Genomic DNA, 56,137 nt, shown 5'->3' with positions numbered 1-56,137 from the left:
ATTGTCTTCCTGCCAAAGGATCGCGGGAGCTATCAGAACCTCTTCCAGCTCAAGGAACATGTCAGAAATGTCATCGTTCAGGGAATTGATGATATTGAGCGTGTGGTGGTCAGGAAAGAATCCGGCGAGTACATCCTCTACACAGAAGGTTCAAACCTGAAGGATGTCTTCGCAGTCCGTGGTGTGGATACCTCCAGGACGAGGACCAACAACATCAACGAGATCTCTCAAGTGCTTGGTATCGAGGCAGCACGCAATGCAATCATCAATGAAGCCCTTGCAACGCTTGGTGAACAGGGTATCATGGTTGATGTCCGTCACATTATGCTCGTTGCTGACATGATGTGCATGGAAGGTGAGGTCAAACAGATCGGACGTCACGGTATTGCAGGAGAGAAGGAGAGTGTCCTCTCCCGTGCAGCATTCGAAGTGACTGTCAATCACCTCCTTGATGCAGCGGTAGCCCATGAAGCAGATATTCTCTGCGGGGTCACTGAGAACGTCATCGTCGGTCAGCCGATTCAGCTCGGAACCGGGGATGTTAAATTAGTAGTAAGGCAGAAAGTATAGGGTATTTCATATGGATTTCAACACTTCCCTCAGACGGGCAATCAAGACCGGGACCGTGATCCTTGGTCAGAATGAGACTAGAGAGAGCATCGAGAGCAAGAAAGCACAGCTCATTGTGGTTGCAGAGAACTGCCCGAAGGAGTTTGTTGAGTACCTTTCCGGCAAGGAACAGGTCAAGGCTCACACCTTCCCGGGTTCAAGTGTCCAGCTCGGCCGTGCCTGTGGTAAGCCATTCATGGTAAGCGCCCTGGCAGTTGTGGAAGCAGGCGAGTCTGACATCCTGAGCCTTTCAAGGTAAGCGAGTGGTATGGGAGTAGTTCTTAACGAAGAGAAGCTGGCCCTGATCGCCCGGTTTGAGCACCTGACCGGTGCGGGAAGCCGTGACGTCATCGCCGACGAGGAGAATAACCGGTTTATCTTTATCGTAAATAACGGTGAGATGGGGCTTGCCATCGGCAAACAGGGTGCCAATATTAAGAAAGCAGCCGAAACGCTGGGCAAGCGCTGTGAGGTTGTGGAGTACTCGGATGATCCGAGTCAGTTCCTCAAGAACTGCTTCCATCCAGCCAAGGTCACTGAGATTCAGTACTCGGATTACCACGGTGATCAGATCGCCCATGTGGTGATCATGGATGAGGATCGGGGACTTGCTATCGGAAAGGCAGGCAAGAATCTGAACCGCACAAAGATGCTTGCTCTCCGCGAGCACAATATCCAGAACATTATTCTCGAGTAACCTCTTTTTTTGCACCGATTATCTGTTTGATTCAGATCATAATCCTGAAATAGTAATCAGGTTGAACAGACTTCTATTATGGATAGAACCAGAGCGTTACTGGTGAGTCTTGTACTTCTCTCACTGACAGTGATAGGATTAGGAACTGCAGCAGAGACCGGGACATTTCCAGTACCCGTAGAGACGATCCAGCCTCCAGCAAATCTCTCAATCGGAGTGCAGGTTGATCAGATGGGGTCATCGATCACCGCGACCTTCCGCGGCGGCTTTGGTCAGAATCTTCTGAAGTCACTGCAGATAACAGTCACATCACCCGACGGCAAAACAGAGTCAAAGAACCTTGGGTGGGAGACCGGTGATACGGTCACATTCACGGGGACAGGGTGCGGTGACCAGGTTACCGGAAATGCAGTCTACATGGATGGAGTCGAATATCCGTTCCTCAACGAAGTGCTTCCATCAGTATCTGGAATATGCAGTACAGACTATAAAGTAGTCGTTGATCCCTGTGAGGAGATCGCTGCATCACCGGCATTGAAACCCGATCCAATCGAGGAGATACCGGCAAACAAGTCTGTTGCCATTCAGGCAAATGTAGATATAAGAACCATCACCGTGGAGTACCGCGGTGGATTTGGCCAGAATATCATTAAGTCACTGAAGGTCACCAGGTATGCTCCTGACGGAACGACGGAGACAAAGGATCTCGGCACCAGTACCGGCTCAACTGTAACCTTCGTGGCATCTAACAACTGCATGGAGCGGATAGGTGCTGATGTAGCATTCATGGATGGGACACAGTATCACTTCTTTGATCAGGTTCTTCACATCAGCAGAACCTACTAACATTTTTAAAAAAGATTGTACGGACCTGGGGGGATTCGAACCCCCGACATTCGGGTTAGAAGCCCGACGCTATATCCAGGCTAAGCCACAGGTCCACCTGTGCCTCCATATATTATATCTAGACTGGTTTAAACCTAGCGAAAAAAAGAGTTATCCTGCGTGAAAAATTACAGGCCTGACCACATCCACCAGTCGTGGTTCAGTGAGTCTGCAGGGATTTACTGTCGCCTTAATGGTGGTGTTTGAGATATACTTCAACTTGCAGCGTGCTGACATCCTCTCACGCTCCATTACATGATATCCTTGTGAGACCTCAACGACGTGTTTCATGGTGATGGATACCGAGATGATCTCGACGATGATGCCGGTGTCTCCGATTGCGATATCTTCACAATCGATTGAGGTCATGAAGACCCGTGCACCCGGTGCCACTGATGAGAGTGCGATGACGTTGTGTGCACTCGTGAGTTCAACAGTCCGGGGGACGCCCTTTCGTAGTTCCTCTATCACCTGCGGCGAGATCCCTGATAATGTGATACATTCCATGGAGGTCACCCGTACATGGGGAGCAATGGATCCGTTTTCACCGGCTGCTCCTCAGCCGACTGTACCTCTTCAGAGAGACGATGCATCTGTGCTTCGATCTCATCTGCCTGTTCCAAGAGACCGCTTGTATCTACCTGCAACTGATAAATCGTGTTCATTACCTCAATGGTTGCTGCTGCAGCCCGGGGATCAGGAGCGTTGATTGTCTCACCAAGAAGGCCGATACCAGGAATCCCCCTGACTTTGCACTCGGTGAGGATGCTGCTGGCAATGCCAGATATACTTCCGATAGGAAGCCTGAGTGCGGTCTCACCGATCTTGTCAAGCAGTTCTTTGCCTGTGGTGACACAGAACACACGTTTCTCCGGTTCATTTGTGATGATTCCTGCGATGGTTACCACTTCGGCAACTGTCACCGGTTTGAGCCAGTCAAGGATTGCATTGGCGACCTCGTAACAGATCTGGGGATGAATTGGAATATCTGCAAATATAGCGACTGTTGCATCTTTCTCATAAATCCTGACAGGAACTGCAATGATTCCCTCGGTCATCATTGCCATCGGCGGGAAGTACTTGCTGGTGATCACCCCGATCTGGGTGAACCCGAGTTTCTCCACGATGTATGAGAGTGCGATGCTCCCCACAAGGCCGCTCCCGGGAAATCCGATAAAGACGGTGACACCCTGACCTGTAGGTGGTGGTGACTGCACGATGACGTCGGGCACCTGACTGTTCATCATTACATTAAGATACCCGTCGCAGCTATAAAATGAGTATGCAGGAGTATCCTATCAAGAGGACCCATATAAAGCAACTTTCTGTGAATATTGTAGAAAAACTCAAAGAGCACTTTGAAGTCGAACCAAAAGAGGTAGACGGGTTTTTTCAGATCAGCTTTGGGGCCATTGAATCCATGCAGGTGAAGGTGGGAGCAGCTGGCAAGAGTATGCTCGTAGGGACGAAGTCCAAGACCGGGATTGAGGATGAACAGATCATTCTTGATACAAACCGCAGATTCAGACGGTACCTGGATGATGTTACGGGGTACACAACAAAGGAACGGGTAAAAAAAGCAAAAACGGTTGAATAACCGTCTCTTTATTCAATAATTATTGCCGGTTTGAATGGCAGGGCATATCCTGCCTTCTCATGAGAGCAGTTTTCTGCTGCTACAATAGTAAACCTGAGGTTGAACTCGCTCTCCAGGAATTTCTGTGCAGCAGTGAATACCGCCAGCTCATCAGGTCTGCTTGCCACAATCTGGTCTACCAGTTCTGACGAGAGACGGTGGTAATGGGTTGTGCAGTTCTTCACTGCATCGGCTGCTTCCTTTCCACGTGCCCTGACACTTTCCTGCTGCATGATCTCACGCATGACATTCTTCTTGTCTGGAGCTGAGGCGATCATCCTGAAGATGTCCCACTTCCACTCAGGAGAGATACAGATGGTGACCCGCTCTGGTTTCATCTTGATGATGCGGAGCAGTGACTCGATATCCTCAACGGTTCGTGCCAGGAGATCTTCACCGATCTCTGCGCTGATATCGATCTTCGTCTCGTCTGCTTCAGGCCAGGGTGCGAAGGAGATCAACCCTTCATGACCCATGTCTGTCCAGAGTTCTTCTGCTGTGAAGGGGATGATAGGTGCAAGCAGACGTACCCATGTGGAACTGATCTCCTGAAGAGTCTCTTTTCCTCCAGTGAGTTCTCCACCAAGGCGGCGCCTGTACCATTTCAGGTCTGACTCAAGTCCAAAGAAGGACTCCTGAAGGGCCTGCCTGGTCTGGAAGTTCTCCATCGCCTTTGTGACCTCCCTGATGTGCTCCTGCACCCGTGAGATGATCCAGCGGTCGATGGGTACCGGGCTGCCACCTGCTGAGTTTGCCTCACGGATGGTTGAAGCGAATCGCTCGATCTGCTTCCTGGTCGAGGCGACCAGTTCGTTCCTCCAGTCAAAATCCTGCCACGGCTCTCCGCTGCCGATCAGAAACATCCTGACCGTGTCAGCACCGAAGTCGTTGATGGCATCTTCGAGCAGATACACGTTGCCTTTCGAGGATGACATCTTTGCCCCGTTCAGAAGACCCATGCCGAAGACAACCATCCCGTGTGGGAGCAGGTTCTTCGGGAATATTGAGCAGTGGTGGAATATCTGGAAGGTCAGGTGGTTGGAAATGAGATCCTTTGCAGAGAACCTGAAGTCGTACGGATACCAGAAGAGGAACTCCTTCCTCATCGCGTCAAGTTCTGCACGCTGTGGAAGGGCTGGAGACTCTTTTCCAAGGAAGATATAATCAAAGACCTCTGGTGTCAGGATGGCAGGATCCATCTTCTTGACTTGTGCCGCGATGGTGTAGTACGCCATGTAGATGGTGGAGTCAGAGAGCGGCTCTATCAGCCATTCCGGATCCCACGGGAGCCTGGTTCCAAGCCCTACCCGTCGTGAGCATGCCCAGTCCTTGAGCCAGCCGACTGTCCTGTCAAACTCCGCCCTGACCTCGGAAGGTACCAGTTCCATTATGGCGAGCTGATCTGATACCTGCTTCTTCCAGACAGGGTCGCTGTACTCAAGGAACCACTGGTTATGCAGAACCTTGACATACACACGTGACCCGCATCTGCAGACTACCGGTCGGGTGTCAAATTCGTACATGACAAAGGAGCCGTGCTGGTCTGTGAGCACCTGGCCGATCTCATCACGTGCGAACTTAACTGGTTTGCCCCCATACTGCTCGTACATCTTTCCTGTGCTGTGCTCTGCTGAGTAAACCTCCTGGGTGAGGGCTTCGAGGTTTGGATCATCCTGGTTGATGATGTCTGCCTTCTCAACAGCCTCTACAGCCGGGAACTCACCATACCCGTCGACCTTGATAAGGCCGATCGGTTTGATTGAGGTGTACTTCCCTTTCTGCTGCAGGTCACGAAGAGCGATGTAATCGTAAGGTGCATGGGCAGGAACACTCATCACGAGCCCGGTTGCCATGTCGGGATCCACGAAGACGGCTGGAAGGATCGGAATCTCACCACAGAATGGATGGGTCACGGTCTTGTCGACGAGTTCTGATCCCTTGATCACGCCGAGTTCTTTTACCTCGTGATCCTGGAGACCAAGTTTGGTCATCGCATCGCGTGAGAGGATCCATTCCTTTCCGTCTACCTGAGCCCGTACGTACTCAACATCCGGGTTGACCCAGAGGTTGGTGACACCATAAATGGTTTCAGGTCTGAGGGTTGCACAGGGGATGGTGATATCTCCGTACTTGAAGAGGATCAGGATGAACTTCTGAATCTCTGCCTTGTCCCCTTCAAGTAGATCGTGGTCTCCCACAGGGTTGTCATCCTGCGGGCAGTATCTGACCGGGTGTGCACCCTTGACAACATGACCTGCCTCGTTGAGGTGTTTCCACTGCCACTCGATGAACTTGCTGTAGGTAGGTTCAACAGTGGTAAACCGTCGTGTCCAGTCGATTGAGAGTCCTGCCTGCTTCATCACCCGTTCGTACTCGTTCGCGAAGTGGTTGACGATGTTGAGAGGATCGGTGAATGAGTCAAGCACGTTCTGCGGGACCCTGTAGAGATCCCTGTACAGTTTGATTGCTTTCTCATCCTTCCGGGCAATCCGCTTTGATATCCCTACAACCGGTGCACCGGTGACGTGGAATGCCATTGGATACAGCACTTCACGACCTCGCATCCTCCAGAACCTGGCGATGACATCGGGAACGATATATGTCCGGCCATGGCCGACATGCATCGCACCGCTCGGGTACGGATAAGCGACGGTGAGATAGAACTTCTGCTTGTCAGATGGTTTTGTGACAAATGCCCCTTCCCACCTGGCTCTGATTGCGGTCTCCTGGTTATTGGTCTCCTGAGTCACAATAAATCCTCCCGAACACCTTCAGACCGTTTTGAGCCGTATGGGCTCTCCTTCGTTGTACCTGCGGAGCATCTCCTGGGCAATGGTGCTGTTCTTAGCGAGATGGATCTCGCCTGAGTCATTGACGGTCGCTGTGAAGAGATACTCTCTTCCTGCAAAGACGTCCACGATCTTGCCGGTATTGCCAGGGGATATGATGGAGAGCTGTTTCTTGTCGATCCTGACCTGCAGTCCCTCGCCAAGGTTCAGTTCTTCTTTCTCAACCGGAGCCGCAGCTGCTGCAACTTTTGCTTTCTTTGCAAGTTCGCTTGCAGGTCTGATATCGATCCCGACACCGACCTTGTTCACGATTGCAGCAATGTTCTTGCCACCTTTTCCGATTGCAGCAGGAACATCGCGGTCGTCGATGTATACGACAGCCTTGGTTGCCGAGAGCATCTCAACAAGGATCTCACCGTTTGAGTACCTGCCGATCTCCCGCTGGATATCTCTCTCGGTGACCTCCCAGGTGGAACTCTCCTCATCCTCGTCGTCACTCTCCTCTTCAGACTGCTGGGGTTCGGGGCTCTGGACTGTGGGTACTGCGACCACTGCCTTCTCTGGCTCAAGACCCTTGCCGGTCTCCTGTGGCGGCTCATATGCCGGGGCCTCCTCTTCCTCGATTGAAGCCACTGGAAGCACAACAGTCTCAGTGCCGAACTTGAAGATCTCAAAGGAGATCTCACCTGTCTGGAGCTCTGAAAGAGTCGTTACCGGGCGGATATGCATCTCGTTGTCTGCCCCTTCCGGAACCTTCATCGAGAAACTGGTTGAGTAGATGTGCTGGATATGCCCGTCTTTCATGTAGATGAGACTTCCGAAGACCTGTGAGAGGGCAGAGAAGTCTATCCTGTATGCCAGTCGTTGCAGTGCTTCAAGCGGTGATACTGCATGGAGGATGCCGATCATACCGATGCCGGCTAACCGCATATCAGCAAAGACGTCAAAGTCATCGTTCTTCCTGAGTTCATCAAAGATGACAAAATCAGGGCGGACGAGGAGCATCACATCTGCTGTGTTGACCATGCTGCCGTCAAGTGCGGTGTACTGGGTGATCTGGTCAGGTACCTGCATCTCCCGTGGCTGCTCCATCGTCTTGACGATGCAACCCGATTCAGAAAGGTACGTGGCAATTGCCTGGGCAAGGGTGGTCTTCCCACAACCCGGTGTTCCGGTGATCAGAATTCCCGGTTTCTCGCTCATCAGCAGTTTTTTGATGACCTCTACCTGGCTGTAGTCCTGAAGAGCAAGATCCACGATAGGCCTGACTGCAGTGATCTCCATCCCGTCAGAGAAGGGACGCCGGGCAATCGATATCCGCATGGACCCGATCTGGACGACAGTCACTCCACGCTTTTCTATCTCGATGAATCCATCAGGATCGCGTTTTGCACGCTCCAGGATCTCCTGGGCCATCGACCTGAGTTCGTACTCAGTACAGAGAGTCTCCCTGATTGTGAAAGTCTCTGTCTTTCCGATGGTTCCTTTACGAACCATCGGCTTAGCCCGCTCTTTCAGATAGACCGCAATGGTGTACTCATCAAAAAACTGATCTATTGCAAGCGGTGTGAAATCCTCGACCTGTGGCCTGAGGTATAGCACGTCAAGGCCTTTCGCCTTAGCGACCTCGGATTGGACAACATCGCTTGTGATAAATCGTGCACCGTGGGTTATGGCAACCCTGCGGATAAGTGAGTCTATTTCACCGCCACTGGCAAGTTTTACCTGCTCAAGTGTCGGGCGTTCTCCGTAGAACTCTATTGATATTATACCCTTTTCGGCGAGTTTGCACAGTTCCTGGAGTTCGGTCAGACCTGAAAATCCGATCTCCCGTCCCTGGTTTGCCTGCGCCTCCAGCTCGGCAACAACTGCTTCCGGTATTATTATTTGAGCTCCGTTATATTCACCTGTATCGATGAGAGTGGTGATGCGACCGTCTATGACGACGCTAGTATCTGGAACCAATTTCAAAAATATTCACCACTTATAACGTGGTCATTCATTGCTTTTATTATATACCTTATCCGGCTCAAATAGGCGGTCTGCTATAATTTTACCGCTGATAGTCCGGTAAAAACAGGTCCAGTGTCCGGTGTGGCATGCCGCACATTCCTGTGAAACTATATAGATCAGGGCGTCAGCATCACAGTCAACCCTGATCTCGTGAACCTGCTGGAGATTTCCTGACTCCTCACCCTTCTTCCAGATCTTCTTTCGCGATCTGCTGTAATAGTGTGCATATCCGGTCTCCTCCGTAAGATCGATCGCCTCACGGCTGGCATAGGCGAGCATGAGAATATCCTTTGTCTCCCGGTCCTGGGCGATCACCGGGATCAGGTCCTGCTTATCAAAGCTGAGTGCTATCTGATTTGGTCCGCTGCTCATGAGACAACCAGCCTGACAAGAAACCCGAAGAGATCGCCAAGGAAGAGAGCAGAGATGAGTCCGCCTGTGATCGGAATCAGGAACGGCACGCCGTAACTGATCCAGACAGTCCCTGCCTTCCTGTACAATGCAAGTTCTTTGCGGTACTTTTCGGGGTGTTCCTTAAGTGACTTGGTGTACACCCGCTTTCCGCCTGAGACAAGATCCTTAATAGCAGCTCTTACCCCTATGAATTTCCTCTGAAGTTCCCCGTTCACCTCGGTGAACTCCTCCATAACAATCCCGAACTGATCCTCGATTGTTGATCCCTGTACCGGGAACCCGAGAAAGAGATAGGCCAGCGGTGCACGGTTCCCCCTGATCACGTTCATCACGAAGAATACAACCGGGAGGATGAGATTGATGACAACCGCATTGAAGAGGACACTGAATGGGAGGAATACATATGGAGGAAACCCGAAGACCGGGTACCCGGTTACGGGAACGAATGGGAAACACGGGATGAGAACGGTGATGAGTATCAGTGCCTTTGTGTCCGCCATTCCCATCAGGTTGAACCTGGTGAAGAGGTAGAAGGCAACCACAAAGAAGAGGATGAGTGGGATAAGTGGCATCAACATGCGCAGATCACCTGCTTCTGCCACTGAGTACCAGAACCAGAAAAGCATGGGAATGCCGATTGCAACTGCAGGGTACCACATCACAACCGGAACTGCACGTTCCTTGATATCCTCCCAGCATCCGTAGATGAGGGTGATAATAAGAGCCAGGGCGTTAACAGCAAGAGGGAGCATGACCGCAGGCATGCTGAAAATATCCATGATACCTCTTCTCTCCGATCCTTAATCTCGTGTTCGATCGATCCCTGATCCTACTACCGTTTCAGGACACCCATCTCTGCAAGCCTTGCCGGCAGGTACTCATCAGTGACGAAGTCAAGTCCACGGGCAGCAAATGCCTGCTGTTCTGACTTCAGGTTCAAAGAGAGCTGGAGATTGATCTGTTCACGCCAGTAGTCTGATGCAAACCGTGGATCTGTCTGTTCTGCCCTGAGAGCGCCGATGTCCTGATCTGTGAGTTTGTCAGACGGGAGATCATAATCCCTAATGTCAGTCGGCTGCACCCCGATGAACCTGGCAGATGGTGTCGCAAGGATATCGGAGATGTGTGCACTCTTGATCGAGCCATATGCAACAGAGGCGTAGATTCGGTATGACCACGGGTCACCATCGGTGAAGACCGTAACCGGGAGTTCGAACTCTTTAGCAAGTCTGTTGAGCATCCTGCGGGTGGACCTGGCAGGCTGGCCCTTGAGATGGACAAGGATGGCATCGTACTTCTCGTCAAACCCATTCTCGATAAGACGGGCATACATGCCACCGGTCTCTATCGCGATGACCATCCTGGCGTCATGGTCCACGAGATCCAGTTTCTCCACGTTTGTCGGAATCTGGTACCCGGTCTCGCCGACATCGTTGCCGCAGTGTATCTCCTTTGGGCCGCGGCGGGTCTCCTCCCTGATCCTGAGAGGGCCGAAGACACTCGCCCCACTCTCTTCCGGCCTGAGGTTGAATTGTTCACGCTGAACATCGGTAAGGATCTCCAGGTCCTCGATAAGAAGGTTGGAGTCGTTCTGTGCTGCAAACTTTGCCCTCTTCCAGCCCTCAGAGATGTAATACAGCTCTCTTAAAGTGGATGAGCGGCTCTCCACGATCTGGTGCCTGATGAACCAGATCACATATGCCATCTTGAGGATATGCAGGGCACTCTTCTCGCTGCCTGCCTCGCGGAGCCTTTCTCTGTCGCCGTATTTCCATGCGTCAATATCCTCGTCGTACTCGATGTTCTTCTTGGTCCGGGTCGGCATCGTGATGGACGGGAGATCTCCTCTGGACATCTGGGAGTACCACTGCCTTGGAATTCCCAGCAGTTTATCCAGAGTCTCTTTCTTTCTGGCTTCCTTATCGATCAAGATCCACCACCACCTTCTTCTTCTCGTCTATGCCCCTGATGTCGATACTTCCCCTTCCGGTTCCCGGAAACTCAGTTACCCAGATCTCTGCTGGGGCGATATGTAGCTGCCAGACTGCCGAGTAGTCATCTCCTACCTTCTCGACAAATACAGGTGGTTTGTCAGCCTTCTGCGGATCGTCCTGTGTGATGGCGTAGAGCGAGATGTCAACAGCGTGGGCAGTATAATTACTCACCAGTATCGAGACGATCCCGTCTGTGGTTCTCTTCTTGGCAACCAGACGCCGCATGATCTGACCCTCGATCGGCGAGGTATCAGGGACAGGCAGTTCAAGAGTCTCTGCAACTTTTATTGCAATATCCGGAATGATCGAACAGATTGCCCGTGCCCGTTCCTCACTCTGTCTGCTCCGGTCACGACGCTGGATAAATGTCTTGAGATCACGCCCGAGATCCTGGAGTGCAAGGGTTACCTCCCGCTCGATCTCCGGGATGGAAGCGACTGCATCCTTGCTCTCACTCGTGAACGGGACGTTGGTCGAGGCCACATGTACGAGGATGATCAGCGGCCCGGTGGGGAGCCCCTGCTGGCTGATACCGTAGGTCTTCCAGTTCACACCGTTGATGCAGGCGGTGACGGCACAGGCTCCCTGCTGGTACATCAGCGGTACTCGGTTTGCAAACCGCATGATCCTGGCAGTGCCTTCTGCTTCGAGTTTGCCACCCCAGCCGAGTGCGGCCTCAACGATAAACGGATGTCCATGGTACACCGCAGCCGGCCTTGTCCGTGCCGAGATGTAGTCAAGTTGAAACTCCTTCTCAAGCCCCTGTCTGATGAGATCCTCTCCTATCGGGGAGAGGCACTGCTGTGCCGGTGGCGGTGGCACATTCGCACTCTGCATGGCTGCCAAGAGGGTTCCGAGTTCTTTTGTATTGAGAGAAGAAGCATCCCGGTCATCTTTCATCCCTGCTCCGTCCAGAATCTCGGTCGCTGTCTTCTCACCGACCCTGCTGAATCCTTCGATCAGGAATGTCCTGAGTGGTTCTTTGGATGCTGTTGTCATCCGTTTGAGTTCGCCAAGTTCGACACCGTGAGGATGAGGCTTGATCGCTTTTGGAGGGATGATAGGTTCCTCACTTGCACGATCAAACGTCATCGTCTCCCCGTCGAGATCGACCCTGATCCTGCAGTGCGGGTTCACGACTGAGGTATACCTGAGGTATTCGATGAGCCGTTTACGTGCAGTCAGGCTGCTCTTGAACTCTATCTCGATCCTGGTCCCGTGAGTCCGGTCCCAGGTTATCTCTTCGCGTGAGAGGATCTCAGGCTCATTCGTCTCGGTCTTGATCTGGATGAGCATCCTGAATGCTCCCCGGTCAGCACCGCACCGGGAGATGACAAGTGTCGGTGTACCGGTTGTGAGCTGGGCGTAGAGGACTGCTGCTGATATCCCGATACCCTGCTGCCCACGTGACTGGCGAATCTGGTGGAACCGGGATCCGTAGAGGAGTTTCCCAAAGACAAACGGAATATTATCTGGAACTATTCCCGGACCGTTGTCCTCGACCACGACCTTGAAGACATCATCCTGCATTCTGAATATCCCAAGGTAGATATCAGGTAGCACTCCTGCCTCTTCGCAGGCGTCAAGGGCGTTGTCGATCGCCTCCTTGACTGTGGTGATGATCCCCCTTACCGGGGAGTCAAATCCGAGTAGGTGTTTGTTCTTCTCAAAAAACTCGGCGACACTGATGCTCCGCTGCTGGCGTGCCAGTTCGTCTGCAAGGGTTTCAGCCGGAAGTTCTGCCTGCACAGGTCCGGTATCTTTTTTTCGTGCCATCGGGTCTGGATAATTTTTGTAGTTTCAGTACTCGTGCAGTGGTACAATACTGCGGTTATATTATTGTGCAGTTAGTGAGGTGATCACATCAGCAAGCGGAAGGGTCTGCTGCTCTCCTCCTTTCATATTCTTCAGGGTTGCCATGCCTGATCTAACTTCCTCCTCGCCGATGATGACCACATAATCAGCACTCTTACCAGCGTTTTTCATTTGGGCTGAGAATCCTCTCCCCATCAGGTCGATACCGCAGATAATACCGCTCCCCCGAAGTTCATGTGCAACTGTAAGTGCCCGCTCCCTGGCTTCAGGTGTAAAGACCACCATCACCTGCGGCTGGAACGGCATCCAGATCTGCTCTCCGAGGGCAACCATCACCCTGTCAAATCCTATCGCAAACCCGACCGACGGGGTGTCTTCTCCACCAAAGAGGTGTGCAAGCCGGTATGCCCCGCCTCCGAGGATCTGGTTCTCTGCTCCAAGACCCTCTGCAAAGCATTCAAAGACAACTCCTGTGTAGTAATCAAGACCGCGGGCGATGGCAGGATTGATCTCGTACTGGACTCCCTGGCTGTCCAGTATCCTGAAGGTCTCCCTGATCCGGTCTGCTTCCGGGATCTCACCGATGACGGCAAAGACCTCGTCAAGTGTCCGGGCACTGATGAGCTGCTGCAGTGGGGCTGCTAGATTCTCTCTTCCGGTTTCAGAGAGAAACGCTGAAGCTGCATCGGTGTCACGCTTGTCAAGGAACGATCTGACCTTCTTCTGATCTTCGGCAGGAAGATCTTTCAGAAGTGTCCGCATAAAGGAAAGATGTCCGACCTTCATGACAAAGGTCACACCCGCAGTCCTGAGCAGTTCATCGGCAACCATCATCACCTCAGCATCAGCCATCGCCGAGTCTGCTCCGATCAATTCTATCCCGAACTGCCAGAACTGCCGGTACCGCCCTTTCTGCGGGCGTTCATACCGGTAACAGTCTGCATAGTAACTCCACTTGATCGGTTTTGTCAGAGATCGTCCTTCATTGACAAAGGTCCTGAGCACGGGTGCCGTGAGTTCAGGCCTGAGAGCGAGGGACCTGCCACCCTTGTCCTCGAAGACATACATCTCATCGATGATCCCTTCGCCAGAGCGGATCGTGAAGAGTTCAAGTTCCTCAAAGGTTGGTGTTGATACTTCGCGGTACCCCCAGGTCCGGGCTTTTGCCCGCATCCGTGCCTCGATCTCCCTGCGCTGCTCCATCTCATCAGGGAGCATATCCCGTGTTCCTCGTGGTCTGCTCAGCATGTGTACCCTCTGTAACTACCGTTTCGCTGGTGCTTTTCCAAGTGCCCGGTCAAGTACCGGTTCAGTGGAAAAGACCTGTTCCCGTTTCTGCTGTCCCTGAAGCCAGAGCCCGAGCAGGACGATACCTATACCCAGAATATCGACAGACGGAAAGAGCAGAATCTCTCCTGCCCCTGCGGTTGTGATCGCGGTGTGTAATACTCCCATTCGTGCCGCTCCCCGGTACCCGGCAAGACCGGTCCTCATATAAATTCTGATATCACGCAGCCAGAGAAAGAGACCTGTGGCTGCACCGAAGATGGCGATATAGAAGAGATAACTCACCACAATGAACCTATTATGTAATCTTTGACTCATATCTTACTATCTTATATGGAGCCGGATGGTGATCTGCGGGATCTTCTGGAGCGTGTCAGAAGAGGGGTTTTATCCCCTGATGAGGCTGAAAAGGAGATCCAGAGCAGAAGTGCTGGCCATATCGGGTCGATAGCACATCTGGATCTTGAGCGGGCAGGCAGGTGCGGTATTCCTGAAGTGGTGCTTGCAGAGGGCAAGGATCCTGTACATCTGTATGCCATTGCAGAAGGATATGCTCGCAGGGCAGGTAGATGCGTCATCACCAGGATAGATCCCGTAACTCTCCCGACCCTGCAGGAGATCACCAGGCAACTCGGTATCTCGTATGAATACTCACCTGAAGGGCGGGTGATGGTTCTGGCCGGTGCACCAAGGATGGCTGACACGGGTGGCATCATCGGGATAATCACAGCGGGAACATCTGATATCAGGGTTGCAGAAGAGGCACGGGTCATAGCAGAGGAGATGGGATGTAAAGTCCGCACATCTTATGATGTCGGCGTTGCCGGACTGCACCGGCTTTTTCCCGTGCTCGAAGAGATGAAGGACTGTCATGCCTTTGTTGTGGCTGCAGGCAGGGAGGGGACGCTTCCTGCTGTGGTTGCCGGTCTTATGGATCAGCCGGTGATCGGCGTTCCGGTCTCAACCGGGTATGGGTACATGGGAAAGGGAGAGGCTGCCCTTGCCAGTATGCTCCAGTCCTGCTCTGTGCTGACTGTCGTAAATATTGATGCAGGATTTGTTGCCGGTGCGTTTGCAGCAAGGATAGCAACCATGGTTGCAGGGAGAAGTTCGTGAAACGTGCATTCTATATCGGCAGGTTTCAGCCATTTCACAACGGCCACCTGACCGTCATCGACCGCATCATCAAGGAAGCTGATGAACTGATCATCGGAATCGGAAGTGCCCAGCTCAGTCACGACCTTGAGAACCCCTTCACAGCTGGTGAGCGGGTGCTGATGATCACACGGGCACTGGAAGGCCTGAGCCGGCCATTCTATGTCATTCCAATAGAAGACATCAAGCGAAATGCCCTCTGGGTCGCTCATATCACTTCCATGACTCCTCCCTTTGATACCGTGTACACGAGCAACCCGCTGGTGATACGGCTCTTTTCAGAGGCAGGAATTCCTGTCTGTTCCCCTGAAATGTTCAAACGTGAATCCCACTCAGGAACCTCTATCAGGGAGAGGATGCGGGCTGGTGAGGTGTGGGAAGATCTTGTTCCCAGGGTAGTTGTTGATGTGATCACTGAGGTAGATGGGATTGATCGCATCAGGGATCTCGATCGAAGCGATGGCGATCCCTCATTCTAGAATTTATCAGGAGTTGACCATGTTTAAACGAATAACCGAATTATTCCGATCAAAAAATACAGAGTCGAAAGCCAACGCGACGACCCTTGCTGATCTTCCCGCATGGCTTGATGCAGAGGAGCAGACCTGTATCAGTCTCCGTTCTGAACAGTTCAACGATTCACGTGAGATCATCGAGAAGGCAAGGCAGGATATTCTCGAACTTCTGACAGAGTTCGGGGCTGAGGATTCGGCTATGGAACCTATGCATCCGAAGGTTGAGCAGGTGAACCGGCACAACCTCCCGCAGTTCAAACACAAGGTAGAGGATGCCCTTGATCTCGAGTTCTCTGATGAGGACGAGGCTTACTATCAGCAGGTAGCCGAGATGATCAACAGTTGCTTCAAGGCATACAAGGGCCCGGGCAGGTACCTTCACCATCTCTACGGTGATGAGGTGAAGATCTTCAGACAACTGATGGATCAGATTGGAAAGGAACTCAACCTCCTTACCGAGGCGATAAAAAACTCCCGAACCAGGCTTGCACGTATCGATGCTGTCAGGGAGGGGATGAGACTTGTCAAAGATGCTGAGGACGAACTTGCTGAAGTTGCTGCAATCAGAAGAGAGATGGATGAGAAACGCAGTGAACTTGTCAGAAGAAAGGAACAACTCTCCCATGATCGTGATCTCCATGCAACAAGTCCTGAGTACAACGAGTACACTGCTTCACAGGCGGCGCTTGAGGAAAAGAAACAGAGATGCCTTGAACTCTTTGAAGCACTCGATGCCCTTGTGAGAACGGCCCTTCCGATATGGCGACGGGCACTCCGGATAGTGCAGGATGAACGAAAGAAGGACGAGGAGAAACTATTAGATCGGCTGATTCAGGAGGCCGTGCTCCAGCATTATGCAGATCCTGAGTTTACCAGACTGATCAGATCCACGGCAGGGGAGATCTTCAGATCCATAGAGAGTGAGGCGATCCCGCTCAAGAACTCATTTGAGAAGTCCCTGTATGTGAACGCAGATTCCTATATGGATCAGATGATCGGAGCAGTTGAATCATGGCATGGTGTTGAAGAAAAATGTCAGCATGAGAGAGAAGCAATCGCTACTCATCCGGCAGCGGGGACCCATTACTCATTTGAGACCGCGATCCTTGATCTTGAGCGTGAGATAAAGCATGGAGATGATGAGGCCGGGAAACTGGAAGGCCGTGTACATCATCTGAAGCGTGAAAAAGAGAAGGCGGCTACCATCGTAAGCGACGAGATGAAAGAGTTGTCAGGCGGAGAGATCATCGTGGCAGGGCTCTCGGACGGTGAAACATGAGCCACCCTGTCCGGGACCTCCCGGTTGTGAAAGGGTATGTTGACTGCCTCCCTGTAAAGAGAGAGGATCTCGATCACTGTCGGTTCTGTGCCCATTCGGTCAGGTTCAGGGTTGCGGGAAGAGAAGTACCCTCGCCTGCCCGTGCGTACTGTACTCTTCAGCGAAAGACTGAGGAGGTGGACCTTTCAAAGGTCGAGGCGGTCATCTGTGATGATCTCTCGTCAGAGGGATTTCGCAGCATCATGAACATAATCGGGTAGTTGTTGGACTCCCGATTCACTGTTTTATTAAAAACCCCAACGGTGCCCCGTTGGGGGCCCCAGGTAGGACCAGTGAAAAGGACTTTTTCATGCAAAATTTATCTGAAATGCTTCAGGATCTCTTCGATCCTGACGTATCTTTCAAAATGATCAGCCAGTGCATCAAAGGGATCTTCCTCTTGATCACGCGGGCTCCACGATTCTCCTTTCTGTTCATAGAGATATGAGACTAGAGCCGTGACTGCTGAAGGGTTCGTGAACAGTCCATGCATGTAGGTTCCGATCACAAGCCCGTCATCAGAGACTGCTCCCTCATCCTGGAATGCTCCATGGATTCCCGGATGATCAGTATCTCCCATGTGAATCTCATATCCACTCACCTCCGATATCCTGGAGAGGATAGGGCCGACTCCTGATGACCAGCGAGTTACCTGGGTGGTAATCTTCTTGTACCCGGTAAACCTGGTTGTTCCATCGATGAGTCCGATCCCCTCATACTCACCCTCATTCGACTCCACTCCTGAGTCGATGATTTTGTTACAAAGCATCTGGTATCCGCCACAGATTCCGATCACCGGAACTCCTCTCTTTCGTGCAGCTCTGATCTGGTCCGCAGTGCCTGATGCCTGGATAACCTCCAGGTCTTCGACCGTGTTTTTTGTCCCCGGAATGATGATTGCATCATACCCGTCAAGCTGGTGACCGGGGAGCACATACGTGACCGAGGCATGACGCTCAAGCAGTTCGAAGTCGGTGAAGTTGGAGATCCTGGGGAGGTGAATCACGGCAACTTTTACCGGGGATGTCACGGTTTTTTTATCCTTCAGGGAGAGTGAATCTTCACTCGGGATGGCAATGTCAGTTGCCGGAACCAGCCCGAGAACCGGAATCTTGCAGAGTTCCTCGATGATAGTGATCCCTTCATCAAAGAGGGTCGGGTCTCCCCTGAACTTGTTGATGATGACACCACATACAAGGGGTCTAATATCATCAGGGAAAAGAGAGATGGTGCCGTATACCTGGGCAAAAACACCCCCTCGTTCGATATCTGCGACCAGGATGATAGGATATCTGAGCAGTCTGGCGAGGCGGATATTGGCTATGTCGCGGGAGTAGAGGTTCACTTCGGCTGCACCCCCGGCCCCTTCGATGACCAGGTGGCCGTACTGGTCAAGCAGGAGTTTTGCAGCCTCCATCGCTGTCTTGAGAAGTTGATCGGTCTCCTGGTAATATGATGAGGCCTTGACATCGCGGTATGGTCTTCCCATGAGCACGATCTGAGAGGTCTGATCACCTTTGGGTTTGAGCAGGATCGGGTTCATCGCGATCTCAGGCTCAAGGCCGGCAGCCATCGCCTGCATCGCCTGGGCTATCCCTATCTCACCTCCGTCGCGGGTCACATATGAGTTCAGGCTCATGTTCTGCGATTTGTATGGTGCATGACTGATTGAACGCCGGTATAGTGATCTGCAGATGGCGGTTACCACGGTACTCTTCCCAACGTGGGATGCTGTACCGAGGACCATAATTGACATGACTCTTACGTTGGATGGACTGGGTAATAATCTCCCATGACCCGATTTTTTCTATCTCCGTTATAAATGGTTTTGATCTGATACCGGACAGTAAAAAGGCTTTAATAACAAAACGGGAGATGGTATAGTAATGAATGGTGGTATTTGCTCCATTTGCGGGCTACCAAAAGAGCTGTGTATCTGTGAAGAAGTTGCAAAAGAGCAGCAGAGAATCAACGTAAAGGTCAACAAACGTCGTTACGGGAAAGAAGTCACTGTGATCGAGGGGCTCGATCCGACTGACATCGATCTTGAAGACCTCTCCAAGTTCATGAAGAGTAAACTCGCCTGTGGGGGTACTGTGAAAGAGAGCTCAATTGAACTGCAGGGAAATCATCGTGACCGGGTTATCGATCTGCTCGCTAGCAAAGGGTACGCGGTGGACAATATCTCATAACGGGCATGCCCGTATCTCAACGTTTTTTCTGTTGTCTTACCATCGAGTGAAGATCAAGCCTGAAGTTTCCGTCCTTACCCAGGTTTATCACACGGTCATCTGACTCAGCAAGTCTGAGCAGGTTCAGATCATACTTCCCCGGTTCAACAATCCGGATACTCTCAACCGAATCAGGCGCCAGCGGCTCAATTTTCTCTTCAGGGATCGGTTTGGAATCAACAGGGCTGTCTGCTTCGGTTTTCTCAGGCTCCTGCGGTATGACAGGTTCAGGCTGGGGTGATATTGCTGCTTCTGTCTTTCGTGGGGATTCAAAAGCAAACCTGGTTCCCCCACACGCAGGACAGCGGGGTGCCAGACCCGGGGCCGCTTCGAGGCGGGTTTTACACCGGAGACAGATATGTGGCATGATCACCGGGATGAGATCCAGGCACTGATGAAGTCCCGATCACGCCTTATCATCCTGAGCTGGTTGGCAGGTCCGATCACTGTCAGCCTTCTGAACTCGCTCTCCCCGCGGACCAGCCGTGAGAGCATCCCGCTCTTCTGTTTTGAGGGATAGGTCTCGATCTCGATCCCTGAGAATCCGTCAGGTAAAATCTCCTGCATCGTCATCTCGATCAGAGAACTCTGTTCTTCTGGTGAAAGCCCTGATTCAAGAATAACGATAGTCCCGTCCCTGACTTTGTCAAGGATCAGACGAATCTTCTCCATGGATGGCATCCGCGAGAGCCGTTCTGCTGATATCAGATCGATTTGAACACCCTGCATGATCTCACCGGAATGCCCTGATCATCTCTTCATAGAGATCTTCAACTTTGGTACCTGTGAGTGAGGATATCGGGACCACCGGATGCTGGGGAAAAGCGGTCTTGATCCGCTGTGGTGAAGCATCCGGAAGATCAGTCTTGTTTGCAGCGATCACAACAGGGAGATGCCTGCTCTCGATGATACCGACCATCATGATATTCACCTGGGCAAAGGGATCAGCAGTTGCATCCATCATGTAGATCACACCGTCGATGTCCTCCCTGAGCCAGTGCATCGCCTCTGCTACTCCTTCGGTTGCTTCCCGGGCACGGTCGATCGCTTCGTCACGTGCTATTCCATACTCGATGAACTCGTTGTAGTCGATCTTTGTTGTGACTCCCGGAGTGTCAACGATGTCGATAGTGATGGATCTCCCGTTTGATCCCGTGATCGTGATGTTTTCTGCCCGGAGCGCTCTCCGGGTTTCATGAGGAACTTCGCTGACCGTGCCCTCAATTCCTGTTGACCACTCTTTGGCAATCCGGTTGGCCAGAGTTGTTTTTCCTGCATTTGGAGGCCCGTATATTCCGATCCGCGATGTCTTCTTATGGAAGAGATTTGAAAGGATTTTGGAGAAGGTCTGACTCAGTCCCATATGTATCGTCCTGACCGGCAGAAGCGGCATTTACTCCCGCAAATCCGGAGTTGCTTCTGTATGGATATGATCTGAAGGCATTATTATTGTTGTTATCCTTCTGAACAGGTTTCCTATCCTTTCTGAAAATTTCAGGACCGATGGATTAATATCTGAACCGGATGATTAACTGATTGGATGCATCTGCCCGGGTATCACAGAGGTGAACGCCATGACATACGCAAATGAAAAGATCCAGCTCGACACCAAGGTGGCCGTGCGGGACATCATGCGAAGGAACCCAAAGACCATCGATTATAGGGCAACGGTTGCAGATGCAGCACGGAAGATGTGCAACAAAGATCCCTCCGGAAGCTGTATCGTACTCAAGGAGAATGTTGCCGTCGGCATTGTGACTGAACAGGATCTCAACTGTAAGGTTGTGGCAAAAGACATCAGGCCGAGTGAGGCTCATGTCTACGAGATTATGACATCTCCACTCATCACGCTCCATGGTGATAAAACGGTGGAGGAAGCGGCCCACCTTATGATCAAGAGCCGGGTCCGCCGTCTGCCGATTATCAATGACAAAGGGATCGTCATCGGGATTGTGAGTGTCAGGGATATAGTGGCTGTCTCGACTGAGATCAACGAGCTCATGAGTGAGCTTGTTGTCATCAACCAGACGAAAGATGTCACTTCAGGAATGTGTAGCAGATGCGGACGTATGTCAGATGATCTCCGAAATGTTGACGGGTCTCTGATCTGCTCCTCCTGCAGCGAAGAAGACCGCCTCTGACCAGAATAACTCCATCCCTACGGTTTTTCAGAAAGACCGGGACCTGCCTGCAGGTAACGGATGGTTGATCACATTTCTCAAATATCAGACCGATTATGCACACCAGACATGACAATGATCTAGGTACAGTTCTCTCAATCGCAACAAGACAGGTTATCTCGGCTCCGCAGACGATGCGGATCATTGGTGCCATCGAGACCCTCACTGAGTGGGGTGTCCGCCGCCTGCCCATCGTCGATCCAGGGACTCATCGTCTCAAAGGCATTCTGACTGCACGGGACGTGGTGGATTTCCTTGGTGGTGGTGAGAAGTTCAAACTCATCAACGTCAAGCATGACGGTAATTTCCTGGCTGCCATCAACGAGAGTGTCAGCAGGATCATGAAGCCTGATGTCAGAACGCTGCCTCCACATGCAAACCTGAACGAAGCGATCCAGATCATTCTTCAGGACCGCATCGGCGGAATTCCCATCGTTGATGAGGAAGGAGTTCTCACCGGTATCGTCACCGAACGGGATGTGCTCAAACTGCTCTGCCGTACATACAGTACAATGAAGGTCAAGGATGTGATGACCTCTTCACTCCTTGTGCAGGAGCCCGACTGTCCCCTCTCAATGGTGACCAAAGTGATGACCAGCCACCAGTTCAGACGGTTGCCGATAGTAAAGAATGACGTCGTCTTCGGGATCATCACCGCCACGGACATCGTGCGGTACATCGGTTCTGGCAAAGTCTTCGAGAGCCTTGTTACCGGTCACGTGGCAGAGGTGATGTCAAAGCCTGTCAGGGATCTGGTGAATGGGAACCTGTACACGATCGAGCCCGACAAGACGATCACCGAGGCTGCCCGCAAGATGCTTGAGAAGGGCGTCGGTGCACTTCCGGTGATAGAGAACAGCAGGCTGACCGGTCTTGTGACCGAGTTTGATCTGGTGCGGGCCTTGTCGACCGAACAGCAGAATGGACGATGACCATGCTGATATCAGATCTGATGAGTTCACCGGTGCGGGTCTGCCGCCCCGATGACACGGTCTCTTATGCCAGAAACCTGATGCTGAAACATCATATCTCCAGGGTTCTGGTTATGGATGGGCAGAGGATAGCAGGGATCATCACAAAGAAGGATATCGGATACAGACTCAGAAGTCGTGATCCGACATGGCGGCGGCGATCTCCGGATAATGAACCGGTCTCGTCGGTTATGACCACGGATACCATCAGTATATCGCCGGGTAGCAGCATCCATGATGCACTGGTGCTGATGGTTACCCATATGATCTCGGGACTTCCGGTAACTGACCAGGGAATGGTTCTCGGGATGGTGACCAAGTCTGATATGATTCGATCACCGCTTGTAAAGAGTCTGGATCGTCCGGTAGTCGGGGTGATGCATGATGTACAGCAGGTAACAGAAGAACATTCACTCGATCATGTGATCGATCTGATGCGGTCTGGTTGTGGAAAAGTCTTGGTGACCGGTGATGAAGGCGCGATAAGCGGCATCATCTCAGAGAGTGATCTCACGTTTGCACAGGAGGGACGTGCCCAGTCCGAAAAACTCCGGGCTGGCGATGTGATGAGGTCACCGGTGATAACCATGGATGAGACAGCGCGGACCGTAGATGTAATTCGTGAGATGTCAGAAAGGCATATATCAAGCCTTATTATCACGAATGAAGTTGGACTAAAAGGAATTATAACCAGAGATGATATCATAGGAGAAGTGGTTTTATGACCAATACTATACTTGTCAGGGATGTTATGTCCAAACCGGTGACTGTTGCAAAGTCAGTACCGGTGACCGATGCACTGGATAAGATGCTCGATGTCGGAATGGACCCGTTGATCGTGGTCCACAACGATGAAGTGGTCGGTACAATATCCCGTCACAAAATCGTAGAGAAGCTCGGTGCAAAGCACAGCTCAGAAGTGTCACCGACTGCTATCCACGTTTCCAATACAGTCGATGATGATTTTACCTTCATCTATGATGATCAGGAGGTTGATGTCCTCATTCCACTCCTGCAGGAACGGTACAAACTCGCGGTCGTGTATGACTCTGATAACAACCTGATCGGTCAGGTCAACTCAAGTGACATTCTCAGTAAGATGATACCTGACGGGGATCTTGCTTCTGTAATGGAGCGTGCCCAGTTCATCGAAGCTGGTGAGAGGATGGTCCACCTTCGCAGGAGGATGATCGATGAGAACATCTCCCGGTTCATTGTCATGAATGACGGAAAGATGTCTGGTATCGTCTCTGAGACCGATGTCGCTGTTGCCGTTCTGAAGTTCCGTGAGTCTGTTGGTGACCGGCACCAGGAGCACCAGGTCCGCAACATCCTCGTGCAGGATATTATGACCGCATCAGTGCAGAGCATAGAGATGGGATCGCCGGTCAGCAAGGTCGTCGATCTCATGTGTACCAAGAATTTCAGCAGTGTGCCGGTAACAGAGAAGGGAAAGATCGTCGGTATCGTGACCCGTCAGTCCCTTATCCAGGCACTCTGATTTTTTTAACTGTTTCATAAAGACAGATAGTGTACAGATCGTAGATGCAGATCTGTATAGTAATGTTGAAAGCAGTTGCTCTTGTTTCATAAACGCGTTCCATTATACTATATATCCGCATATTTCCTACGCTATCCAATGATGCTGGATCCAACAACTCCTGTGAAGCCTGTCTCTGATGTTGCCGCCCTGCTCGATGCCATGAGCAGGACCGGATTTCAGGGGAGAAAACTTGGCGAATCGGTGGCTGTCTGGAAGGAGATGCTGAAGGATCCACAGGTTAGTATCCTGCTCGGTCTGTCCGGTGCAATGATTCCGGCGGGGATGCAGGAATGTCTCATCGAACTGGTCAGCAGACGATATGTTGACGCAATAGTGTCCACCGGTGCAAACATCTTCCATGATATCTGTGAACACTGCGGAGTCAGGCATTACATCGGCCACCACCATGTGGATGACATCGAACTCTTTGAGAAGGGGATCGATCGGATCTACGATGTCTTTGCGTACGAAGAGCAGTTCAGAAAGGTTGACAATATCATCGCAGAGTTTGCACGATCCCACGGTGGGTTTGAGGGATCATCAGCCTCGTTTATCAGAACTCTTGGAGAGTGGCTTATCGATACCTATCCTAAAGGCAGGTCTCTGACTGCCACTTGTGTTGCATCCAATGTTCCGATCTTCATACCTGCACTGAGTGACTCATCTATTGGGATTGGGCTTGTGATTGCACGGCGGCAGGGGATCCCGATTATCGTGGACCAGATCAGGGATGCAGATGAGATAACTACGTTTGTCGAGAAGACAGCAAAGACCGGTGTTGTCTATATCGGAGGCGGGGTTCCCAAGAACTTTATCCAGCAGACCCAGGTCATCGCATCGATTCACAAGAGTGACTGCAGCGGGCATGACTATGCGATCCAGTACACAACCGACACACCGCACTTTGGCGGGCTTTCGGGATGCACGTTTGAAGAGGCGATGTCATGGGGGAAGGAGTCATGCACCTGTACAAACGTGCAGTGCTTCTGCGATGCGACCATAGCCCTTCCGCTGGTAACCTCCGCGCTCATCGGTTCAGGTGCAGTACGTGTAGCAAAAAAATCAGAATAACTATCCCGGATTTTGTGAATTCAGAATTCATCACTGCAATTATTGCCTGAAATATCATAACTCTTATATCTGAATCCTTACCACATTGGTAAGCACAATTCCTGTAGCAACAGAGATTCTGTTGCGAGTGTCTACACAGATGCGAATTTGATTGTTGAGGTAGCCAAGCCAGGTATGGCGCAGGGTTGCTAACCCTGTGTCCCTTGGGACTCGGGGGTTCAAATCCCTCCCTCAACGCTTGACACGCAGGCGCTTTCTCATAAAGCGAGGCATTGCATGGCTCAGGAAGATCAGGAGATTAATTATTTCGTCAGGGTTCTCAACACTGACCTCGACGGTACTAAATCAGTCATTGTAGCACTGACAGGTATCAAAGGGGTTGGCAGACATGCCGCCCAGATTATTGCGAAGGCGGCTGAGGTCCCCAAGCACGAACTTATGGGAAAACTTGATGAAGCGTCAGTTGACCGGATTCGTGAGGTTGTCAACACCTATGCAGACCGCATTCCTGTATGGATGACCAACCGGCCAAAGGATGTCTACACCGGTACCCCAAAGCATATTCTTGGAACTGATCTTGCCCTCATCAACGAGGACGACATCAACATTCTCAAGAAGATTCGTGCATACCGTGGAATCAGACACGAGACCGGACAGAAGGTCCGTGGTCAGCGCACCAAGTCTACCGGCAGAACCGGTTTGATCGTTGGTGTGAAGAGAAAAACTACGTAAGGGTGAATCATGGGATATCCAGGAAAGAACCATAAACAGTACCAGACCCCCAAACGCCCGTTTGAGCTCTCCCGTATCGAGGAAGAGACCAAACTGGTGATTGAGTATGGTCTGCGTAACAAGCGGGAAGTCTGGATCGCCAAGGGTGCGCTCCGGCGGTACCGCAAGGCTGCCCGTGAGATCATCGCACTGCAGTCTGGCGGTGCAGGTCAGGAGATCGTCGAGCGGAAGAAGTCCGAGCTTACCGGGCATCTGAACCGCATCGGTATTCTTGGTGAGAATGCAGGTATCGACGATGTCCTCTCTGTCCGTGTTGAGCAGCAGCTCGACCGCCGGCTTCAGAGCCAGGTCTACCGCCGCGGCTTTGCCCGCTCTCCGAAACAGGCCCGTCAGTTCATTACGCATGGACACATCTCCATCAACGGCAGAAGAGTAACCATTCCGGGATACACCGTCAGCGCAGCTGAACAGGACCTTATCTCGTATGCAGGATCTTCACCGCTGGTCAGTGATATTCACGGAGAGAGACAGCGTATCGCCAAGGTAGGGAGATAAATATGGCTGAAGGGAAGGAAAAGTGGGGCGTTGCACACATCTACGCCTCCTTTAACAACACCATCATCACCGTCACCGATCAGACCGGCGCAGAGACCATAACCAAGAGCAGTGGTGGTATGGTCGTCAAGCAGGCACGTAATGAGAGTTCTCCATACGCTGCAATGCAGATGGCGCAGAATGTTGCCCAGGCAGCCAAGGAAAAAGGGCTTGTCGGACTTCATGTAAAGGTTCGTGCACCCGGACGAGGAAAGCAACGCTCACCAGGGCCAGGTGCCCAGGCAGCAATCCGTGCTCTTGCCCGTGCAGGTGTTCGTATCGGACTCATTGAAGATGTCACGCCAGTACCACACGACTCCTGCAGAGCAAAGGGCGGGAAGAGAGGGCGTCGGGTCTGATGAAGATCGAATTCAGCAGCCTTGAGGACAACAGCACCTCGTTTGTGCTGAGTGAATCGCATATTGCATTTGCAAATGCACTCCGTCGGGGAATGCAGAGCGAAGTCATGACGTTCGCGGTCGAGGATCTCAAGATCTATGACAACACGAGCGCACTCTTTGACGAGATGCTTGCACACCGGATCGGACTCATACCACTCACCACAGACCTGAAGAGTTACGTACCACGGGATTCATGCTCCTGCGAAGGCAAGGGCTGCTCCCAGTGCACGGTCACCCTGACGATGAGTGTGGAAGGGCCACGAATGGTCCTATCTTCGGATCTCATCTCACAGGATCCTGCAGTTCATCCTGCAGCAGACAATATTCCAATTGTCAAGCTCGAGAAGAACCAGAAGGTCGTAATTGAAGTATATGCAATCCTGAACCGCGGCTTTGAACACTCAAAGTGGCAGCCGGTAACGGTCTGTGGATACAAGAACTATCCAATCATCAGTCCTGAAAAAACATGTGACGGATGCGGATTGTGTGTAGAGGTCTGTCCCAAGAATATCCTGGAGGTCAAAGGCGGCAAGATCACTGTCAAGGAGGGTGGCGATATACAATGCTCACTCTGCCGGCTCTGTGAGCAGGCCTGCCTGAACAGCGGGATCGGCGATGAACCGGCCATCCATATACTCATGGATGAGAAGCGGTTTATCTTCTCGATGGAGGGTGATGGTTCACTTCCTGCACGAGAGATCCTCAACCAGGGGCTGCTGTTTCTGAAGAATCAATCAGACGGACTCCTCGAAGCGCTCAGCGAAATCAGGGGGTAACGGACCATGAGCAAAAGATATGATAAGTCCAATCCGCGCCTCACCGAACTCATCAGGCTCCTGAAGAAGACGTCGAGTGAGAATGAGGTGCAGATCTGGCGCGACATTGCGATCAGACTTGAGAAGTCGAGCAACAACTACGCAGAAGTGAACGTGAGCAAGATCAACCGGTATGCCAAGGATGGCGAGACCCTGCTGGTTCCTGGAAAGGTACTTGGCAGTGGTCTTCTTGAATGCCGGGTCACAGTCGCAGCACTGAACTTTTCAGAAGCGGCTGAAGACAAGATCGCCGGGAAGCAGGGAGAATGCCTCAGCATCGAGCAGCTCCTCGCACAGAACCCCAAAGGCAGCCACGTAAGGATTCTGAGGTGAGTATCAGATGGTAACGGTAATCGATGGAGACGGGCTGCTTGTAGGCAGACTATCCAGCGTGGTTGCAAAGCGTGCACTTGCCGGTGAAGAGATCGCAGTCATCAATGCAGAGAAGGCAGTGATCTCCGGAAGCCGTGCCCGTGTTCTTGGCAACTACAAGCACAAGAGGGAACGCGGATCCCGTGAAGGTGGTCCATTCTTCCCACGCAGGCCGGATCACATCCTCAAGCGGACTATCCGTGGGATGGTCCCGTACAAGAAGATGCGTGGTGTTGAGGCGATGAAGCGGATCAAGATCTATGTCGGTGTTCCCTGTGAACTCGACGGGATCGCAGCAGAGAAGCTGTCAGACGCACACAAGACCCGCCTGAACACACCTGCATGTGTAACCCTTGGAACTGTCAGCAGTTTCCTTGGAGCAAAGTTCTGAAGGAGGGATGAATATGGCAAAAGTGATCAACACGAGTGGTAAGAGGAAGACGGCGATCGCCCGTGCAACTTTCAGACCCGGAAAGGGTGTTGTCAGGGTTAACTCCCTGATTATCGATGCCTTTTCCAATGAACTTGTGCGGATGAAGATATTAGAGCCGCTCCAGCTGGTTCCGACCGCGCTTGAGGGCGTTGATGTCGCTATCAAAGTTCGCGGTGGTGGAGTTATGGGTCAGGCAGAAGCCGCCCGGACTGCACTTGCCCGTGGCATTGTCCAGTGGCACAGCGACCCCAAGATGAAGGATGTATATCTTGCATATGACCGCAGCCTGTTGGTGAACGATTCCCGTCAGAAGGAAGCTAAGAAACCACATGGTAGTGGGGCACGCGCAAAATTCCAGAAGTCATACCGGTGATCTTTATTACAAAGACAGCTTACATTAGTGGTGCAATCATATGATACCGGTTCGCTGTTTCACTTGTGGTAAAGTAATCTCCACTGCATATGAGGAATATAAGCGCCGCCGAGATGCTGGCGAGGATCCTAAAAAGATCCTCGACGATCTCAAAATGGATCGGTATTGTTGCCGGCGTATGTTGCTCACGCACAAGGAGATTATTGATGAACTCAATCCTTATCAATGAGGGGTCGTAGGGTAGCCTGGACCATCCTAGGGCGTTCGGGACGCTCTGACCTGAGTTCAAATCTCAGCGACCCCATTCTTGTGTTGACTAATTCTTGAGGATTCGGATGCAGAACTATACACGCTATGAAAAGGCCCGCATTGTCGGTGCCCGGGCGTTACAGATCTCGATGGGCGCTCCCATTCTCATCACGAGCACGACCATAGATCCGCTCTACCTCGCGATGGAGGAGTTTGACAAAGGTGTCATCCCCATCACGGTCAAGCGGAGATAAGAACTGATCAGGATGACCACCATACGTGCCGTTGATCTGAGAGTCATACTCGACTCCCGCGGTCGCAAAACTGTTGAAGCAGATATATCTGTAGAGAACGGATTTGGCAGAGCAGCAGCTCCGGGGGGTGCCAGTACTGGTGCCCACGAAGCAGCAGTCAAAGAAGCGACAGCGGCAGTAGGAGATGCACGCTCTCAGGTGATCCCTTACCTGCTCGGTCTGGATTCAGCCGATCAGATTGGGTTTGATTCCCTTCTGCGTGAGGTGGATGGGACTGATAACTTTGCAGGGATAGGTGCGAATGTGGCGGTCGCCCTCTCAATGGCAAACGCCAAGGCTGCTGCGGCAGCCCTGAAGATACCACTCTGGAGACATCTCGGAGGATCGTTTGTATCTTCTGCCCCCCTCCCGTTAGGGAATGTGATCGGGGGCGGAGCTCATGCAACCGGTGCTACCGAGATACAGGAGTTTCTGGTTGTTCCTACCGGATGCTCCAGCATCAGGGATGGTGTCTATGCAAATGCACGTGCTCACGCGGTGGTGAAGGAACTCCTGCACAAGCGGGGAATATTCTGCGGAAAGGGCGATGAAGGAGCATGGGCACCGGCAATATCAGATCAGGACGCCTTCGAGGTTGTTACTGAAGCAGTCGGCCAGGTATCTGATGAAGTCGGGTTTGCCCTGAGCACCGGTGTTGATGTGGCTGCAAGTCAGTTCCACAACCCGGGAACCGAGCTCTACGAATACAGGGGTGGCCTTGTCAGAACAGCCGAGGAGCAGATCAACTATGTTGCCGAGCTCATCGACGAGTTCGGACTTGTATATGTTGAGGATCCCCTTTATGAGGAGGACTTCGAATCTTTCGCCACCCTTACCGAGCAGATGGGAAGTGCATGCCTCATCTGCGGTGATGATCTCTTCGTCACCAACCCTTCCCGGATAGAGAAGGGGATAGAAGAAGGTTCGGCAAATTGTGTGCTCATCAAGCCGAACCAGATCGGAACCCTGACTGATACTTTTGAGGCGATATCACTCGCCAAAAAGTTCGGCATGGAGACCGTTATGAGCCACCGCTCCGGGGAGACCGGGGATACTACCATCGCCCATCTGGGATGTGCGTTCGGGTGCGTATTCATCAAGACCGGTGTTGTCGGCGGAGAACGAACAGAAAAACTGAATGAACTCATTCGGATAGAGGAGAACATGATATGAACGGAAATGAGATGGAGATTGAACTGAACGAGCCCCTTGTCTCTGTTGAGGAGTACCTGGCGGCCGGTGTACACATTGGAACACAGCAGAAGAGCAGCGATATGAAGAACTTCATCTACCGCGTCCGCGGTGATGGGCTCTACATTCTGGACATCAGGGAGACTGACGAGCGGATCAAGCTCGCAGCAAAGTTCCTTTCTCAGTATGATCCTGCTAAGGTTCTCGTTGTGACCTCCCGTCAGTACGGGCAGTTCCCGGCACGTCAGTTTGCAGAGGCAATCGGTGCATACCCGATGACCGGCCGGTACATCCCCGGTACCCTGACCAACCCGATTCTGCCTAAATATGCAGAACCTGAAGTCATTGTCGTGACCGACCCGGTCAGCGACATCCAGGTCATCAGAGAGGCACTTCAGATCGGAATCCCGGTCCTTGCACTCTGTGATACCAACAATATGACCAGCCTTGTGGACATCGTCATCCCAACCAATAACAAGGGTCGCAAGGCTCTCTCCATGATCTACTTCCTGCTCACCAAGGAATTCCTCAGACACAAGGGGTACTCAACCTCCCTGACTCCTGAGGACTTCGAGACTGATCTGTAAATCCGGGTATCATCAGGGCGATACCCTGATGTACTCACACGTCAACACACAGTCCCATGATGATCAGGCGTTGTGGCGTGGCCGGGATGTTCTACCCGGCTGACCCGGTTCAGCTGACTCACATGCTGGACGCGTTCTTCAGGTCTACTCGTACCGGTGGGGATGCAAAGGGAGTTGCATCCCCTCATGCCGGCTATATCTATTCTGGTCAGACCTCTGCCCATGCATTTAGTGCAATCAGGGAGGGATTTGATGGGACATTTATCCTGATTGGCCCCAGCCACCGTGGATTTCCAACCTGTGTCTCCGGCATACCCTGGGATACCCCGATCGGTCCGGTCAGGACAGACACCGATCTTGTCTCCAGGATAGGGCTTCCGGTTGATGAACAGGCAATGACGTTCGGAAATGAGAACTCTCTTGAGGTTCAGGTTCCGTTCATCAGATACCGGTTCCCTGACGCGGCGATCGTTGCCATCATGATGGGCCCTCAGACAATGCGGGAGATCGGCATGGTGTCAGGGCATATAATCAGCGCAGTTCGTGATTATGACAAAGAAGTGCGGATTGTTGCCTCCAGTGACTTTTCGCATTATGTTGCTGCAGATAAGGCACAAAAAGACGATCTATTTGTCATTGAAGCACTGAAGGATCTGAACGTGCAGGAATTCTATAATCGAATACAACAACACAGGGTAACCGCCTGCGGGTATGGCCCGATCGGGGCAATGGTCGAGGCTCTCAGACCGCAGGGCGCCACCCGGTGCGATCTCATCTCATATACTACCAGCGGAGAGGCAAGCGGGGACTTTCAGCAGGTAGTCGGATATGCGGCACTGGCGGTGAACTGATTGGCAACCTGGAGTGCACCCGGAAAGGTGTTTCTCTTTGGTGAACATGCGGTGGTATATGGAAAACCGGGCATTGCACTTGCGATCCGTCCACGTGTCTATGTGACTGTCAGGAAGACCAGTCATGCCCACCATGCAAAATCACCGTACATCGATCAGTGTTTCAAGGAACTGAACGTGAAAGGGAGTGTCTATATAAACTCACAACTCCCCAGTTCTTCAGGACTCGGCTCATCGGCAGCTGTGACAGTGGCAACGATGGCTGCCATCAATGATGAGTTCGGACTTGGTAAAACCCGCGATCAGATCGCTGAACAGGCCTATAAGATCGAGAAGCGGGTGCAGAAAGGCAGGGCAAGCCCGACTGATACCACCGTGTCAACGTATGGCGGCATGTTCCTTATCAAGGAAGGAACCCGCAAGCGGCTGGCACCCCAGAACTATCACCTGGTTGTTGGAAACAGCCAGGTAACGCATTCGACCGCGAGAATGGTCGAGAAGGTTGCCGATCTGAAAGGGAAGTATCCCACGATCTGCGAACCGGTAATGGATGCTATCGAGGCACTTACGCTCGATGCAATGAAACATCTCGACGAGCCGCAATATCTCGGCCGTCTCATGGATATGAATCATGCTCTCCTCGACGTGCTCGGGGTGGGCCATCCCCAGCTCTCCAAACTGGTGCTTGCAGCCCGGGCAACCGGTGCGTATGGTGCAAAGATAACCGGGGCAGGAGGCGGTGGCTGTATGGTTGCACTGGCACCCAAGAACCTCAAGGCCCGGATCGCCGGGGCACTGGAGGTTACTGATGGACGGGCGCTTATCACCTGCCTTGACACAGAAGGACTCCGGAAAGAAAAGGATGCGTAATCGAACGATACTCAAGCTCGGCGGGAGCGTGATAACTGAGAAGTCAGCCGGCTCTGCAGGCGTTATCAGATATGATGCCCTCGCTGCTATTGCAAAGAGCCTTGCACTGTACCCTGACATGCCACTCTTGATTGTGCATGGTGCAGGTTCATTCGGCCATCCGCAGGCGAAAGCCTACCATATCCAGGAAGGTGTGACGAGGGAGAACCGGAAAGGCATCTTTGAGACACACCAGGCGGTCAGGGAACTCAACACCGCTGTAGTAGAAGCTCTCAGGAGCAACGGTATTGAGGCAGTTCCGATTCATCCACTCCATGGGTGCGAGGCATCTGATGGAAAACTCGTGGATCCGATCTTTGGTCACATGGACCGGATGATCAGCCTTGGCCTGGTTCCTGTCATTCACGGTGACGTTGTGATGGATCGTAAAAGGGGTGCCTGTATTGTTTCCGGTGATCAGCTGATCCGGGTCCTTGCAGAAGGGCTTCGAATGGACCGTGTCGGTCTCGCGACCGATGTACCGGGTCTTCTCGAGAGCGATGGATCAGTTGTGAGGGAGCTGCGCCGATCAACGGTGCACCAGGTTACCATCGGCAACTCGGGTCATATTGATGTGACCGGGGGAATGGAAGGAAAGATAGCCGAACTTCTCGCTCTTGCCGATCACGGGATCAGGTCTGAAATGTTCCATATCTCGCAGTTCGAAGCGTTTCTCGCCGGGAAGGATCATGGCGGGACACGTATCCTGCCGGAGGATGCATGAACCGGAGAAAGTTCACATCCTCGCGGAAACTGGATCACCTTCGAATCTGCCTTGAAGAAGATATTGAATCAGGAAGCACCGGGTTTGAAGATATCAGGCTCGTTCACAATGCCCTTCCTGATTCAGATATGGATACACTGGACCTATCGACCGATCTCTTCGGACACCGGTTCGGATCCCCGCTCTTTATCTCAGCAATGACAGGCGGTCATCCTGAAACTACCAGGGTGAATGAGGTACTTGCACAGGCCGCCCAGAAATACGGCCTAGGGATAGGGGTAGGATCGCAGCGGGCGGCAATTGAAGATCATACTCTCGCCGAAACATTCTCTATCGTCAGGGAAACTGCCCCAGACGCATTCATCGTCGGCAATCTCGGTATCGTACAACTCAGGGATCATGGGATCGAATGGGCAGAAACCGCGGTTGAGATGATAGATGCAGACGCTCTTGCCATCCATCTGAATTTTCTCCAGGAGGCAACCCAGCCTGAAGGAGATCATGATGCAACCGGCTGCCTTGATGCACTGCGGGAATTGTGCAGGGAGTTCAAAGTCCCGGTCATTGTGAAAGAGACCGGGTGCGGGTTCTCAGAGGAGATTGCACGGCTCTGCTATGGAGCAGGTGCTTCCTGCATCGATGTTGGCGGATATGGCGGATCATCATGGGCGGCGATAGAGAGTTACAGAGCAGGGAAAGGGGAAGCGGGTGGAGATCAACGGCTCTCGGATCTCGGCCTGCTCTTTAAAGAGTGGGGCATCCCCACCGCGGTGAGCGTCACTGAGGCTGTCAGATGTGGCGGCCCGGTGATTGCCAGCGGTGGGATCAGAACAGGGATTGATATTGCAAAAGCCCTGGTTCTTGGTGCCAGCCTCGGCGGAATGGCTCTTCCCCTGCTTAAACCGGCATGCGATGGAATAGAAGCCCTGTCAGAGACGATAGAGACGATCCAGCAGCAACTTCGGATCGCCCTCTTCCTGACCGGGCATACCCGGGTGTCAGAGATGCCCGATACCAGATGGTACGTTACCGGTCCGACAGCGCAACTGATACAGCAACAATAATTTACAGGAGGATATAACTTGGACATTGAAGTCCTTGCAGTGGGTGGCTATAATGAATTTGGCCGAAATATGACCGCCATCCGCTGCGGCAAGGAAATAGTCATTATTGATATGGGGATCAGGCTTGACTCCCTGATGATGCACCCTGAAATCGAGATGGAGAATACTCATTCGCTCGACCTGATCGAGATGGGTGTCATCCCTGATGATACGGTAATGAACCAGATCGAGGGGACGGTCAAAGCGATCGTTCTCTCACACGGTCACCTGGATCACCTCGGGGCTGTGCCGAAACTGGCACACCGATATAATGCCCCGATCATCGGGACACCATACACGATAGAACTCGTCAGACAGCAGATCGAGGGTGAGAAGAAGTTCGGAGTAAACAACAAACTCTACCCGCTCAAATACTCGCAGCGGTACACGATCTCAAATACACTCTCGCTCGAGCTCGTGCGGACCCAGCACAGTATCATTGATACCGCAACAGTCGTGCTGTACACCCCGAAAGGGGCTATTGTGTATGCTCTCGACTTCAAACTTGACAGAAACCCGGTCCTCGGCGAACCGCCGGACTTTGCAAAGTTCCGCAAGATCGGCAAAGAAGGAGTGCTCTGCCTCATTACCGAGTCCACTAACGTGAACAGGAAAGGCAGGTGCCCGAGCGAGCAGCTTGCGAAGAGCATGGTCCGTGATGTGATGACAAGCTACGAGGATGACAAGAACGCCCTCATTGTCAGCACCTTCGCATCCCATATCGCGAGGGTCAAGACCATCGCTGAATGTGCCCATGAGATCGGAAGGAAACCCCTGCTCCTTGGCAGGTCAATGGAACGCTACTGCAGCACTGCAGAACAGATGAAGTACGTTCGGTTCCCTGATACCACCAGCATCTTTGGCAACCGCAGGGTTGTGGAACGGACACTTCGCCGGGTCATCAAGGGTCCAAGGGACGAGTATGTGCCTATCGTGACCGGTCACCAGGGTGAGCCCGGTTCTATCCTGACCAGGATAGCACAGAAGGACACCCCGTACCGGATCGAGAAGGGTGATAAGATCATGATCAGTGCCCAACTGATTCCGAATGATATGAACCGTGCCCAGCGGTACCGGATGTTTACGATGCTCAGTCAGCAGGGTGGCCGTCTCTTTGACGACCTTCACGTATCAGGGCATGCATATTGTGAGGATCATTACGAGTTCCTTACCATGCTTAACCCTCAGTTCGTTATCGCTGCACACGGAGGTGTGAATCTTACCTCCGAGTACCTGAATCTCGCTACTGATTGTGGGTACACCTTAAACAAAGACTTCTTCCTGATGGCAAACGGCCAGCGGCAGAGACTGGCCTGAACGGTGAAACTTATGGATCTGGAGACGTATCTGCGAAAAACTGCAACCGAGGTCAACACACTGCTTGACCAATACTACGGCAATCCCGGAACCGAATTATCAAAGGCATCAAACCACCTGCTCTTTGCGGGTGGAAAACGGCTGCGGCCTGCGCTCTTCAAACTGGCAGCAGACACCATCCGCTCCGGCAGCTCTGCAGGAATCCTTCCTGCAGGGCTGGCTCTTGAAGTTACCCACAACTTCACGCTCATCCATGATGACATCATGGACGGGGATGCAACCCGCAGGGGAAAGCCAACGGTCCATACCATATGGGGAGAACCTGCAGCTATCCTTGCCGGAGATGTGCTCTTTGCACGTTCGTTCTGTCTTGTTGCCGATGCTATAGCTCCTGATGCTGCAAAAGTTGAAGCGTCTGCACTTCTTGCAAAGACATGTGTCGAGATCTGCGAGGGACAGCAACTTGACATGACCTTTGAGACAAGACAGGATGTGACCCGGGATGAGTACCTTGATATGGTCACCAAGAAGACCGGTGTGCTCTATGGAGCAGCAGCGGCAATGGGAGCGTTGCTCGCCGGTGCATCAAAGCCGCAGGTTGATTCTCTCTATACATACGGATGCAGCATCGGTGCAGCGTTTCAGATCCAGGACGATATCATCGATCTGATGGCTCCTCCCGAGCAGTCAGGAAAGGACCAGGCATCGGATATCAGGGAAGGAAAGCAGACGATCATCGCTATAACAGCCCGTGAGAAGGGGGTTGACCTCTCCCCGTACCGCAGGAAACTTGACCCTGCTGAGATCAATTCACTCATTGCTCTTCTCCAGGAGAAGGGTGTTATCGCAGAAGTTCAGGAGACAGCCGACTCAATGGTCCGTGACGCCATCAATGGACTCTCGGTACTTCGTGACTGTCCAGAACGCCAACTCCTCTCCGACCTTGCCTACTTCTTTGTCCAGCGGGGGTACTGAATTGGACGATCTGAAGTCCATTCTCCTCGGTGCAGCACTGCAGAATGCAGTAAAGCACAAGAGCGTACCGGCAGCAGGTGCGGTGATGGGGGCTGTGATGGGCGGTCATCCCGAGCTTCGTTCACGATCCGGCGAGATCAAGGCTCTTCTCGGTGAAGTTATCGCCGAGGTTGCTTCTCTCTCGCACGAAGAACAGGAGATGAAACTCGAGGAGATTGCACCGGATCTCCATGCAGCCCTGTCTGAAAAGAAGGAGAAGAAGAAGCACACGCTCCCTGACCTTCCGAATGCAGAAGGCGGAGTAGTGATGCGGTTTGCACCGAACCCCTCCGGACCTCTCCATCTCGGGCATGCAAGGGCAGCGTTTCTCAATGATGAGTATCTCAAAAGGTATGGCGGGAAGTACATCCTTCGTATCGAAGATACTGATCCAAAACGGGTCGATACCGATGCATACCAGATGGTCCCAGAGGACATCAAGTGGATGGGACTCAATATCACTGAGACGATCTACCAGTCAGACCGGTTCCCGCTCTACTACGATGTAGGCAGAAAACTGATCGAGAAAGGAGCAGCCTACGTCTGCAACTGTGATAACGAAGAGTTCAAGAACCTCAAGATGCACAAGGCAGCCTGCCCCTGCCGGTCACAGACCGTTGAAGAAGCCGGAGAACTCTTCGACCAGATGCTTGAGGGGAAGTTTGCAGAAGGTGAGATTTCAGTCAGGCTCAGGACAGATCTCAATCATCCTGATCCTGCTATGAGGGATTTTCCGCTCTTCAGGGTGTTGACCTCGGTTCCGCATCAGCGGGTCGATGCAATCGTGTATCCACTGATGAATCTCTCGGTTGCAGTCGATGATCATCTCCTCGGTATGACGCATGTGATCAGGGGCAAGGATCATATCGCCAACACCGGCCGCCAGAAGTTCATCTTCGATTACATGGACTGGAAGCAGCCGGTGTACCGCCACTATGGCAGAATGGGAATTGAAGGAGTTGTCCTTTCCACATCCCAGATGAGGCAGGGGATCGTTGCTGGTGAGTATACCGGATGGGACGATGTTCATCTCGGGACCCTTCGGGCAATGGCTCGTCGTGGTATTGAGCCGGAAGCTGTGCGGAATGCAGTTGTTGAGATCGGTATTGGTGAGACCGACATCCAGTTCTCCTGGGAGAACCTCTACGCAAAAAACAAGGATATCGTTGATGCGAAGGCTGACCGGTTCTTCTTTGTTGCAGATCCCGTTGAACTTACCATAGATGGTGCCCACCCAATGACCGCAAAGGCGATGCGGTACCCCGGTGATGATGCCAGGGGATTCCGTGAGATCCCGTTCACCGGAAAGCTCGTGGTTCCCCGGGCAGAGCTTGAGTCCGGTGCATCGATGATCAGGCTCAAGGACCTCTTCAACATCTCTGTCAGCAAAGACGGGAGTTCATATAGTGCGACGTATGCCGGCGATGAACTCCAGCAGGCCCGTGAAGCAAAGGCCCCGATCATCCAGTGGCTCCCGTCAGGATACGGAACTCCATGCCTGATCAGAAAAGCTGACGGGGATATGAACGGTGTCTGCGAACCCGAGGTCTCGACCTGGAAAGGCAGGATGGTTCAGTTCGAGCGGGTAGGTTTCACCAGGATCGATGAGACCGGTCAGCAGATCGTGGCATATTACAGCCACCGGTAATAATTTTTTTTAGCGATACTTTTCCTGATCACTTCGCGTGCTAATTCCGGGGTCCATTGAACCCGCTGAAGAGGATCCTGTTAACGGTGATCTGATACTTACACAGATCTCGTGAATTGATGAATTGATCAAGATCACTTGACCGGTTGTGAGTTGCAAGTGAGAAGATCCTCTCTGCCTGCAAAAGCATCACAGGCAACACAAGAGAAATGAGTGAATATTTTCAGCATTCCCTGTTGTATCGTGCATTCAGGTACCCGATACACGGGTATCCGATAATTCCTGAAAGGATATTTGAGATATAGAACCCTGCCGGATAGGACATTGAAGTGAATACCACCCAGATGTTCGGGATGATGACAAGTACAAACAGGATCCCTGCAAACTGCCATGAGGCCGCCTTCTGGTCTACCGAGAGCGATCCACGAATGATCTGCCAGATACCGGCGGATATGAATGAGAATACAAACGGGTACAGGAAGTACAGCATCATAACCGGATCAGAGATACTCCGCATTCCCGGAACCTCAAAGATGCTGTATGGTGCAACAAACTGGGTAAGGCCATCAGCAACAAAACTCAAGATAAGCAGAGATATTCCACCAAAAACTCCGGGTATCATCAGGGATCTCGGATTAATATGCATACAATACCTGTGCATTCAGAATAAAAACCCCAACGGTGTCCCGTTGGGGGCCCTAGGTAGTACCGGTGAAAAGGACTTTTTCATGCAAAAAGACAGGGTTGTATCTATCACCTATCTTCTGATAGGATCAACCGGGATTTTTCAAAAGCATCTCGGTTGCCTTAGCCCCTGCAGGCAACATTGGAAAGACGTTCTCTTCACGTTCTATCCTGAAGTCTATGAGGAATGGTCCATTCGTCGCAAGTGCGTCGTTGATTGCCGGACGGACTTCATCCGGACTTTCAACTCTGACCCCGTCAATCCCGTATGCAGCAGCAATCTTCGTGAACTCAACTGATGGGAGTTCTGTGAATGAGTACCGTCGATCATAGAAGAGTTCCTGCCATTGCCTCACCATTCCAAGGTACTGATTATTTAAAACCAGGATCTTAACAGGGATTCTGTATTCAGCCAGGGTGGCTAACTCCTGAATGTTCATCTGTAAGGATCCATCCCCTGCGATAGTGCAGATCTGCTGATCCGGACATGCAAACGAGGCTCCCATGGCAGCCGGTAGTCCGAATCCCATCGTTCCCATGCCTCCTGATGTGAGGAATGATCGTGGCTTTGCAAATTTATAGTACTGAGCGGTCCACATCTGATTCTGCCCTACTTCAGACACGATGATCCCGTTTCCTTCCAGAACCGAAGCGAGGGTACTGATGATCTGTTGTGGGTACAGAGCACTACTCTCTGGCAGAAAAGGCAGGTCAGTCTGGTGTTTCCAGATTCTGATCTGATCCCTCCATGTAGTGGTTGTGCATGAACCACTGATATTCCTGAAAATTTCATGGAGGATAATCTTTGCATCGCCCACGAGAGGGAGATCAACAGCACGGTTTTTACCAACTTCACTTGGATCTATGTCGATCTGGATGACTGTTGCTCGTGGTGCAAAGAGTCCTCCTGTCCCGCAACTCCGATCCGAAAATCTGGTACCAACGGCGATCAGCAGGTCGCAGGCATGTATCGCATGATTTGCTGCGACTGTCCCATGCATCCCTATCATACCCAGATTGAGGGGATGATCCGAAGGAACTGCTCCGATGCCGAGTAAGGTCGTTGTAACAGGTATCCCGAACCGCTCGGCAAGAGTGAGAATCTCCCTTGATGCCTGGCTCCCGATAACTCCTCCACCTGCCAGGATTATCGGATTTTCAGCAGTTGTGATCAACCCGGCTGCTCTGATGCACAGTGTTCTGGTCTTTGAATCGATCTGTTTCTCCTGGTTGATGTCCGGTGCCAACCTCACTTGTTTCTGTTCAGGTGCCATGCCTGTTGAAACGTCCCTGGGAATGTCGATAAGCACGGGGCCGGGCCGTCCTGTCATTGCAACCCTGAATGCATCACTCACTGTCTCTGCAAGATCTGCGGTTTTTTTCACCAGGTAGTTCTGTTTGGTGACCGGTCTTGTGATTTCAGTGATATTTGCCTCCTGAAAGGATTGATTTCCAATCTGGGTTGTGGGAACCTGCCCGGTTATCGCAACCACTGGTATCGAATCCATGTACGCAGTGGCTATGCCGGTGACCAGGTTACAGGCTCCTGGTCCGGATGTTGCAAGGCAGATCCCTGCTCCTCCTCCTGCCCTGGCATACCCATCAGCTGCATGGGCTGCAGCTTGTTCATGTCTGACAAGGATGTGCCTGATCCCGGAATCCGGAAGTTCATCATAGATCGGAAGCACAGAGGCTCCGGGATATCCGAATATCGTCTCAACCCCCTGGGATACAAGTGATTCGAGGAGGATCTTTGCTCCTGTCTTCACAGAGTCCATCCCCCTGAATGTGGGTCTGATCGAAAGACCTGAAGGTGATCCCGTGTACTCTGTGCTGGAGAGAATTGATATCCCAGTGAAAAGGTCAGGATTCGGTAAGGTACAGAATCAAAAATAGATCTCAGTTCGTCAGTATCTCGTTTCTTGGATGTAATGTCCTTTCGGACCAACAAAACACTCAGTCATGGTTGTCCATCACATCCTATTATTTGCTCTTATAAATTATGAATCTTGAGACAGACAAGAACAGGGTTGGTTATCCATTGTGTATTGAATAGACAATCTGGGTCGTTCTCATACCTGAAGTAAGTGCTGTTTGGTTGCGTATTGGGATTTTCATCAGTAATTTTGACTGTCTGATGGGAATTCATTTTGAGGAATGAGTCGTGCTATATCCTTCTTATTCTCTCCCAGATATCTGATGACAATTACTGCCTCATGGACAACCTTTATAGTTTGGAGAGCCCTAACTAACTAATACGGATCCATGACAGACCAGAAAGAACATCTCTTCGAGGTCTTTGATACTCTGATCAGACTGAAACAAGAATGTTCTTGTAGTATCTTCTCTGCCTGTGAGCTCTCGGACATCACGGTGAAACAGATCAACTATCTGAAGGTGATAGACACAAGCGATGAGATCACCTTCAGCAGGCTTGCAGAGATCACCCGCAACTCAAAGCCGACTATCACGGAGATGATTCGTAAGTTAGATCATATGGGTTGCGTGTACAGGCAGCCCTGTCCCTACGATGGGAGGATACATTATATCCGTCTGACCGGAACAGGCGAGAAGATCGCCCGTGCTGAACAGAAAGCCCTACAGCAGGTTGTTGAACGACTCGCTGAATCGCTCGACGATCATGAGATAGAAGTTCTGATAGAGATCCTGCGAAAAGTACGGTAAAAAATTTTATCAGAAGAATTAGTTAGGTCAAGTAAAACTAAAGGTTCACATGAGTACCACTGAATTCACACAATCACCAGCAAAGCAGGAGCATTTCATTCTGCCTCTCTATGAGATTGTTGTGTTTCCCAAAACACGGACAAAGATCGTTGTTGACAAGGAGACCGGAGGTCTTCTCCTGCAGGAGATGAGCCGGAATGACAGCGCTCCGATCGGTCTGGCAGTCAGGGCCGGAACAACCCAGTCTGAAATATCCGCGTCTACTGTATATCCCATCGGCAATCTTCTGGAAATATCCTTTATCCAGCCTGCTGAAGAGGGGTATCTCGTATGCATCCATGCACTCAGAAAGATCAGGGCTGACAGCATCTCCGAGCGTGATGGCCGATTATACGCAACCTGGGTCCCGGTTGATGATGTGTCTGATCTCAGCACCGGCGAGCATGATGGGATACTTGGAGAGATTAAAGAGATTATCCATTCAATCAGCATACATTTCCAGGGTTCTGATCAGTTTACCAGACCGGTAGACAAGATGACATCCATCGATGCTGTGATCGGGTTCACCATGCCGTATGTTCCGGTCTCACTCGAAGAGAAACAGGCACTCCTGGAGATATCATCAGAAAAGGAACGGGCTGAAGCATTTCTGGATCTGTTGCTCAGGGTCAAAGAGCAGATCGATATCAGGGTCGAGGTCACCCAGAAGGTATCAGAAAAAGTAATCAAAACCAACCGTGAAGCGATGCTCCGTGAACAGTTGAGAGTAATTCAGGATGAGTTGAACGAGATCGAAGGAAATGGTCCTGGTGACACAGGGTACCGGGAGAAGATAGAACAATCACTGATGCCTGAAGAGGTGAAGAAGAAAGCCCTCGCAGAGGTGAAGAAACTAGAAATCGGTGGACCACATAACCACGAAGCACCTGTCATCAGAAATTATCTTGATCTTCTGGTCGATCTGCCATGGGTCACTGGCGAGAGATCTGAAATTGACATTGAGACGACCAGACAGGTTCTTGAGAGCAACCATTACGGGCTTGAGAAGGTCAAGGAGCGGATCGTTCAGCACCTAGCTGTCATGAAACTGAAGAATGACAAGCAGGGTTCGATCCTCCTCTTTGCAGGTCCTCCGGGGACAGGAAAGACGAGTCTTGGCAAAAGCATCGCTGAAGCCCTGGGTCGCAAATATGTTCGTGCAAGTCTTGGTGGTGTAAAGGATGAGGCAGAGATTCGCGGTCACCGCAGGACATATGTCGGGGCACTTCCCGGGAGGATCATACAGGGAATGAGACGAGCAGGAACAAAAAATCCGGTATTTGTACTTGATGAAATTGATAAGCTAAGTGCATCATACTCCGGAGATCCTTCAAGTGCCCTGCTCGAGGTGCTCGATCCTGAGCAGAACAACAGTTTCTCTGATCATTACCTTGAGGTCCCGTATGATCTCTCTGACGTTCTCTTCATTGCTACGGCGAACTCGCTCTCTTCAATACCAGGACCCCTGCTTGACCGGATGGAACTGATCGAGATCTCAAGTTACACACGACACGAGGTGTTTGCGATCGCCAGGAAGCATCTGCTTCCCAAAACAATGGAAGAGCACGGGCTTGATGAAGGAAAATTACAGGTCGGGGATGATGCCCTCTCGCTCGTCATCGAGAAGTATACCCGTGAAGCAGGTGTCCGTGGTCTGAAGAAACAGCTTGACCGGATTGCCCGTTATGTCTCTGAAAAGATTGTATCAGGAAAAGCCGTTCTGCCGTTTGTGGTCTCGGCAGATATGATCGGAGAGATACTTGGTAAGGAGGTCTTCAGACATGAGGCTGCCAGAAACCGGCTCACTCCCGGAGTTGCAACGGGTCTTGCCTGGACTCCTGTAGGTGGGGAGATCCTCTTTATCGAGGGAACGTTCATGCCAGGTACTGGCAAACTCACGCTCACCGGTCAGCTCGGCGATGTCATGAAAGAGTCTGCAAATATTTCCATGAGCCTGATCAGGTCACGGTTTGCGAGCTCTGCGAACCGGTTTGACTTCATGATCAGCGATATCCACATCCATGTCCCGTCAGGAGCGACACCAAAGGACGGGCCATCGGCAGGTGTTACCCTGTTTACTTCCCTTGTCTCGCTCATCACCGGGAAGACAGTGGATCCGAAACTGGCAATGACCGGGGAGATAACCTTGAGCGGAGCGGTTCTTCCGGTTGGCGGGATCAAGGAGAAAGTTCTTGCTGCTCACCGGGCAGGGATCACTAAGGTTATCCTGCCGAAAGAGAACGAGCGTGATATTGAAGAGATACCAGATGATGTCAGAAAGGAACTGACCTTTGTCACGGTTGAAAGTATCGAAGAGGTTCTCCACGAAGCATTAGGGATTGATCTTCCGGACGTGGTCAGGTTTATTCCCCAGGTTCCCCTTGCATCGGTTCAGAATGTATAAGTTGGAGTGATCGGGTAATTCCCGGTTCACCCTCCTCATTACCAAGCCGCTGTACTTATTGCTGGAATTTCTTTCCGTCTGAAAAAGCCTTCCCGGTTTCTGCTCCTACATCAAAGTACGTTGCCTGAGCGTACACTATCGGGTTGATCTTTCTGATATCAGGTTTTCCATCTGTTACAGAGTTCTCGTCTGCATGTATCTCAATGACTTCTCCGATGTACAGCAGGTGACTTCCGCAATCGACCGAGCTGAAGAGTTTACACTCGATGTTAACCGGGCATTCTTGTGCCAGTGGTGCTGTCCCGAGTTTTCCATAAAAGGAGGTGAAGACACCTGACTTGTCCTTGTTTGATCCTGAAGTTATCCCGCAGTAGTCGGTCTCAATCACCTGGTTTGAGGACGTAACATTCAGGCTGAAGGTCTTATTCTCTTCAATGCCCTGAGCCGTATACCTGACCTTGTTGATGGCGACACAGACCATGGGTGGTGCCATAGAGGCTACGGTCGCCCAGGCTGCAGTCATGTAGTTTGGTTTTCCCTTGACATTACTGCCGACAAGAACGGCAGGCATGACACTCATGTATGGCATTGGTCCGAGCGTGATCTTTCCTGTCATAATAATTCGGAGATGGGTTATCTGGGAAGATGTTTAAGCGTATCTAATCCGTGGAAGGGTACCTATCACACCCATAAGACCCCTCCATTGTGTATTTCCTTTCGGGTTGTTGCAGAACAGAATTGGAAACAAGGCCTGGAAGTCTTTGTTCATGATGTAAAGGTGATCAAACTGTACAGGAGACCTGGTATCTCTTCAGGTTCTCAGGAATAGACCTCCCAGGAAACAATAAACAGGATTATTTGCATGGCAGAAAATCACAATCAGCGATCAACGGAAGAACAGTTCAGAAATACACCCATCAATGGGGGATGATCAGGGTCCGGGAGGCATGCCCGGACCACCTGTCATCGGAATTTCCCCACCGAATGGAATTCCGAACGGTACTCTGTTCATCTGATTGTTGAACGGCCGATCTGGCATTTTTAGTGAGAGTGATAACTGGACACTATTCTCCTGTCCTGCAATCAGATTGATGATCTCGGTCCCGGTGTTGTATGAAGATTTTTCAGCCTTTATTGTATATATCCCCGCATCAATTGTTTCAATGTGAACCGGAGAGATCCCCCGGTACACTCCGTTGAGGTAGACACTTGCTCCTGATGGATCAGAATTGACAGTCAGGGAACCGGTGTTACTCACAGGACTGAGCGATGCAGAGATCTCTGACTCAGCACCTGATGTGACTGAAATTGTTTTTGTGTATGATGTATATCCGGCTTTCTTTATCTCAACCGAGTAGGTTCCCGGCTGGAGATTTGTGTAGGTACAGGGGGTTTTCTTTGTCTGTGTCCTGTCAAGGGTAACAGTCGCCCCGGTCGGATCAGAAGAGACAGATAGTGATCCTGTGGTTTTGGTTTTCTCTTGGGTGAGTGCAGCTGAAACAACTGATTCTGCCCCTGAAGCTACAGAAATGGTTGTAAAGTAAGGGAGGTATCCATCCAGAGAGATAGCGATTTCGTGTCTGCCCGGTGACACCTCCTGGTACGTATGCGGGGTTGTCCGGGTATCTGTCCCGTCACAGGTCACGGTTGCTCCAGCCGGATCAGATGTCACCTGGATGGTTCCGGAGCCTGTTCCATCAGTGAGAGTCGCAGAGATCGTTTCAGCAGTCCCTGGCTCCGGGTTTTGGGTAACGGTTGTGGTCCAGTCCTGAAAACCTGTTTTCTGAAGTGTAATGATATGTGGAGGCGTGTTGGCATTCGGAATCGTGAGTATGACCGGGGTTACTCCTGATTCTGTTCCGTCGAACAGGACAGTTGCTCCGGAAGGCGAAGAGATGACACTGATATATCCCGTTTCCGGAAGGTTGGTGTCAGAGATACCCGGAATTATAATGTACCAGAAGAGGAGGAGTGAGATCGCAAGACTCCATTTCATACAACCGATCTGCACTTGTTTCATACATATGAATATCCGTCATACTGATTGTTTTGGACCAATCAAAACGGATAACTTACGATCAATCTGCTGATCTACAAAAGAGCGGCTGCCTGAATTCAGGCTAGGCATATTGCCGGGGACCGTTTGGCCTTTTGATGAGAATCGTTCGTTCCCTGATCTGAATTGTAACGGAGCCAGCCTTGTCCCATCCGATCGATTCTGACTCCCGGGAGATGTTTATCAGACTACCCCAGGTTCCTGAAGGTGATCCTGTTGTCATGGTTTGTCACCTGTCAGTATGGCCTGCGTCATGTTTTGAGTATGGTGCACAACACTCATTCAAATGGTGTGTGTTACCTGTTCCCTTTCGTATGCTTAAGACCATACCGTTCGGAGACAAACGTTCCAATAATCTGGAAAAGTCTGTGTATGATTTCTGGAAAGTGAAACGGAGGAGAGAGGTATTTACAAGTGTTTCCCGTTTCACCTATTTCCCGCTATAGGGATGGATGGATCTAGTTTCATGTCTCCTGGTTCACTGATTGTTTTTTGATAACCTCCAGTTCGTTATTTAGACCGCTATTCCTTCCTGCATGCAAAATCTTTCATGGAGATACTGGTGTGCTGGCTCATCTGGAAGGTTCTTCCAGGTGTCACCATACAATATGTAAAGAGTATTTTACATATACTTTCTTCTCTTCTGAGCTCATGCGAGATCCCAGGCCCCGGTTATGGTCGTCACAGGAAAAATTATCTCACTTCACCGGGTATATTCACTCTTCATCTTCATGCAGGGAGGACAGAAATATTTCATTTGAGTGTCAGCAGTGCGGTGAATGCTGCAGTTACCTGGGGCAGGTCTTTCACATTATAAAACCCCTCGATCAGTACACATTCCAGATTGAGAACCAGTATACCGGACAGAAGCATGTGGTCACTGTCTCACCTCTATTGCGTCATCTTTACGATGACCATGCCATTTTCTCCGAACGTCCCGAAGCCTGTCCGTTCTTCAGGAGAAATAATCAGGGCGGGCTCTACTACTGCACCGTTCATCTGACAAGACCGGAGATCTGTCAGGAGTATGGATGCTGGCGGTTTCTCTTTCTCGATGAATCAGGCAACCGGGCAGGACGAGTGATGCAGAGCAGGCATCTCCATGCAGAGAGTCCGTATCTCCGGGAGATATGGGATACGTGTGTTCGTGAACTCCATGAACCTGATGATGCAGTCTGGGATCAGAAGATGTGTGATATCGTGAAAAAAGCCGGATTTCAGATCAGATCGTAGTACATTCTCTCGATTCTATTACTGCTGATCACGGACCCTGAACATTTCAGGTGGTACAAGTATCTCAAACCGTGCCCCTTCTCCCGGTGTCCCTGTTTCATGAATACCTATCCCGGTAATGGTAAGGATCTCTTTTGCAAGAAAGAGGCCAAGTCCAGTATTTTTTCCAAATCCTCTCTCAAAGACTGAAGACTTTTCATCTTCAGCAATACCTGCCCCGTTATCCTCCCAGATCACTCTGCATCCTGCTGGTTTCAGGTTGTATGATACAGTGATAGCAGTTACCCTCTCCCCATGCCTGATCGAGTTGTCAAGCAGGGTCTGAAAGACCTTTGCAAGCATCGGATCTGCGTAGATCTCCAGATCTACCACGTTCGTTTCGAAGATTATTTCCTGTGGTATCTCCTGGTACGGAAGAATATCATTGACTTTCTGCCATACCGGCTCATGAGATCCGAGATCCTGGTATACCCTGGTGAACTCGATCTGGCTCCTGATGGTATTGGTTATCTGCTCAATCTTTTCGATGTAGGTAATGCATTCAGGTGCGTGTGGATTCTCCTTGATCAGGACAAGGTACGCGATCATAGCAGTTAGTTTGTTTCTGATATCATGGCGGGTGATGCTTGCGAGCAGGTTGATCTGCTCGTTGGCCCTCTTGAGTGCAGACTCTGCACGCTGTCGCTCACTGATGAATCTGGCCTGCTGCACGTTCTGGTAAGCCCTGGATGAGAGTTCATTCGCAAACAGAGAGAGGATGGAAACAACCTTTTCAAACTGCTCCCTTGACATCTTTGGAACCTCGGCAAGTGCCTCCCTGAACTGTGTCCTGTCTGCACCGATCTCATCTGCATAGGCAAGAATTTTTTCTTCATCAATATCTTCGTTCTTAACCTGGCCGATAAACCAGCTAGCGATATGGTTTCCTCCAATCGTGATGTTTGCTGCTGCATCCCACAATCCTCCGCTCAGGCAGGGCTGGATAAGGGGCCCGGATGGGTGAAACCTGCCGATACACTGATCTGAATATGTGCAGTTCACTTTCCCTTTTTCGGTCTTTCTGATGATATCGTTGCAGAGCCGGCAGAAGTTACTTGGCTGTGTTACCCATGAGCCGTCAGGAAGTGTGATCAGCGATGCAACCTGTGTCGCCTCAGCAAAGGCATCCTGCAGCTGCTGGAGTTGATCGATGTTGAAGAGGTCTGAAAACTGAACTGATGATGGCTCATTTAATGGCTGAGTCAGAGCAACAATCCTGTCTATCAGAGTCTTTTCAAGACTCTTTTTAGTGGTGATATCCTGGACGTGGACAAGGAATCCATCATTCACATTGGTCTTGAGATTTTGTATCGGGCTGATAACCATCTCAAGGTACATTACTGCGGATTTTGAGGTATCAAAGAGGTTTTCTGCCCTGATCAGTTCAAAATCAAACAGGAGTTCAAACCTCCGGACTTCACCGGCCTGAACACTGACGCAGATATCCTCAGGCAGATTCGGATCAGACCAGAGCCAGAACCCTTTCACATCTTCCTGGCTGGAGATACCAAAAATGTCAAGACAGGCCTGGTTAATCTCGATAAGTCTGCCATCAGGATCAAACCAGGCATGTCCGATTGGAGAGCTGAAGAAGAGATCTCTGAATCTTGACTGAGTTTCTAACAGATCTTTCAGGTTATTCTCGTTTGTTTTATACTGCCGTTTGAGTTCCTCTTCTGTTGTGATGAGTTCCTCATTGGCAGCCTGCAGGTTTGCATAAGCCTCGAACAGTTCATGTTCCGCTTTCTTTCGTGCGGTAATGTCCTCAATCGTGCCCTCAAACCATACATCGTCACCTTCCTGTACCTTCCGTGCATAGAGTGAGATCCATATCCGCGTCTTGTCCTTGCGGAACATCTCAACTTCATACCCTCCAATTGATCCCGTTTCAAGTAAAATCCTGACAAACTCTCTGCGTTCTTCAGGATTCACATATACCTGGTCACCAATACTGACCACTTCTTCAACCATCTGCTTGGGAGAATCATACCCGAATATCCTGGCAAATGCCGGGTTAAGGGCCCGGTTTACACCCCCTGGTGTGGTCTGGAATATGCCCAGTGCAGCATTGTCAAAGATGTTCCTGAATTCATGCTCACTCCTTTTCAGTGCCTGCTGCGCTTCATACAGGTCTGTAATATCCCTTCCTATTACAACCAATCCTTTTCTGCTGCCGTTTTCATGGAATGTTGGCACCTTGATGATATCGAAAACCCTGTCTGAACCATCTGGACATGGGATGAACTCGATGCCCCTGACGTCAGTTCCCGCCTTCCATGCCTCTTCATCAGATCGTTCACAGGTCAGGAACGTATCACGGTAAAATGAGTTTAACTCTGCAAGTTCAGAGTCAGTTTTATGCTTATAATCAATACCTTCGAGCTGGAATAACTGAAGATCGAAGTCATTTGCTTCAATCCACCTGCCCTGGGCATCCTTGAAACAGATGATGTCAGGCATGGCATTGATCAGAGTTCGGAGCCGGGACTCATTCTCACGTATGGCTTCTTCTGCATGTTTTCGCTCGGTGATATCCCTGTTGCTCACCCGCCTGCCTATGTAAGCTCCATGCGATCCGAGCACCGGAATACAGATGTGTTCGATCCATCTGATCTCTCCATCACGGGTGATTATTCTGAACTCGACCCTGTCACTCTCCTGTGTATCTTTCTGAGCATGCCTGTGATTCTGCCAGATTCTCTGATCATCCGGATGGACGATCTGTGAGATGAGAGCATGGTTCTGTACAAATTCGGTATTGGCGTATCCGGTTATGGTGAGGGCAGTCGGCGAGCAGTAGATGATCTGTTTATCCGGGTTCTCCCAGTACTCCCAGTCTGCCGTGTAATCAGCGATGTACTGGTATGTGTCAACAAAATTGCGCAGTTCAAGTTCTGAAAGAAACTGGTCGGTGATATCCCTGATGGTAGCGATGGCTCCTGTAACCTGCATCCTTTTTGAATAAAGCGGACCGGCATGAATCCGGAGGTAACGTTCACCGAATGGAAGGTGAAAGAAGTTTTCTGCGAGTATCTGGTCTCCTTCCCGTTTGAACTCAAGGTATTCATCTGTAACTTCCTGGATATCATCAAGGATCAGATCAATGATCATGGGTTTTGCCGATCCCGTGAACGGAACCGAGTAGGCATACCCTGAAAGACCGATGATATCTGCCGCTGCAACCCCGGTGAACTGCTCAATAGCACGGTTCCAGGCAATAACACGGTGGTCTCTGTCGATAGCAAAGGTGGGATCAGGAAGGGCTGATATCATCTCTGAAAACTGCCTTCGCGAGGTTTTGAGTGCATCGATCGCCTCTCTCCGCTCGATAGCACTTCTGATCTTGTGGCTCAGCTCGGCAAACTCAGATCGCGGCTCTCCTCCTTTCTGCAGATAGAAGTCTGCTCCGCTGTTGAGAGCCTCAATAACCACGTCTTCCCGTCCCCTACCGGTGAATATGATGAATGGAATGTTATTTCCAGACTCTCTGATCTGCCTCAGCAGTTCTATGCCATTGAGTGTTGGCATCTCGTAGTCTGATACCACAGCATGATAGGAACCTGATAAAATCCCCTTAAGTGCTTCTGTTGGAGATGATATGACGTCCACGGAGAAATCACTGGATAACTCCAGAAATAATTTTCCTATTGACAGCAGTTCCTCGTCGTCGTCAACATAGAGAATCCGGTATTGGTCTGGTATCATTCTATATCCACCGGGAACGGAGGCCGAATGTTCTAATGATGGATCTGGTATTGTAAAAGTGTATCCCTAATTTGCCGGACCAGGAGGTTGCAGATCGGTTTGACACGATTCAATCTGCAGGGTAGGAGAAACCATGCAAGCGGCAGATTATCATAGTTCAAAGGTGAGAATAGAATCTTAATGTGTGGTCGGTTCTGTATTGCAGCCTCGCCGGGTGATATTGAGACCCGGTTCGGGGTATCTGTTCCCCCTGAGTACAGACCACGATATAACATTGCACCTGGCCAGATGATCCTTGCAGTCACCGGATCTTCTTCTCATATGGTTGAATGGGGGCTTCATACCGGAGGGGTAAAGCGTGTCATCAACACAAGGGTCGAGTCTGCCCATGAGCATCCCGTCCTGAAGGAACTTTTCACGAGTCACCGGTGCCTGATCCCGGCATCCGGGTATTACGAATGGAAGCAGGAGAGGGTTCGCTGTGTTCCGTATTACTTCTCATCAAAATCTGATCCGCTGTTTGCACTCGCAGGTCTGCTCAGGCATTGTTCATCCGGATGTGAGGCAGTCATACTTACAACCGGGGCTATGCCTCCTTATTCTGAAGTTCATAACCGGATGCCTGTTCTAATCTCCCTCTCTGACCGGCGGGGTTACTTATCCGGGGGGGATATCCCGCCTTCTATCGGACTACAGATGTATCAGGTTTCATCCCGGGTTAACCAGGTGGCGAACGATGATCCTTCATTGATCGAGCCGGTGAACCCGGGTTCAGAGCAGATAAGGCTTGATACTGACTGATCCTGTTTCTGTGGCTGGGTATGTCGCTTTTCGTTCATGAGTTAGACTCAGGGTATCCTGAATGATGGGTAATATGTCGGATCAGAGCAAAGAGGAGAGTAGGAAGTTTCATGAGTACGTATCAGATTGGTGTAATCGTAGGAAGTCTGCGCAGGGATTCGTTTAATCAGAAACTGGCAACCGCTATTGTAAAACTGGCACCAGCAGAGTTTTCTTTCAACCAGATTCAGATCAGAGATCTGCCTTTGTACAACCAGGACGATGATGAGAATCAGGCCGCCTCCGTGATAAGGATGAAGACAGAGATCAGTAAGGCTGACGGGCTTCTGTTTGTAACTCCTGAATATAACCGGTCAATTCCTGGTGTACTCAAGAACGCACTCGATCATGGATCCCGACCTCATGATCAGAATGTCTGGACAGGAAAACCTGCCGGAATCCTGGGTGTTTCAATAGGATCTGCCGGTACCTCGATGGCACAACAGCATCTTCGGAATGTTCTCTCGTTCCTCGATGTTGCTGTACTTCGCCAGCCTGAAGCGTATATCCAGCACAGGGATGGGTTATTTGCAGAAGACGGTACAATAGGAGAGAGGAGCAGGCCATTTATGCAGAACTGGATGGATCACTATGTTGCCTGGGTGAAACAGAATTCATCGTGTTCTGATGAACACTTTTAAGGAAAGGGTATGGGACCGGTTATTACCCCTTTATCGTTCTTTCTTTTGTACTGTTCACGATAAAGTTTCGTGAGATTATCGTTCCGTTATCAGAAGGGTTGATCGTGAGTGCCTGTCCGTATGCCTGCAGGGCATCGTTATACTTCAGGAGACCTTTGTATGCATCGCCTTTGCTGCTCCATGCGACAGCGTTCTGTGGATCAATGGCGATGGCCCGGTTATAGGACTCTATGGCATCCTCATTTTTTCCTACGTTCTTTAATGCGTCACCTTTCGCAATCCAGAGGGATGGGTCATCGGGATACCGGATGAGTGACTGGTTGAATGCAACTACCGCATCTCCATACTTACCCATATGCATGAGAACTGCTCCTTGTTTTTTCCAGAGATCATAATCTTTTGAATCAATATCCAGGGCTGTGGAATATGCGGTCATTGCTCCCTGGTACTTTCCACTCTCAACAAGTGCGTCTCCCTTTTTGATCCAGGCTGAAATGTCACCGGGATTGATATCTGTTGCCTGATCAAATGCCTTTGCAGCGTCATCACTCTCTCCCTGGCTGGCATGTACCTCACCTTTTTTCATCCATGCTTCAGTATTCCCAGGGTTCTGTCTGAGTGCCTGGTCATATGCTTCCAGAGCATCACCACTCCTGTTGATGCCAGATAATACGACCCCTTTCTGGTACCACGCATCTGCAGCAGTTGGATCCCTGGCAATCGCCTGTTCAAATGCTGCAATTGCCTCGGTCTTCTTTCCGGTTCCGGCAAGTGCCACACCTTTTCCGATCCATACCGCTCCATTGGATGGATCATATCCGGCAGCTTTGTCAAATGCTGCATATGCTTCGCTGTATCTGCCAAGTTTGAGCAACACGTCACCTTTGGCACTCAAAATCTTTGGATCCTCTCTGATGGATGAAGCCTGTCCAAATGCAGATGCTGCCTCATTGAGTTTTCCCAGTGCTGCCAGAACCTCTCCTTTTCGGTTCCACGTATATGCATCATTCGGGTTTATTGTGGTCGCCTTGTCAAGCGCAGCAATGGCATCGTCATACTGCCCCTGCTTTGCAAGTGTTTCCCCTTTGCCAGCCCAGGCCTTTGGATTTTTCTGGTCTATGGAAAGTGCCTGTTCATAGGCCTCTGCTGCCCGTCCCGGTTTATCCAGGCTGATCAGTGCATCACCCATTCCGACCCATGCCTCTTCATCTTCAGGAGCGATCTCAATGGTTGTACTGAATGCCTTCACGGCCTCTTCATATTTTTCGAGTTTCAACAGTGACTTCCCTGTGTTCAGCCACGCCGCTTCCTTCTCCGGGCTGAGTTGTATCGCCTGGTCATATGCCCGGATAGCCTTCTCATATTGACCGGACTTTTGTAGTGCAACCCCTTTCAGAACCAGGATCGTTGAGTTCTGCGGGGCCATTGCGATAGCCTTGTCAAATGCAGCTATGGCATTATCAAACTGCCCCTGGTCTGTAAACGCCTCACCTTTGCTGATCCATGAATCAGTTGAATCAGTGTCAGCAACACATACGTTCACAACTCCTGCAAGTATTAGTGTCTGGATTATGAGGAGAGGGAACAGTTTCATGAAAAGTGATCTGTCTTTGATACAATATGGCTATCGATATGGTCTGCTCATGGTTTTTGAATACTCATCAAATCTTTATAGTGTACAGCCCAACGTTCTGAATAATTCAGGAATGGCCATCTATCATTTCTGACTCTGGATGAAGGAGAGATATTTGCCATCAACTACTCAAACCCGTCAGGTCCTGCTTTTTCTCGTACTCTGCAGCGTTGCCTTTCCGATATCTTCGTGTGCTGAAATGAATATATCAGCGCAGGATCGGATCATTGGGGATTTTGATCTGTTTGCAGGTGAGGTCTTCAATGAGTCTGAGATCCCAGGAATGGCAGTTGCCATCACCGACAGAGAGCATATCCTGTATGCAAAGGGATTTGGTGTCAGATCTCTTGAACAGCCGGACCCGGTAACTCCGGGCACGGTTTTTTTGATAAACTCCATGTCAAAGGCGTTCACATCGGCAGTTATCGGAGTTCTTGTAGACAAGGGCCGCCTCTCCTGGAATGATACCATCATCTCGATCCTTCCCGGTTTTGCCCTGAATGATACAAATGCAACCCGGGAGATAACAGTCGGTGATCTGCTGGAACATAACTCGGGGCTCTGGTCCTATGACGGGGATCTTCTGTTCTGGATGGGGTTGAAGCCAGAAGAGATTGTTCATCAGATGCGGTACCTTGAGATGGAGAGACCGTTCAGGTCCGGGTACGGGTACAACAACCTCCATTACGTTGTTGTATCTGAAGTGATCAACAGGACAACCGGCAGTCCCCTGAACCGAACCCTTCACGATCTAATATTTACCCCTCTCGGGATGCAGAACACCTCTACTGGGTTTGATTTCCTATCCTCTGCTGCGAAGACCCGGGGTGGTTACGCAGTTCATCATGTCAAAACTGACAGCGGGTATGTCCCGGTCCCGATGGAGAAGGAGTTTCTCTGTGGAGAATATAGCGAGGTGGGAGCAGGGGGTATCAGTTCAAATGTTATTGATATGGCAAAATGGCTCCGGTTCTGGCTGAATGATGGTACCATTTCAGGAGCGAGGATTTTGAAAAATGAGACTGTCCATGAGATCTTCAGACCGGCAAATCTCATTGCTTCAGGTCCCGGATTCAATTTTACCTACGCAAAAGGGTGGGTCGTGAAGTGCGATCCCATGCTGCCACATCCCGTTATCTGGCACAACGGGGAGACATCAGGGATGAGTTCATACAACGGATTCATTCCTGAAGACGGGATAGGCATTGTGGTTCTGACAAATGCCGGAGAGAATGGTGTTGCCGATTTTATCGGAGACACGTTCATGTTCATGATCTCAAATCCGTCAGATTATCATGAGTACACCAACATCAGTGCACTCGGTGATGATATCAGGCCCTCCCCTCCGGTTTCGCCGTATCCTGAATCTGTAGCAGGCATCCGGGAAGAGTGCAACTACCTTACCGGATCATATCAGAACAACTACTATGGCACGATGAATATTACGAA

60 protein-coding genes and 3 tRNA genes (2 of these 63 cut by a window edge) are annotated in these 56,137 nt (G+C 51.0%); 41 read left to right on the top strand and 22 right to left on the bottom strand.

The features are described from left to right. The 4 genes from rpoA2 to ACHZA2_RS03440 form a co-directional block, all read left to right on the top strand. On the top strand, nucleotides 1-570 hold the end of the coding sequence (gene rpoA2, locus ACHZA2_RS03455; RefSeq protein WP_394698474.1) for a DNA-directed RNA polymerase subunit A''. 1,422 nt of this gene lie to the left of the window's left edge; the window shows 570 of its 1,992 coding nt (coding positions 1,423-1,992); the start codon falls outside the window, past its left edge; its stop codon occupies nucleotides 568-570. A gap of 10 nt (nucleotides 571-580) precedes the next feature. Then, entirely contained in the window at nucleotides 581-868 is a 288-nt protein-coding gene (locus ACHZA2_RS03450; RefSeq protein ID WP_319540184.1) for a 50S ribosomal protein L30e, read from the top strand. A 9-nt stretch (nucleotides 869-877) separates the two neighbouring features. Further along, on the top strand, nucleotides 878-1,306 hold the full coding sequence (locus ACHZA2_RS03445) for a NusA-like transcription termination signal-binding factor (protein ID WP_319540185.1): 429 nt from the start codon (nucleotides 878-880) through the stop codon (nucleotides 1,304-1,306). A 78-nt stretch (nucleotides 1,307-1,384) separates the two neighbouring features. Beyond that, a complete protein-coding gene (locus ACHZA2_RS03440) occupies nucleotides 1,385-2,152 on the top strand; it encodes a hypothetical protein (protein WP_319578544.1) in 768 nt (255 codons plus the stop codon). Between the two features lie 20 nt (nucleotides 2,153-2,172). On the opposite strand, the gene ACHZA2_RS03435 is transcribed toward ACHZA2_RS03440, so the two are convergent. The 3 genes from ACHZA2_RS03435 to ACHZA2_RS03425 form a co-directional block, all read right to left on the bottom strand. Then, nucleotides 2,173-2,247, bottom strand: a tRNA-Arg gene (locus tag ACHZA2_RS03435). A gap of 55 nt (nucleotides 2,248-2,302) precedes the next feature. Further along, complete coding sequence (locus tag ACHZA2_RS03430; protein WP_319540187.1) at nucleotides 2,303-2,698, bottom strand: DUF473 domain-containing protein; 396 nt, start codon at nucleotides 2,696-2,698, stop codon at nucleotides 2,303-2,305. 5 nt (nucleotides 2,699-2,703) lie between these two features. After that, nucleotides 2,704-3,438, bottom strand: coding sequence for a proteasome assembly chaperone family protein (locus ACHZA2_RS03425; RefSeq protein ID WP_394698473.1), 735 nt, complete (start codon nucleotides 3,436-3,438; stop codon nucleotides 2,704-2,706). 35 nt (nucleotides 3,439-3,473) lie between these two features. On the opposite strand from ACHZA2_RS03425, the gene ACHZA2_RS03420 reads away from it, so the two are divergent. Further along, nucleotides 3,474-3,788 carry a DUF5611 family protein gene (locus ACHZA2_RS03420; RefSeq protein WP_319540188.1) on the top strand — a complete coding sequence of 105 codons (315 nt, stop codon included), beginning with the start codon at nucleotides 3,474-3,476 and terminating at the stop codon, nucleotides 3,786-3,788. Nucleotides 3,789-3,796: 8 nt separating this feature from the next. Here ACHZA2_RS03420 and leuS read toward each other — a convergent pair whose 3' ends face one another. Genes leuS through ACHZA2_RS03380 form a run of 8 tightly spaced genes read right to left on the bottom strand, consistent with a single transcriptional unit; the run spans nucleotide 3,797 to nucleotide 14,457 of the window. Beyond that, complete coding sequence (gene leuS, locus ACHZA2_RS03415) at nucleotides 3,797-6,577, bottom strand: leucine--tRNA ligase (RefSeq protein WP_319540189.1); 2,781 nt, start codon at nucleotides 6,575-6,577, stop codon at nucleotides 3,797-3,799. 21 nt (nucleotides 6,578-6,598) lie between these two features. Beyond that, nucleotides 6,599-8,587 (bottom strand): PINc/VapC family ATPase, encoded by a 1,989-nt coding sequence (locus ACHZA2_RS03410; protein ID WP_319540190.1) that lies wholly within the window; start codon nucleotides 8,585-8,587, stop codon nucleotides 6,599-6,601. Nucleotides 8,588-8,611: 24 nt separating this feature from the next. Next, nucleotides 8,612-9,001 (bottom strand): phosphoribosyl-AMP cyclohydrolase, encoded by a 390-nt coding sequence (gene hisI / locus ACHZA2_RS03405; RefSeq protein ID WP_319578543.1) that lies wholly within the window; start codon nucleotides 8,999-9,001, stop codon nucleotides 8,612-8,614. Further along, a complete protein-coding gene (locus tag ACHZA2_RS03400; RefSeq protein WP_319578542.1) occupies nucleotides 8,998-9,822 on the bottom strand; it encodes an A24 family peptidase C-terminal domain-containing protein in 825 nt (274 codons plus the stop codon). Before ACHZA2_RS03400 ends, hisI begins: the two co-directional genes overlap by 4 nt. 53 nt (nucleotides 9,823-9,875) lie before the next feature. Continuing rightward, complete coding sequence (locus ACHZA2_RS03395) at nucleotides 9,876-10,970, bottom strand: DNA topoisomerase IV subunit A (RefSeq protein ID WP_319540943.1); 1,095 nt, start codon at nucleotides 10,968-10,970, stop codon at nucleotides 9,876-9,878. Next, nucleotides 10,963-12,813 carry a DNA topoisomerase VI subunit B gene (locus tag ACHZA2_RS03390; RefSeq protein WP_319578541.1) on the bottom strand — a complete coding sequence of 617 codons (1,851 nt, stop codon included), beginning with the start codon at nucleotides 12,811-12,813 and terminating at the stop codon, nucleotides 10,963-10,965. Before ACHZA2_RS03390 ends, ACHZA2_RS03395 begins: the two co-directional genes overlap by 8 nt. A 60-nt stretch (nucleotides 12,814-12,873) precedes the next feature. After that, complete coding sequence (gene hisS / locus ACHZA2_RS03385) at nucleotides 12,874-14,100, bottom strand: histidine--tRNA ligase (protein WP_319578540.1); 1,227 nt, start codon at nucleotides 14,098-14,100, stop codon at nucleotides 12,874-12,876. A 15-nt stretch (nucleotides 14,101-14,115) separates the two neighbouring features. Continuing rightward, nucleotides 14,116-14,457: an ABC transporter permease gene (locus tag ACHZA2_RS03380; protein ID WP_319578539.1), complete on the bottom strand. Its 342-nt coding sequence runs from the start codon at nucleotides 14,455-14,457 to the stop codon at nucleotides 14,116-14,118. Nucleotides 14,458-14,472: 15 nt separating this feature from the next. Between ACHZA2_RS03380 and larB the strand changes: the two genes are divergently transcribed. The 4 genes from larB to ACHZA2_RS03360 are packed head-to-tail and all read left to right on the top strand — an operon-like array spanning nucleotide 14,473 to nucleotide 17,348. After that, nucleotides 14,473-15,255, top strand: coding sequence for a nickel pincer cofactor biosynthesis protein LarB (gene larB / locus ACHZA2_RS03375; RefSeq protein ID WP_319578538.1), 783 nt, complete (start codon nucleotides 14,473-14,475; stop codon nucleotides 15,253-15,255). After that, a complete protein-coding gene (locus ACHZA2_RS03370; RefSeq protein WP_319540197.1) occupies nucleotides 15,252-15,773 on the top strand; it encodes a nicotinamide-nucleotide adenylyltransferase in 522 nt (173 codons plus the stop codon). Before larB ends, ACHZA2_RS03370 begins: the two co-directional genes overlap by 4 nt. A gap of 19 nt (nucleotides 15,774-15,792) precedes the next feature. Continuing rightward, complete coding sequence (locus ACHZA2_RS03365; protein ID WP_319578537.1) at nucleotides 15,793-17,088, top strand: hypothetical protein; 1,296 nt, start codon at nucleotides 15,793-15,795, stop codon at nucleotides 17,086-17,088. Continuing rightward, nucleotides 17,085-17,348 carry a hypothetical protein gene (locus ACHZA2_RS03360; protein WP_319578536.1) on the top strand — a complete coding sequence of 88 codons (264 nt, stop codon included), beginning with the start codon at nucleotides 17,085-17,087 and terminating at the stop codon, nucleotides 17,346-17,348. The genes ACHZA2_RS03365 and ACHZA2_RS03360 overlap by 4 nt, the downstream gene beginning before the upstream one ends. A 98-nt stretch (nucleotides 17,349-17,446) precedes the next feature. On the opposite strand, the gene ACHZA2_RS03355 is transcribed toward ACHZA2_RS03360, so the two are convergent. Further along, nucleotides 17,447-18,883 carry a cobyric acid synthase gene (locus tag ACHZA2_RS03355; protein WP_319578535.1) on the bottom strand — a complete coding sequence of 479 codons (1,437 nt, stop codon included), beginning with the start codon at nucleotides 18,881-18,883 and terminating at the stop codon, nucleotides 17,447-17,449. A 130-nt stretch (nucleotides 18,884-19,013) separates the two neighbouring features. Here ACHZA2_RS03355 and yciH point away from each other — a divergent pair, with 130 nt between their 5' ends. Then, nucleotides 19,014-19,319 carry a stress response translation initiation inhibitor YciH gene (gene yciH / locus ACHZA2_RS03350; RefSeq protein WP_319540201.1) on the top strand — a complete coding sequence of 102 codons (306 nt, stop codon included), beginning with the start codon at nucleotides 19,014-19,016 and terminating at the stop codon, nucleotides 19,317-19,319. 16 nt (nucleotides 19,320-19,335) lie between these two features. On the opposite strand, the gene ACHZA2_RS03345 is transcribed toward yciH, so the two are convergent. From ACHZA2_RS03345 to ACHZA2_RS03335, 3 genes are read right to left on the bottom strand one after another with little or no spacing between them, the layout of a single operon-like run. After that, nucleotides 19,336-19,725, bottom strand: coding sequence for a Zn-ribbon containing protein (locus tag ACHZA2_RS03345; RefSeq protein WP_319578534.1), 390 nt, complete (start codon nucleotides 19,723-19,725; stop codon nucleotides 19,336-19,338). Between the two features lie 2 nt (nucleotides 19,726-19,727). Continuing rightward, nucleotides 19,728-20,090, bottom strand: a complete 363-nt coding sequence (locus ACHZA2_RS03340) for a DUF2073 domain-containing protein (protein ID WP_319540944.1) — start codon at nucleotides 20,088-20,090, stop codon at nucleotides 19,728-19,730. A gap of 1 nt (nucleotide 20,091) precedes the next feature. Further along, complete coding sequence (locus tag ACHZA2_RS03335) at nucleotides 20,092-20,751, bottom strand: Era-like GTP-binding protein (RefSeq protein WP_394698472.1); 660 nt, start codon at nucleotides 20,749-20,751, stop codon at nucleotides 20,092-20,094. 181 nt (nucleotides 20,752-20,932) lie between these two features. Here ACHZA2_RS03335 and ACHZA2_RS03330 point away from each other — a divergent pair, with 181 nt between their 5' ends. The 25 genes from ACHZA2_RS03330 to ACHZA2_RS03210 all read left to right on the top strand — a co-directional run bounded on the left by ACHZA2_RS03330 (nucleotide 20,933) and on the right by ACHZA2_RS03210 (nucleotide 38,729). Further along, nucleotides 20,933-21,499, top strand: coding sequence for a CBS domain-containing protein (locus ACHZA2_RS03330; protein WP_319578533.1), 567 nt, complete (start codon nucleotides 20,933-20,935; stop codon nucleotides 21,497-21,499). Between the two features lie 95 nt (nucleotides 21,500-21,594). Beyond that, entirely contained in the window at nucleotides 21,595-22,470 is an 876-nt protein-coding gene (locus ACHZA2_RS03325; protein WP_319578532.1) for a CBS domain-containing protein, read from the top strand. Continuing rightward, nucleotides 22,467-23,234: a CBS domain-containing protein gene (locus tag ACHZA2_RS03320; RefSeq protein WP_319578531.1), complete on the top strand. Its 768-nt coding sequence runs from the start codon at nucleotides 22,467-22,469 to the stop codon at nucleotides 23,232-23,234. Before ACHZA2_RS03325 ends, ACHZA2_RS03320 begins: the two co-directional genes overlap by 4 nt. Continuing rightward, entirely contained in the window at nucleotides 23,231-24,010 is a 780-nt protein-coding gene (locus ACHZA2_RS03315) for a CBS domain-containing protein (RefSeq protein ID WP_319578530.1), read from the top strand. Before ACHZA2_RS03320 ends, ACHZA2_RS03315 begins: the two co-directional genes overlap by 4 nt. 138 nt (nucleotides 24,011-24,148) lie before the next feature. Next, entirely contained in the window at nucleotides 24,149-25,123 is a 975-nt protein-coding gene (locus ACHZA2_RS03310) for a deoxyhypusine synthase (protein ID WP_319578529.1), read from the top strand. Nucleotides 25,124-25,276: 153 nt separating this feature from the next. Beyond that, nucleotides 25,277-25,360: transfer RNA gene (locus ACHZA2_RS03305), tRNA-Ser, on the top strand. Between the two features lie 39 nt (nucleotides 25,361-25,399). Further along, complete coding sequence (locus ACHZA2_RS03300; RefSeq protein ID WP_319540208.1) at nucleotides 25,400-25,855, top strand: 30S ribosomal protein S13; 456 nt, start codon at nucleotides 25,400-25,402, stop codon at nucleotides 25,853-25,855. A gap of 9 nt (nucleotides 25,856-25,864) precedes the next feature. Beyond that, nucleotides 25,865-26,410 (top strand): 30S ribosomal protein S4, encoded by a 546-nt coding sequence (locus tag ACHZA2_RS03295; protein ID WP_319540209.1) that lies wholly within the window; start codon nucleotides 25,865-25,867, stop codon nucleotides 26,408-26,410. A gap of 2 nt (nucleotides 26,411-26,412) precedes the next feature. Further along, nucleotides 26,413-26,808: a 30S ribosomal protein S11 gene (locus ACHZA2_RS03290; RefSeq protein WP_319540210.1), complete on the top strand. Its 396-nt coding sequence runs from the start codon at nucleotides 26,413-26,415 to the stop codon at nucleotides 26,806-26,808. Beyond that, nucleotides 26,808-27,626, top strand: coding sequence for a DNA-directed RNA polymerase subunit D (locus ACHZA2_RS03285; RefSeq protein WP_319578528.1), 819 nt, complete (start codon nucleotides 26,808-26,810; stop codon nucleotides 27,624-27,626). Before ACHZA2_RS03290 ends, ACHZA2_RS03285 begins: the two co-directional genes overlap by 1 nt. A 6-nt stretch (nucleotides 27,627-27,632) precedes the next feature. Then, the gene (locus ACHZA2_RS03280; protein ID WP_319540212.1) at nucleotides 27,633-27,998 is read left to right on the top strand and encodes a 50S ribosomal protein L18e; all 366 of its coding nucleotides are present in this window, start codon (nucleotides 27,633-27,635) and stop codon (nucleotides 27,996-27,998) included. A 7-nt stretch (nucleotides 27,999-28,005) separates the two neighbouring features. Further along, entirely contained in the window at nucleotides 28,006-28,428 is a 423-nt protein-coding gene (locus tag ACHZA2_RS03275) for a 50S ribosomal protein L13 (RefSeq protein WP_319540213.1), read from the top strand. Nucleotides 28,429-28,441: 13 nt separating this feature from the next. Continuing rightward, complete coding sequence (locus ACHZA2_RS03270; protein ID WP_319540214.1) at nucleotides 28,442-28,843, top strand: 30S ribosomal protein S9; 402 nt, start codon at nucleotides 28,442-28,444, stop codon at nucleotides 28,841-28,843. A gap of 40 nt (nucleotides 28,844-28,883) precedes the next feature. Further along, entirely contained in the window at nucleotides 28,884-29,072 is a 189-nt protein-coding gene (locus ACHZA2_RS03265; protein ID WP_319540215.1) for a DNA-directed RNA polymerase subunit N, read from the top strand. Then, a tRNA-Pro gene (locus ACHZA2_RS03260) sits at nucleotides 29,073-29,147 on the top strand. A 31-nt stretch (nucleotides 29,148-29,178) separates the two neighbouring features. Next, nucleotides 29,179-29,346, top strand: a complete 168-nt coding sequence (locus ACHZA2_RS03255; protein WP_319540216.1) for a DNA-directed RNA polymerase subunit K — start codon at nucleotides 29,179-29,181, stop codon at nucleotides 29,344-29,346. Nucleotides 29,347-29,358: 12 nt separating this feature from the next. After that, nucleotides 29,359-30,558, top strand: a complete 1,200-nt coding sequence (locus ACHZA2_RS03250) for a phosphopyruvate hydratase (RefSeq protein ID WP_319578527.1) — start codon at nucleotides 29,359-29,361, stop codon at nucleotides 30,556-30,558. Continuing rightward, a complete protein-coding gene (gene rpsB / locus ACHZA2_RS03245; RefSeq protein WP_319540218.1) occupies nucleotides 30,555-31,163 on the top strand; it encodes a 30S ribosomal protein S2 in 609 nt (202 codons plus the stop codon). The genes ACHZA2_RS03250 and rpsB overlap by 4 nt, the downstream gene beginning before the upstream one ends. Nucleotides 31,164-31,219: 56 nt before the next feature. Next, entirely contained in the window at nucleotides 31,220-32,014 is a 795-nt protein-coding gene (gene amrB, locus ACHZA2_RS03240) for an AmmeMemoRadiSam system protein B (RefSeq protein ID WP_319578526.1), read from the top strand. Then, nucleotides 32,015-32,884: a mevalonate kinase gene (gene mvk, locus ACHZA2_RS03235; protein WP_319540220.1), complete on the top strand. Its 870-nt coding sequence runs from the start codon at nucleotides 32,015-32,017 to the stop codon at nucleotides 32,882-32,884. It abuts the gene before it with no gap. After that, entirely contained in the window at nucleotides 32,823-33,647 is an 825-nt protein-coding gene (locus tag ACHZA2_RS03230; RefSeq protein ID WP_319578525.1) for an isopentenyl phosphate kinase, read from the top strand. Before mvk ends, ACHZA2_RS03230 begins: the two co-directional genes overlap by 62 nt. Continuing rightward, nucleotides 33,644-34,711 (top strand): type 2 isopentenyl-diphosphate Delta-isomerase, encoded by a 1,068-nt coding sequence (gene fni / locus ACHZA2_RS03225; RefSeq protein ID WP_319578524.1) that lies wholly within the window; start codon nucleotides 33,644-33,646, stop codon nucleotides 34,709-34,711. Before ACHZA2_RS03230 ends, fni begins: the two co-directional genes overlap by 4 nt. 18 nt (nucleotides 34,712-34,729) lie before the next feature. After that, nucleotides 34,730-36,067 (top strand): RNase J family beta-CASP ribonuclease, encoded by a 1,338-nt coding sequence (locus ACHZA2_RS03220; RefSeq protein ID WP_319578523.1) that lies wholly within the window; start codon nucleotides 34,730-34,732, stop codon nucleotides 36,065-36,067. A gap of 12 nt (nucleotides 36,068-36,079) precedes the next feature. Continuing rightward, nucleotides 36,080-37,042: a polyprenyl synthetase family protein gene (locus tag ACHZA2_RS03215; RefSeq protein WP_319578522.1), complete on the top strand. Its 963-nt coding sequence runs from the start codon at nucleotides 36,080-36,082 to the stop codon at nucleotides 37,040-37,042. 1 nt (nucleotide 37,043) lies between these two features. After that, nucleotides 37,044-38,729, top strand: coding sequence for a glutamate--tRNA ligase (locus tag ACHZA2_RS03210; RefSeq protein ID WP_319578521.1), 1,686 nt, complete (start codon nucleotides 37,044-37,046; stop codon nucleotides 38,727-38,729). Between the two features lie 223 nt (nucleotides 38,730-38,952). Here ACHZA2_RS03210 and ACHZA2_RS03205 read toward each other — a convergent pair whose 3' ends face one another. Continuing rightward, a complete protein-coding gene (locus tag ACHZA2_RS03205; protein WP_319578520.1) occupies nucleotides 38,953-39,375 on the bottom strand; it encodes a hypothetical protein in 423 nt (140 codons plus the stop codon). 127 nt (nucleotides 39,376-39,502) lie between these two features. Further along, nucleotides 39,503-41,182: a biosynthetic-type acetolactate synthase large subunit gene (gene ilvB, locus ACHZA2_RS03200; RefSeq protein ID WP_319580932.1), complete on the bottom strand. Its 1,680-nt coding sequence runs from the start codon at nucleotides 41,180-41,182 to the stop codon at nucleotides 39,503-39,505. Between the two features lie 496 nt (nucleotides 41,183-41,678). On the opposite strand from ilvB, the gene ACHZA2_RS03195 reads away from it, so the two are divergent. Beyond that, the gene (locus ACHZA2_RS03195) at nucleotides 41,679-42,098 is read left to right on the top strand and encodes a MarR family winged helix-turn-helix transcriptional regulator (RefSeq protein WP_319578519.1); all 420 of its coding nucleotides are present in this window, start codon (nucleotides 41,679-41,681) and stop codon (nucleotides 42,096-42,098) included. 49 nt (nucleotides 42,099-42,147) lie between these two features. Continuing rightward, nucleotides 42,148-44,541 carry an endopeptidase La gene (lon, locus tag ACHZA2_RS03190; protein ID WP_319578518.1) on the top strand — a complete coding sequence of 798 codons (2,394 nt, stop codon included), beginning with the start codon at nucleotides 42,148-42,150 and terminating at the stop codon, nucleotides 44,539-44,541. A gap of 55 nt (nucleotides 44,542-44,596) precedes the next feature. Here the strand turns inward: lon and ACHZA2_RS03185 are convergent, their stop codons facing one another. From ACHZA2_RS03185 to ACHZA2_RS03175, 3 genes are all read right to left on the bottom strand, one after another. Continuing rightward, the gene (locus ACHZA2_RS03185) at nucleotides 44,597-45,157 is read right to left on the bottom strand and encodes a flavin reductase family protein (protein WP_319578517.1); all 561 of its coding nucleotides are present in this window, start codon (nucleotides 45,155-45,157) and stop codon (nucleotides 44,597-44,599) included. Between the two features lie 315 nt (nucleotides 45,158-45,472). Continuing rightward, a complete protein-coding gene (locus tag ACHZA2_RS03180) occupies nucleotides 45,473-46,561 on the bottom strand; it encodes a PEGA domain-containing protein (RefSeq protein WP_319578516.1) in 1,089 nt (362 codons plus the stop codon). 100 nt (nucleotides 46,562-46,661) lie between these two features. Then, entirely contained in the window at nucleotides 46,662-46,820 is a 159-nt protein-coding gene (locus ACHZA2_RS03175; protein ID WP_319578515.1) for a hypothetical protein, read from the bottom strand. Nucleotides 46,821-47,248: 428 nt separating this feature from the next. On the opposite strand from ACHZA2_RS03175, the gene ACHZA2_RS03170 reads away from it, so the two are divergent. Then, nucleotides 47,249-47,830: a YkgJ family cysteine cluster protein gene (locus tag ACHZA2_RS03170; protein ID WP_319578514.1), complete on the top strand. Its 582-nt coding sequence runs from the start codon at nucleotides 47,249-47,251 to the stop codon at nucleotides 47,828-47,830. A gap of 18 nt (nucleotides 47,831-47,848) precedes the next feature. On the opposite strand, the gene ACHZA2_RS03165 is transcribed toward ACHZA2_RS03170, so the two are convergent. Then, a complete protein-coding gene (locus ACHZA2_RS03165; protein ID WP_319578513.1) occupies nucleotides 47,849-51,574 on the bottom strand; it encodes a PAS domain S-box protein in 3,726 nt (1,241 codons plus the stop codon). 180 nt (nucleotides 51,575-51,754) lie between these two features. On the opposite strand from ACHZA2_RS03165, the gene ACHZA2_RS03160 reads away from it, so the two are divergent. Further along, nucleotides 51,755-52,375, top strand: a complete 621-nt coding sequence (locus ACHZA2_RS03160; protein WP_319578512.1) for an SOS response-associated peptidase — start codon at nucleotides 51,755-51,757, stop codon at nucleotides 52,373-52,375. Nucleotides 52,376-52,485: 110 nt separating this feature from the next. After that, on the top strand, nucleotides 52,486-53,055 hold the full coding sequence (locus ACHZA2_RS03155) for an NADPH-dependent FMN reductase (RefSeq protein ID WP_319578511.1): 570 nt from the start codon (nucleotides 52,486-52,488) through the stop codon (nucleotides 53,053-53,055). Nucleotides 53,056-53,077: 22 nt separating this feature from the next. Here ACHZA2_RS03155 and ACHZA2_RS03150 read toward each other — a convergent pair whose 3' ends face one another. Beyond that, nucleotides 53,078-54,649 (bottom strand): tetratricopeptide repeat protein, encoded by a 1,572-nt coding sequence (locus ACHZA2_RS03150; RefSeq protein ID WP_319578510.1) that lies wholly within the window; start codon nucleotides 54,647-54,649, stop codon nucleotides 53,078-53,080. Between the two features lie 238 nt (nucleotides 54,650-54,887). On the opposite strand from ACHZA2_RS03150, the gene ACHZA2_RS03145 reads away from it, so the two are divergent. Beyond that, nucleotides 54,888-56,137 carry the 5' portion of a serine hydrolase domain-containing protein gene (locus ACHZA2_RS03145; protein ID WP_319578509.1) on the top strand. Its footprint extends 229 nt past the window's final position, so only the first 1,250 of its 1,479 coding nucleotides appear in the window; it begins with the start codon at nucleotides 54,888-54,890; the stop codon falls past the right edge of the window.

This window comes from uncultured Methanospirillum sp. (assembly GCF_963668415.2).
Taxonomy (GTDB): Archaea; Halobacteriota; Methanomicrobia; order Methanomicrobiales; family Methanospirillaceae; genus Methanospirillum.
This window is presented reverse-complemented; position numbering and strand designations above follow the sequence as displayed.

What these genes read in the sequence shown, in the direction of transcription:
- ACHZA2_RS03425 (WP_394698473.1), bottom strand. Translation starts at nt 3,438, where the DNA reads ATGATGAACAGTCAGGTGCCCGACGTCATCGTGCAGTCACCACCACCT.
- yciH (WP_319540201.1), top strand. Translation starts at nt 19,014, where the DNA reads ATGAATGGTGGTATTTGCTCCATTTGCGGGCTACCAAAAGAGCTGTGT.
- ACHZA2_RS03300 (WP_319540208.1), top strand. Translation starts at nt 25,400, where the DNA reads ATGGCTCAGGAAGATCAGGAGATTAATTATTTCGTCAGGGTTCTCAAC.
- ACHZA2_RS03270 (WP_319540214.1), top strand. Translation starts at nt 28,442, where the DNA reads ATGGCAAAAGTGATCAACACGAGTGGTAAGAGGAAGACGGCGATCGCC.
- ACHZA2_RS03365 (WP_319578537.1), top strand. Translation starts at nt 15,793, where the DNA reads ATGTTTAAACGAATAACCGAATTATTCCGATCAAAAAATACAGAGTCG.
- ACHZA2_RS03155 (WP_319578511.1), top strand. Translation starts at nt 52,486, where the DNA reads ATGAGTACGTATCAGATTGGTGTAATCGTAGGAAGTCTGCGCAGGGAT.
- fni (WP_319578524.1), top strand. Translation starts at nt 33,644, where the DNA reads ATGAACCGGAGAAAGTTCACATCCTCGCGGAAACTGGATCACCTTCGA.
- ACHZA2_RS03185 (WP_319578517.1), bottom strand. Translation starts at nt 45,157, where the DNA reads ATGACAGGAAAGATCACGCTCGGACCAATGCCATACATGAGTGTCATG.
- ACHZA2_RS03150 (WP_319578510.1), bottom strand. Translation starts at nt 54,649, where the DNA reads ATGAAACTGTTCCCTCTCCTCATAATCCAGACACTAATACTTGCAGGA.
- ACHZA2_RS03195 (WP_319578519.1), top strand. Translation starts at nt 41,679, where the DNA reads ATGACAGACCAGAAAGAACATCTCTTCGAGGTCTTTGATACTCTGATC.
- ACHZA2_RS03280 (WP_319540212.1), top strand. Translation starts at nt 27,633, where the DNA reads ATGAGCAAAAGATATGATAAGTCCAATCCGCGCCTCACCGAACTCATC.
- ACHZA2_RS03345 (WP_319578534.1), bottom strand. Translation starts at nt 19,725, where the DNA reads ATGCCACATATCTGTCTCCGGTGTAAAACCCGCCTCGAAGCGGCCCCG.
- lon (WP_319578518.1), top strand. Translation starts at nt 42,148, where the DNA reads ATGAGTACCACTGAATTCACACAATCACCAGCAAAGCAGGAGCATTTC.
- ACHZA2_RS03440 (WP_319578544.1), top strand. Translation starts at nt 1,385, where the DNA reads ATGGATAGAACCAGAGCGTTACTGGTGAGTCTTGTACTTCTCTCACTG.
- ACHZA2_RS03230 (WP_319578525.1), top strand. Translation starts at nt 32,823, where the DNA reads ATGGACGGGCGCTTATCACCTGCCTTGACACAGAAGGACTCCGGAAAG.
- ACHZA2_RS03315 (WP_319578530.1), top strand. Translation starts at nt 23,231, where the DNA reads ATGACCAATACTATACTTGTCAGGGATGTTATGTCCAAACCGGTGACT.
- rpsB (WP_319540218.1), top strand. Translation starts at nt 30,555, where the DNA reads ATGAACGGAAATGAGATGGAGATTGAACTGAACGAGCCCCTTGTCTCT.
- hisS (WP_319578540.1), bottom strand. Translation starts at nt 14,100, where the DNA reads ATGCTGAGCAGACCACGAGGAACACGGGATATGCTCCCTGATGAGATG.
- ACHZA2_RS03170 (WP_319578514.1), top strand. Translation starts at nt 47,249, where the DNA reads ATGCGAGATCCCAGGCCCCGGTTATGGTCGTCACAGGAAAAATTATCT.
- ACHZA2_RS03430 (WP_319540187.1), bottom strand. Translation starts at nt 2,698, where the DNA reads ATGGAATGTATCACATTATCAGGGATCTCGCCGCAGGTGATAGAGGAA.
- hisI (WP_319578543.1), bottom strand. Translation starts at nt 9,001, where the DNA reads ATGAGCAGCGGACCAAATCAGATAGCACTCAGCTTTGATAAGCAGGAC.
- ACHZA2_RS03285 (WP_319578528.1), top strand. Translation starts at nt 26,808, where the DNA reads ATGAAGATCGAATTCAGCAGCCTTGAGGACAACAGCACCTCGTTTGTG.
- ACHZA2_RS03380 (WP_319578539.1), bottom strand. Translation starts at nt 14,457, where the DNA reads ATGAGTCAAAGATTACATAATAGGTTCATTGTGGTGAGTTATCTCTTC.
- amrB (WP_319578526.1), top strand. Translation starts at nt 31,220, where the DNA reads ATGATGATCAGGCGTTGTGGCGTGGCCGGGATGTTCTACCCGGCTGAC.
- ACHZA2_RS03400 (WP_319578542.1), bottom strand. Translation starts at nt 9,822, where the DNA reads ATGGATATTTTCAGCATGCCTGCGGTCATGCTCCCTCTTGCTGTTAAC.
- ACHZA2_RS03330 (WP_319578533.1), top strand. Translation starts at nt 20,933, where the DNA reads ATGACATACGCAAATGAAAAGATCCAGCTCGACACCAAGGTGGCCGTG.
- ACHZA2_RS03275 (WP_319540213.1), top strand. Translation starts at nt 28,006, where the DNA reads ATGGTAACGGTAATCGATGGAGACGGGCTGCTTGTAGGCAGACTATCC.
- ACHZA2_RS03320 (WP_319578531.1), top strand. Translation starts at nt 22,467, where the DNA reads ATGACCATGCTGATATCAGATCTGATGAGTTCACCGGTGCGGGTCTGC.
- ACHZA2_RS03420 (WP_319540188.1), top strand. Translation starts at nt 3,474, where the DNA reads ATGCAGGAGTATCCTATCAAGAGGACCCATATAAAGCAACTTTCTGTG.
- ACHZA2_RS03445 (WP_319540185.1), top strand. Translation starts at nt 878, where the DNA reads ATGGGAGTAGTTCTTAACGAAGAGAAGCTGGCCCTGATCGCCCGGTTT.
- ACHZA2_RS03360 (WP_319578536.1), top strand. Translation starts at nt 17,085, where the DNA reads ATGAGCCACCCTGTCCGGGACCTCCCGGTTGTGAAAGGGTATGTTGAC.
- ACHZA2_RS03215 (WP_319578522.1), top strand. Translation starts at nt 36,080, where the DNA reads ATGGATCTGGAGACGTATCTGCGAAAAACTGCAACCGAGGTCAACACA.
- ACHZA2_RS03165 (WP_319578513.1), bottom strand. Translation starts at nt 51,574, where the DNA reads ATGATACCAGACCAATACCGGATTCTCTATGTTGACGACGACGAGGAA.
- ACHZA2_RS03175 (WP_319578515.1), bottom strand. Translation starts at nt 46,820, where the DNA reads ATGACAACAGGATCACCTTCAGGAACCTGGGGTAGTCTGATAAACATC.
- ACHZA2_RS03325 (WP_319578532.1), top strand. Translation starts at nt 21,595, where the DNA reads ATGCACACCAGACATGACAATGATCTAGGTACAGTTCTCTCAATCGCA.
- ACHZA2_RS03390 (WP_319578541.1), bottom strand. Translation starts at nt 12,813, where the DNA reads ATGGCACGAAAAAAAGATACCGGACCTGTGCAGGCAGAACTTCCGGCT.
- ACHZA2_RS03160 (WP_319578512.1), top strand. Translation starts at nt 51,755, where the DNA reads ATGTGTGGTCGGTTCTGTATTGCAGCCTCGCCGGGTGATATTGAGACC.
- ACHZA2_RS03335 (WP_394698472.1), bottom strand. Translation starts at nt 20,751, where the DNA reads ATGCCGCTTCTGCCGGTCAGGACGATACATATGGGACTGAGTCAGACC.
- larB (WP_319578538.1), top strand. Translation starts at nt 14,473, where the DNA reads ATGGAGCCGGATGGTGATCTGCGGGATCTTCTGGAGCGTGTCAGAAGA.
- ACHZA2_RS03205 (WP_319578520.1), bottom strand. Translation starts at nt 39,375, where the DNA reads ATGCATATTAATCCGAGATCCCTGATGATACCCGGAGTTTTTGGTGGA.
- ACHZA2_RS03250 (WP_319578527.1), top strand. Translation starts at nt 29,359, where the DNA reads ATGACCACCATACGTGCCGTTGATCTGAGAGTCATACTCGACTCCCGC.
- ACHZA2_RS03265 (WP_319540215.1), top strand. Translation starts at nt 28,884, where the DNA reads ATGATACCGGTTCGCTGTTTCACTTGTGGTAAAGTAATCTCCACTGCA.
- ACHZA2_RS03180 (WP_319578516.1), bottom strand. Translation starts at nt 46,561, where the DNA reads ATGAAACAAGTGCAGATCGGTTGTATGAAATGGAGTCTTGCGATCTCA.
- ACHZA2_RS03450 (WP_319540184.1), top strand. Translation starts at nt 581, where the DNA reads ATGGATTTCAACACTTCCCTCAGACGGGCAATCAAGACCGGGACCGTG.
- ACHZA2_RS03355 (WP_319578535.1), bottom strand. Translation starts at nt 18,883, where the DNA reads ATGTCAATTATGGTCCTCGGTACAGCATCCCACGTTGGGAAGAGTACC.
- ACHZA2_RS03255 (WP_319540216.1), top strand. Translation starts at nt 29,179, where the DNA reads ATGCAGAACTATACACGCTATGAAAAGGCCCGCATTGTCGGTGCCCGG.
- ACHZA2_RS03295 (WP_319540209.1), top strand. Translation starts at nt 25,865, where the DNA reads ATGGGATATCCAGGAAAGAACCATAAACAGTACCAGACCCCCAAACGC.
- ACHZA2_RS03290 (WP_319540210.1), top strand. Translation starts at nt 26,413, where the DNA reads ATGGCTGAAGGGAAGGAAAAGTGGGGCGTTGCACACATCTACGCCTCC.
- ACHZA2_RS03310 (WP_319578529.1), top strand. Translation starts at nt 24,149, where the DNA reads ATGATGCTGGATCCAACAACTCCTGTGAAGCCTGTCTCTGATGTTGCC.